Annotated in this window: 43 protein-coding genes, 1 tRNA gene and 1 pseudogene (1 of these 45 only partly in view); 21 read left to right on the top strand and 24 right to left on the bottom strand. The window is 65.1% G+C overall.

Going from position 1 to position 47,292, the window contains the following annotated elements:
• From ACTJI5_RS15335 to ACTJI5_RS15325, 3 genes and pseudogenes are all read left to right on the top strand, one after another.
• A pseudogene (locus ACTJI5_RS15335) lies at positions 1–238 on the top strand (hypothetical protein); the annotation flags it as partial.
• Positions 231–1,145, top strand: a complete 915-nt coding sequence (locus ACTJI5_RS15330) for a sterol desaturase family protein (RefSeq protein ID WP_440860927.1) — start codon at positions 231–233, stop codon at positions 1,143–1,145. The pseudogene ACTJI5_RS15335 and the gene ACTJI5_RS15330, both read left to right, overlap by 8 nt.
• Positions 1,146–1,332: 187 nt before the next feature.
• On the top strand, positions 1,333–2,919 hold the full coding sequence (locus tag ACTJI5_RS15325; protein ID WP_440860926.1) for a GMC family oxidoreductase: 1,587 nt from the start codon (positions 1,333–1,335) through the stop codon (positions 2,917–2,919).
• Here ACTJI5_RS15325 and ACTJI5_RS15320 read toward each other — a convergent pair.
• Positions 2,916–3,458, bottom strand: coding sequence for a winged helix-turn-helix transcriptional regulator (locus ACTJI5_RS15320; RefSeq protein ID WP_439513214.1), 543 nt, complete (start codon positions 3,456–3,458; stop codon positions 2,916–2,918). The two genes, ACTJI5_RS15325 and ACTJI5_RS15320, sit on opposite strands and share 4 nt — an antisense overlap.
• A gap of 96 nt (positions 3,459–3,554) precedes the next feature.
• Between ACTJI5_RS15320 and ACTJI5_RS15315 the strand changes: the two genes are divergently transcribed.
• Both ACTJI5_RS15315 and ACTJI5_RS15310 read left to right on the top strand, forming a co-directional pair.
• A complete protein-coding gene (locus ACTJI5_RS15315; RefSeq protein ID WP_310255582.1) occupies positions 3,555–3,929 on the top strand; it encodes a VOC family protein in 375 nt (124 codons plus the stop codon).
• The gene (locus ACTJI5_RS15310) at positions 3,926–4,405 is read left to right on the top strand and encodes a hypothetical protein (RefSeq protein WP_440860925.1); all 480 of its coding nucleotides are present in this window, start codon (positions 3,926–3,928) and stop codon (positions 4,403–4,405) included. Before ACTJI5_RS15315 ends, ACTJI5_RS15310 begins: the two co-directional genes overlap by 4 nt.
• Positions 4,406–4,637: 232 nt before the next feature.
• On the opposite strand, the gene ACTJI5_RS15305 is transcribed toward ACTJI5_RS15310, so the two are convergent.
• The 13 genes from ACTJI5_RS15305 to ACTJI5_RS15245 all read right to left on the bottom strand — a co-directional run bounded on the left by ACTJI5_RS15305 (position 4,638) and on the right by ACTJI5_RS15245 (position 16,478).
• Positions 4,638–7,028: a TonB-dependent receptor gene (locus ACTJI5_RS15305; RefSeq protein WP_440860924.1), complete on the bottom strand. Its 2,391-nt coding sequence runs from the start codon at positions 7,026–7,028 to the stop codon at positions 4,638–4,640.
• A 353-nt stretch (positions 7,029–7,381) separates the two neighbouring features.
• Complete coding sequence (locus ACTJI5_RS15300) at positions 7,382–8,731, bottom strand: ammonium transporter (protein ID WP_440860923.1); 1,350 nt, start codon at positions 8,729–8,731, stop codon at positions 7,382–7,384.
• Positions 8,732–8,748: 17 nt separating this feature from the next.
• On the bottom strand, positions 8,749–9,087 hold the full coding sequence (locus ACTJI5_RS15295; RefSeq protein WP_037513494.1) for a P-II family nitrogen regulator: 339 nt from the start codon (positions 9,085–9,087) through the stop codon (positions 8,749–8,751).
• A 148-nt stretch (positions 9,088–9,235) separates the two neighbouring features.
• Positions 9,236–9,937 carry an endonuclease/exonuclease/phosphatase family protein gene (locus tag ACTJI5_RS15290; protein WP_440860922.1) on the bottom strand — a complete coding sequence of 234 codons (702 nt, stop codon included), beginning with the start codon at positions 9,935–9,937 and terminating at the stop codon, positions 9,236–9,238.
• An 18-nt stretch (positions 9,938–9,955) separates the two neighbouring features.
• Positions 9,956–10,186, bottom strand: coding sequence for a putative signal transducing protein (locus ACTJI5_RS15285; RefSeq protein WP_058537549.1), 231 nt, complete (start codon positions 10,184–10,186; stop codon positions 9,956–9,958).
• A complete protein-coding gene (locus tag ACTJI5_RS15280) occupies positions 10,186–10,746 on the bottom strand; it encodes a pyridoxamine 5'-phosphate oxidase family protein (protein ID WP_058537550.1) in 561 nt (186 codons plus the stop codon). The genes ACTJI5_RS15285 and ACTJI5_RS15280 overlap by 1 nt, the downstream gene beginning before the upstream one ends.
• Positions 10,747–10,774: 28 nt before the next feature.
• Positions 10,775–11,359, bottom strand: a complete 585-nt coding sequence (locus tag ACTJI5_RS15275; protein WP_440860921.1) for a DUF924 family protein — start codon at positions 11,357–11,359, stop codon at positions 10,775–10,777.
• Between the two features lie 147 nt (positions 11,360–11,506).
• Positions 11,507–11,908, bottom strand: coding sequence for a hypothetical protein (locus ACTJI5_RS15270; protein WP_440860920.1), 402 nt, complete (start codon positions 11,906–11,908; stop codon positions 11,507–11,509).
• Positions 11,909–11,988: 80 nt separating this feature from the next.
• Complete coding sequence (locus ACTJI5_RS15265; protein WP_440860919.1) at positions 11,989–13,209, bottom strand: hypothetical protein; 1,221 nt, start codon at positions 13,207–13,209, stop codon at positions 11,989–11,991.
• Positions 13,210–13,428: 219 nt separating this feature from the next.
• Positions 13,429–14,868, bottom strand: coding sequence for a metalloprotease TldD (tldD, locus tag ACTJI5_RS15260; protein WP_310255568.1), 1,440 nt, complete (start codon positions 14,866–14,868; stop codon positions 13,429–13,431).
• Positions 14,869–14,907: 39 nt separating this feature from the next.
• The gene (locus tag ACTJI5_RS15255; protein WP_058800982.1) at positions 14,908–15,399 is read right to left on the bottom strand and encodes a DUF4402 domain-containing protein; all 492 of its coding nucleotides are present in this window, start codon (positions 15,397–15,399) and stop codon (positions 14,908–14,910) included.
• A 184-nt stretch (positions 15,400–15,583) separates the two neighbouring features.
• Complete coding sequence (locus ACTJI5_RS15250; protein WP_037513506.1) at positions 15,584–15,781, bottom strand: zinc-finger domain-containing protein; 198 nt, start codon at positions 15,779–15,781, stop codon at positions 15,584–15,586.
• Positions 15,782–15,917: 136 nt separating this feature from the next.
• Positions 15,918–16,478, bottom strand: coding sequence for a DUF4402 domain-containing protein (locus tag ACTJI5_RS15245; RefSeq protein WP_440860918.1), 561 nt, complete (start codon positions 16,476–16,478; stop codon positions 15,918–15,920).
• A 102-nt stretch (positions 16,479–16,580) separates the two neighbouring features.
• Here ACTJI5_RS15245 and ACTJI5_RS15240 point away from each other — a divergent pair, with 102 nt between their 5' ends.
• The 4 genes from ACTJI5_RS15240 to ACTJI5_RS15225 are packed head-to-tail and all read left to right on the top strand — an operon-like array spanning position 16,581 to position 20,358.
• Positions 16,581–17,504 carry an ABC transporter ATP-binding protein gene (locus tag ACTJI5_RS15240; RefSeq protein WP_440860917.1) on the top strand — a complete coding sequence of 308 codons (924 nt, stop codon included), beginning with the start codon at positions 16,581–16,583 and terminating at the stop codon, positions 17,502–17,504.
• The gene (locus ACTJI5_RS15235; protein ID WP_440860916.1) at positions 17,501–17,995 is read left to right on the top strand and encodes a hypothetical protein; all 495 of its coding nucleotides are present in this window, start codon (positions 17,501–17,503) and stop codon (positions 17,993–17,995) included. The genes ACTJI5_RS15240 and ACTJI5_RS15235 overlap by 4 nt, the downstream gene beginning before the upstream one ends.
• Entirely contained in the window at positions 17,992–19,575 is a 1,584-nt protein-coding gene (nadB, locus tag ACTJI5_RS15230; RefSeq protein ID WP_440860915.1) for an L-aspartate oxidase, read from the top strand. The genes ACTJI5_RS15235 and nadB overlap by 4 nt, the downstream gene beginning before the upstream one ends.
• A gap of 57 nt (positions 19,576–19,632) precedes the next feature.
• Entirely contained in the window at positions 19,633–20,358 is a 726-nt protein-coding gene (locus ACTJI5_RS15225; RefSeq protein ID WP_440860914.1) for an AAA family ATPase, read from the top strand.
• Between the two features lie 4 nt (positions 20,359–20,362).
• On the opposite strand, the gene ACTJI5_RS15220 is transcribed toward ACTJI5_RS15225, so the two are convergent.
• Together ACTJI5_RS15220 and ACTJI5_RS15215 are read right to left on the bottom strand one after the other, a co-directional pair.
• The gene (locus ACTJI5_RS15220; protein WP_310255550.1) at positions 20,363–20,608 is read right to left on the bottom strand and encodes a GlsB/YeaQ/YmgE family stress response membrane protein; all 246 of its coding nucleotides are present in this window, start codon (positions 20,606–20,608) and stop codon (positions 20,363–20,365) included.
• The gene (locus ACTJI5_RS15215; protein ID WP_440860913.1) at positions 20,605–21,810 is read right to left on the bottom strand and encodes a M20 metallopeptidase family protein; all 1,206 of its coding nucleotides are present in this window, start codon (positions 21,808–21,810) and stop codon (positions 20,605–20,607) included. Before ACTJI5_RS15215 ends, ACTJI5_RS15220 begins: the two co-directional genes overlap by 4 nt.
• A gap of 125 nt (positions 21,811–21,935) precedes the next feature.
• Between ACTJI5_RS15215 and ACTJI5_RS15210 the strand changes: the two genes are divergently transcribed.
• Positions 21,936–22,709 (top strand): DUF6602 domain-containing protein, encoded by a 774-nt coding sequence (locus ACTJI5_RS15210; RefSeq protein ID WP_440860912.1) that lies wholly within the window; start codon positions 21,936–21,938, stop codon positions 22,707–22,709.
• Positions 22,710–22,728: 19 nt separating this feature from the next.
• Here ACTJI5_RS15210 and ACTJI5_RS15205 read toward each other — a convergent pair whose 3' ends face one another.
• Complete coding sequence (locus ACTJI5_RS15205) at positions 22,729–23,901, bottom strand: acyl-CoA dehydrogenase family protein (protein WP_440860911.1); 1,173 nt, start codon at positions 23,899–23,901, stop codon at positions 22,729–22,731.
• Positions 23,902–23,979: 78 nt separating this feature from the next.
• Between ACTJI5_RS15205 and ACTJI5_RS15200 the strand changes: the two genes are divergently transcribed.
• Positions 23,980–25,251 (top strand): dipeptidase, encoded by a 1,272-nt coding sequence (locus ACTJI5_RS15200; protein WP_440860910.1) that lies wholly within the window; start codon positions 23,980–23,982, stop codon positions 25,249–25,251.
• A 3-nt stretch (positions 25,252–25,254) separates the two neighbouring features.
• On the opposite strand, the gene ACTJI5_RS15195 is transcribed toward ACTJI5_RS15200, so the two are convergent.
• Positions 25,255–25,656: a DoxX family protein gene (locus ACTJI5_RS15195; protein ID WP_440860909.1), complete on the bottom strand. Its 402-nt coding sequence runs from the start codon at positions 25,654–25,656 to the stop codon at positions 25,255–25,257.
• Entirely contained in the window at positions 25,653–26,945 is a 1,293-nt protein-coding gene (locus ACTJI5_RS15190) for an FAD-dependent oxidoreductase (RefSeq protein WP_440860908.1), read from the bottom strand. Before ACTJI5_RS15190 ends, ACTJI5_RS15195 begins: the two co-directional genes overlap by 4 nt.
• 156 nt (positions 26,946–27,101) lie before the next feature.
• Between ACTJI5_RS15190 and ACTJI5_RS15185 the strand changes: the two genes are divergently transcribed.
• The 5 genes from ACTJI5_RS15185 to prfH all read left to right on the top strand — a co-directional run bounded on the left by ACTJI5_RS15185 (position 27,102) and on the right by prfH (position 32,254).
• Positions 27,102–27,175: transfer RNA gene (locus ACTJI5_RS15185), tRNA-Gln, on the top strand.
• Between the two features lie 527 nt (positions 27,176–27,702).
• Positions 27,703–29,733, top strand: coding sequence for an elongation factor G (locus tag ACTJI5_RS15180; RefSeq protein ID WP_440860907.1), 2,031 nt, complete (start codon positions 27,703–27,705; stop codon positions 29,731–29,733).
• Positions 29,734–29,970: 237 nt separating this feature from the next.
• On the top strand, positions 29,971–30,534 hold the full coding sequence (locus ACTJI5_RS15175) for a hypothetical protein (protein ID WP_440860906.1): 564 nt from the start codon (positions 29,971–29,973) through the stop codon (positions 30,532–30,534).
• A complete protein-coding gene (locus ACTJI5_RS15170; protein WP_440860905.1) occupies positions 30,531–31,637 on the top strand; it encodes an RNA ligase RtcB family protein in 1,107 nt (368 codons plus the stop codon). The genes ACTJI5_RS15175 and ACTJI5_RS15170 overlap by 4 nt, the downstream gene beginning before the upstream one ends.
• Positions 31,634–32,254: a peptide chain release factor H gene (gene prfH, locus ACTJI5_RS15165; RefSeq protein WP_440860904.1), complete on the top strand. Its 621-nt coding sequence runs from the start codon at positions 31,634–31,636 to the stop codon at positions 32,252–32,254. The genes ACTJI5_RS15170 and prfH overlap by 4 nt, the downstream gene beginning before the upstream one ends.
• A 275-nt stretch (positions 32,255–32,529) precedes the next feature.
• On the opposite strand, the gene ACTJI5_RS15160 is transcribed toward prfH, so the two are convergent.
• The 5 genes from ACTJI5_RS15160 to ACTJI5_RS15140 form a co-directional block, all read right to left on the bottom strand.
• Positions 32,530–34,638 (bottom strand): phosphocholine-specific phospholipase C, encoded by a 2,109-nt coding sequence (locus ACTJI5_RS15160; RefSeq protein WP_440860903.1) that lies wholly within the window; start codon positions 34,636–34,638, stop codon positions 32,530–32,532.
• A gap of 34 nt (positions 34,639–34,672) precedes the next feature.
• Entirely contained in the window at positions 34,673–35,668 is a 996-nt protein-coding gene (phnE, locus tag ACTJI5_RS15155; protein ID WP_440860902.1) for a phosphonate ABC transporter, permease protein PhnE, read from the bottom strand.
• Complete coding sequence (locus ACTJI5_RS15150) at positions 35,665–36,390, bottom strand: phosphonate ABC transporter ATP-binding protein (protein WP_440860901.1); 726 nt, start codon at positions 36,388–36,390, stop codon at positions 35,665–35,667. The genes phnE and ACTJI5_RS15150 overlap by 4 nt, the downstream gene beginning before the upstream one ends.
• Positions 36,387–37,334 (bottom strand): phosphate/phosphite/phosphonate ABC transporter substrate-binding protein, encoded by a 948-nt coding sequence (locus ACTJI5_RS15145; protein WP_440860900.1) that lies wholly within the window; start codon positions 37,332–37,334, stop codon positions 36,387–36,389. Before ACTJI5_RS15145 ends, ACTJI5_RS15150 begins: the two co-directional genes overlap by 4 nt.
• An 87-nt stretch (positions 37,335–37,421) precedes the next feature.
• Complete coding sequence (locus ACTJI5_RS15140) at positions 37,422–39,605, bottom strand: TonB-dependent receptor plug domain-containing protein (protein ID WP_440860899.1); 2,184 nt, start codon at positions 39,603–39,605, stop codon at positions 37,422–37,424.
• A gap of 244 nt (positions 39,606–39,849) precedes the next feature.
• Between ACTJI5_RS15140 and ACTJI5_RS15135 the strand changes: the two genes are divergently transcribed.
• From ACTJI5_RS15135 to ACTJI5_RS15115, 5 genes are all read left to right on the top strand, one after another.
• Entirely contained in the window at positions 39,850–40,743 is an 894-nt protein-coding gene (locus ACTJI5_RS15135; protein WP_440860898.1) for a MurR/RpiR family transcriptional regulator, read from the top strand.
• Between the two features lie 639 nt (positions 40,744–41,382).
• A complete protein-coding gene (locus ACTJI5_RS15130) occupies positions 41,383–43,821 on the top strand; it encodes a TonB-dependent receptor (RefSeq protein ID WP_440860897.1) in 2,439 nt (812 codons plus the stop codon).
• Between the two features lie 111 nt (positions 43,822–43,932).
• Positions 43,933–44,886 carry a TauD/TfdA dioxygenase family protein gene (locus tag ACTJI5_RS15125; RefSeq protein ID WP_440860896.1) on the top strand — a complete coding sequence of 318 codons (954 nt, stop codon included), beginning with the start codon at positions 43,933–43,935 and terminating at the stop codon, positions 44,884–44,886.
• Positions 44,887–45,007: 121 nt separating this feature from the next.
• Positions 45,008–46,669: an arylsulfatase gene (locus tag ACTJI5_RS15120; RefSeq protein WP_440860895.1), complete on the top strand. Its 1,662-nt coding sequence runs from the start codon at positions 45,008–45,010 to the stop codon at positions 46,667–46,669.
• 108 nt (positions 46,670–46,777) lie between these two features.
• A protein-coding gene (locus tag ACTJI5_RS15115; protein ID WP_440860894.1) for a TauD/TfdA dioxygenase family protein crosses the window boundary here: on the top strand, positions 46,778–47,292 show its 5' portion. Its footprint extends 379 nt past the window's final position; the window shows 515 of its 894 coding nt (coding positions 1–515); the start codon lies at positions 46,778–46,780; the stop codon falls past the right edge of the window.

Here is a 47,292-nt window from a genome sequence, read left to right as displayed (position 1 = left end):
GCGCGACCGGGCGGGCTTTGCCGCGATCGTGCGCAATGCCGAGGGACGGATGATGCTGGTTCGCGCGCATGGCAATTTCTTTGCCGCGCGGCCGGTCGATGCCAGCGTGATCGGGCGGCTCGACAAGGATTTCCTGACACTGACGACGCCGGAGCGGACATTCGGCGCGGTGACGCTGCAATTGGGGAAGGATGCGGGGATGTGGGCCAGCCGGATGCGCGAGTTCAGCCGTGGATAAGCTGCCCGATCCCGTCGTCTACGCCGTTCCTGCCTTCATCCTGCTGCTGATCGCCGAGATGCTCATCTCGCTGCGCGCCGACAAGAGCCGGTACGAGGCGCGCGACACGCTGACGTCGCTGATGCTTGGGACGGTGAGCCAGGTTGCGGGCGCGCTCGTCGGTGCGGCGGTGATCGGCATGTCGGTGTTTGTGTACCAGTTCCGCCTGTTCGACATCGGGATCGAATTCAGCCGCTGGTGGTGGGCGTGGGTCCTCTGCTTCTTCCTCGACGATCTGGCCTATTACGCCTTCCACCGCAGCGCGCACCGCGTGCGCTGGTTCTGGGCGAGCCATGTCATCCACCACAGCTCGCAGCATTATAATCTCTCGACCGCGCTGCGGCAGACATGGACGGGGTTTTTCAGCCTGACCTTCCTGTTCCGCCTGCCGTTGTTCCTGATCGGTTTTCCGCCCGCGATGGTGTTCTTCTGCGCGGGGCTTAACCTGATCTATCAATTCTGGATCCATACCGAGGCGATCAAGCGGCTGCCCCGATGGTTCGAGGCGGTGATGAACACCCCGTCGCACCACCGCGTCCATCATGGCGTGAACCCGCGCTATCTCGACGCCAATTATGCGGGCGTGTTCATCATCTGGGACAAGATGTTCGGCAGCTTCGTTCCCGAACGCGACGACGAGCCGGTGCGTTATGGGATCGTCAAACAGCTCGGCAGCTTCAACATCCTGTGGGCGGCAGTGCATGAATGGGTCGGGATCGCGAAGGACGTGTGGCACGCGCCGTGGCGGCACAAGCTCGATTATATGTGGCGCGAGCCCGGCTGGAGCCACGACGGCAGCCGCGCGACGAGCGCGATGATCAAGGAACGCTGGGCGGCGGGGCGGCCGGTGGAAGAACCGGCGGAGTAGGGCTGCCCTAAACCCGTTCGTGTCGAGCGAAGTCGAGACACCTCGAAGGCGCGCGCGACCGATGGGCATCTCGACTTCGCTCGATGCGAACGGTGAAGGGTATCAGCCCCCTTGCCTCACCCCCTAATGACATTCATGTAAGCACCCGGGCGACCGCCAGCAGGCGGCGTAAGGGAGAGTCGCAAGCATGGATCAGTTCGACATCATCGTCATCGGCGGCGGCAGCGCGGGGAGCGCGGCGGCGGGGCGGCTGGCCGAGGACGGCAAGCGTACCGTCTGTCTGGTCGAGGCGGGCGGGCGCAACGACAATATGCTGATCAAGACCCCGGGGTTCATGCCCTTCATCCGGAACAGCTCGAACTATAAATATGAAACGGTGCCGCAGGCGGGATTGAACGGGCGCACCGGCTATCAGCCGCGCGGGCGCGGGCTCGGCGGGTCGAGCGCGATCAACGCGATGGTCTATATCCGCGGGCATCAATTCGATTACGACCAGTGGGCGGCGCTCGGCGCGACGGGGTGGAGCTATGCCGACGTGCTGCCCTTCTTCAAGCGCAGCGAGGGCAATGAGCGCGGCGGCGACGAATTCCACGGGGGCGGCGGGCCGCTGAATGTGATGGACCAGCGCTGGCCCAATGTGACGAGCCGGCGCTTCGTCGAGAGCGCGGCGTCGCTGCAATTGCCGCGCACGGCCGATTTCAACGGCCCGAGCAACGAAGGCTTTGGCCTTTATCAGGTGACGCAGAAGGCGGGCGAACGCTGGTCGGCGGCGCGCGCCTATGTCGAGCCGCTGCAGGGGCATGGCAATTTCGTGGTGCGCACCGGCGCGCTGGTCGAGAAGATACTCGTCGAAGACGGGCGCGCGACGGGGGTGGTGATCCGCCGCGGGGGCAACCGCGAGACGCTGCGGGCGCGGGGCGGTGTCATATTGTCGGCGGGGGCGTTTGGCAGCCCGCAAATCCTGATGCTGTCGGGGATCGGGCCGGGCGCGCATCTGAAGGACAAGGGGGTTGAGGTGACGCTCGACCGCGCGGGGGTCGGCGACAATCTGCAGGATCATATCGACTATGTGTCGAGTTGGGAGACGCGCTCGACCGAGCCGTTCGGCGACAGCGCCGGCGGCACCTGGCGGATGGTGAAGGCGATCTTCGAGCACCGGACGAAACGCAGCGGGATCATGACGACCTGTTTCGCCGAGGCGGGGGGCTTTTGGAAATCGCGCCCCGACCTGCCCGCGCCCGACATCCAATATCATTTCGTGCCCGCGATGCTCGAAGATCATGGGCGCACGAAGGTGAAGGGGCACGGTTTCTCGTGCCACGCGTGCGTGCTGCGGCCCGAGAGCCGCGGGACGGTGCGGCTTGCGTCATCCGATGCCGCCGCGGCACCCGCGATCGACCCGGGCTTTTTGACCGACGCGCGCGATATGGCGACCCTGCGCGCGGGGGTGCGGATGATGCACCGCATCGCCGCGGCGCCGCCGCTCTCGGACTACGCCGGGGTCGACCGCCATCCAGTGGACCTCGACGACGATGCCGCGCTCGACGTGCTGATCCGCAGCCGCGCCGACACCGTCTATCACCCCGTCGGCACGTGCCGGATGGGGAATGACGCCGACGCGGTCGTCGACCCGACGTTGAAAGTGGGTGGCATCGACGGGCTGTGGGTTGCCGATGCGAGCGTCATGCCGCGGCTCGTTTCGGGGAACACCAATGCGCCGAGCATCATGATCGGGGAGCGGGCGGCCGATTTCGTGAAGGCGGCGCTGAACTAGGCGGTGCACGCTGCGGCCAGCAGCGCACCGCTTTGCGTGAGGTCATAACGGCTCGCCGGCGGACGCATATCGAGTATTTCGCGGGTCACCAGCCCGTGCTTGCCAAGCGCGGTCAGCCCCTGCGACAGCGCGCGCGGGGTGGCGGGGGTCAGCAGGCGCGACAGCGCGTTGAAGCGGTCGTGGCCCGCGCCGATCCCGACGACGAGCGGAAGTCCCCAGCGCGTCGCGGCACCGGGCGGCAGGTCAATTGCCGCTTGCGCCTCGCTAATCGTTGCGGCGCGTGCGGCGGCGGCGGCGCCGGCTTCGGTCAGGATATATTCAGGACGGAGCGGGTGGCCGTGACCGGGGTTGCGCGCCACCCAGCCGATCGTCGCCGCGGCCTCCAGCGTGCGCGTGAGGCTGTCGCGCGAGAGTCCGAGGCGGTGGATCAGTTCGACGAAGCGCGCACCCTTGTGTGCCGCCAGATCGGCGAGCAGCGGCACCAGCCAGCGATGGCTGCCGAGCTGAATCAGCACGGGGTCGGACGCGGTTGACGGCATTTGCAACTAACTATACAAACCAGACCATTGAGGCAAGCGATATGGGCCATGCGATTCTCCGCGGGGCTCGGTGCTTCGCGAAAAGGGAGGAATGGCATGGCGCTTCAGATCGGATCCGAACTCACCTGTTCGATGGGGGTCAAGGACATGACCGCGTCGATCGCCTGGTACGAGCGCGTGCTGTTGTGCGAGCTGCTCTATCGCGCCGACGAGCTTGGCTGGTGCGAACTCAAGACCCCGATGGCGGGGGTGAATATCGGGCTCAGCCAGGTCGAGGCGGTCGTGCAGGGCGGCGGCGCGACCAATGTGTTCGAGGTGGCTGACATCGAGGAGGCGAAAGTGCATCTCGATGCCGAGGGTGTGCGGCAGGATGGCGATATCCAGCATATTCCGGGGTTGGTGAAATTGCTCACTTTTTACGATCCCGACGGCAACGCCTTCATGTTCTCGCAGTCCGAGATCGCGGCATGACATCGCTCTGGTGGGCGGCGGCGGCGCTGATGGCGCCGGCCGCGCCCGCCGCCGAAGCCCCGTCGCTCGCCGCCTGGCATGGCAGCTGGGCCGGTAAGGGCGAGGCGTTCGGGAAGCCCGCGACGGCGACGCTCGACATCGCACCGGGCGTGGGCGAGGCGACGACGCTCGCCTATCGTCTGCGCATCGCGGGCACGCCGCCGATCGCCTATTCGGCCGAGGCGACGTACGCCTTCGACACGAAGGGGCGCGTGCGCGGAAAATGGACCGACAGCTATGGCGGGACGCGCGCGGTGGTCGGCGGGGTGAATGCGGCGAAATGGTGGACGCATTGGGGCAGCGCCGATGTCGAAATCGGCCGGTCGACCTATGTCCTTGAAGCGGACGGAAGACTCGTCGTCAGCGATTCGATTCTGCAGGACGACGGCAGCTGGCGCATCTTCGCCATGCTGCGCTATGCGCGCACAAATCGCTGAAAACTGCCGATTTTAGGCAGCATCTGTGTTGCGCACAAAAAAAGAGGGCCGGGACTTGCGTCCCGGCCCAGCCTTTCAGGCTCTCCCCTCCTGAAACTGTTGACGCAATGAATGCCATATTAATGTCATGATGGGAAGGCTTAAATTGCGGCAATGCTGCGCAAATTTTGTGCAACATTTCAGCGCCTGAAAATGGGCCGGAACGCGTCCGCGCCCGGCCCATCTCTCCCCGTCAGAAGCCCTTGCGAACCGTGACGCCGAAGGTGCGCGGCTGGTTCGTCGCGAAGCCGAGCCGCGCGCGCCCGCCGCGTTCGCGGTCGAAGGCGAGCAGCGCATTTTCGTCGAGCAGATTGTTTACATAGACCGAGATTTCGAACTCGTTCGGAAACTCGATCCCTGCGCCGAGGTTCACCAGCTGATAATCGGGCAGCTTGAGGTCAAGCGTCGTCGCCGAACCGATCGGCGCGCCGCCAAAGGTGAAGCCGTGGACGAAGGTCCGCGGGTTGTTTTCCTGATCGCCGGGCTGGGTATAGCGGCTGCCGACATGCTGGAAGGATGCGGTGACGAAGGCGTTGGTGTCCGACGACGCATCGATCGGGAAGCTGTAGGTCGCGTTCGCCGCCATCTGGAACTTCGGCACCGAGGGCAGGCGGTTGCCCTCGCGGATGCCCTCGATCACCGTCCCGTTCGGGCGCGTGAGCGTCGAATCGAATTCGGCCTCGACATAGCTGCCCGACAGCCCGAGATCGAGCCCGGTGAACGGGCTGGCCGACAGCTCGACCTCGAGCCCCATCGTATGCGCGTCGGCGTTGAACACGATACGCGACGAGCAACTGCCGGCATCGGCGGTGACCTGCAGATTGTTGATCTTGGTATAGAAGCCGGCGGCGTTGAACGTGATGCCACCGAACTGCGCCTTCACCCCGCCTTCATAGTTCCACAAGGTTTCGTCGTCGTAGCGCGGGCGGCCGCTGAAGGTCTGCGCGTCGGGGCCGTTCGGCACGCCGCCGTCGCACAGCGGCAGGTTGAGCGGATCGTTGACGCCGCCGAGGCGGAAGCCCTTCGACGCCTGCGCGTTGAGCGTGATGCCGTCGGCGACATCATAGCTGAGCAGCAAGCGCGGCGAGAAGCCGGTCGACGAGGTCTTGTCGCGGGCGTTGTCGCCGTTGGGGAATAGCCCGCCCGATACGAAACGCCGGCTTTCGTCGAAAGCATAATAACGACCGCCGAGCGTCGCGGTGAAGGCTTCGGTGAGATCGTAGCTCAGCTCGCCGAAAATAGCGATCTGCGACAGGTCATAAGGGATGTCGGCGTTATAGGGCGAATCGGGACCAAAGCCGTTGGCGAGCGCCGCCGAGGTGCCCGCGCCGAACCTCGCATCGGTGAACACGTCATAACCCGGCGTCGGAAGGCGCTGGGTATAGTCACGTTTGACGTTGGCATAATAGCCGCCGACGAGCCACTGGAAGGGGCCGGTTCCCGCCGAGTTCACCCGCAATTCCTGCGTGAATTGCTTGACGCCCGTGGTGTCGACAAGGTTCGAGGGCAACAATATGCCCGCAACCGGAAAACCGAGGTCGGCCGAAACGCTGCCCGTCAGCGCGCTCGCGTCGCGGCTGACGAGGATGTCGCGATCGGTGTAGGTCGTCACCGACGTCACGCCGATCACGTCGCCATCATAGCTCATTGTCAGGTCGAAGAGCTTGACCTCATCCTCGAACGCCTCGTCGAGCAGCAGATATTGCTGGCGTTCCTTGAAGGCCACCTGCGGCCGCGTCGTCGTGAACTGGTTGGCGAAGAGGTTATAGACCTCCTGCCGGTTGAAGCCGTCGGTCTTGACCTTCTGATAGACGAAGCGCGGGGTGATCGACAGATTCTCGGCAGGTTTCCACAGCAGCGAGAAGCGCCCGCCATAGCGTTCGCCGCTGTTGACGTCCTCGCTCTCGCCGCCGCCTTCGCGCAGCGCATTAATGAAGCCCGCGTAACGCGTATAATAGCCGACCGCGCGCATCGCGAGATTGGGGCTCAATGGCAGGTTGATCGCGCCCTTGAGGTGGCCGCCGAAATCGTCGCCGTCGACGAGGTTCACATTGCCTTCGACCTTGCCCTCGATGCCGTCGAGATTGGGCTGGTTGGTAATGTAGCGGAGCGTGCCGCCGACCGAACCCGAGCCGAAGAGCGTGCCCTGCGGCCCGCGCAGCGTCTCGACGCGGTTGAGGTCGAACAGGTCGAGGTCGGGGGTGAAGAGCGACAGCGAGACGACCGATTCGTCGAGATAGACGCCAACCTGTTCCTTCACGCCCGGCTGGTCGCGCGCGATCTGGCCCGCCGAGACGCCGCGCACCGACACCTGGCTTTGCCCGGGCCCGAGATTCTGGACCGTCAGGCCCGCGACGTTGCGCGACAGATCCTCGACCGTGCTCGCATTGGCGCGCTCGATCGCCTGTTCGGTCTGCGCGTTGATCGAAAAGGGAACGTCCTGCAGGCTCGCGTCGCGCTTGGTCGCGGTGACGATAATCTCGTTGCCGTCATAGCTGTTTGCAGGCGCGTCCTGCGCCACTGCCGGGGTGCTTGCAAGCGCAAGGCACGACAAGCCCGCGAGCATAGATGCTCGTGCATTCATGATAATCCTCCTCCTGATGGCCAATCTACGCTGGTCCGGGCGGGAGGGTGCGCTTCTTGTTTCCATTACGCAATGGCGCATGAATATTACGCGAAATAAAGGCCGGGACATGTTGCGCGCCAGCCACAGTAAGAAAATGACAAAAATGGACGGGACTGTGTCCCGCGCTCGCGGCCGTTCCCGCCACAAAAAAAGGCCGGGACCTGTGTCCCGGCCAGTGGCCGTTCGGGCCACAAACTTAAAAAATGGCCGGGGGCAAGCCCCGGCCAGTGGTTCGCAGGAGGAACCTCGGTAGGATCCCGCCGCCGCCGTTTGAAAGGAGAGAGACGTGCGGCGACGGGTCTCCTGTCTCGTCAGTAGTTGTAGGCGCGCTCCCCATGTTCGCCGAGGTCGAGCCCTTCGCGTTCGACCTCTTCCGAAACGCGGAGGCCGGTGAGCAGCTTGGCGACATAGATGGCGATGACGGTGCCGACGCTGGCCCAGACGATCGTCGCGGCAACCGCCGAAATCTGGGTCACGAGCTGCGGTCCGATCGCAAAATCGTCGCCGCCGGGGCCGCCAAGGCTGGGGGCATAGACGATCGCGGTGCCGATCGCGCCGACGATGCCGCCGACGCCGTGGATGCCGAAGGCGTCGAGCGAGTCGTCATAGCCGAGTTTGGGCTTGAGGACGGTCACGGCGTAGAAAGCGATCAGCGAGGCGACCGCGCCGAGGACGATGGCGCCGAACGGCCCCGAATTGCCCGCCGCCGGGGTCACCGCGACGAGGCCGGCGATGATGCCCGAGCAGAAGCCGAGCGCCGAGGGCTTATGGCCCGCGAGCTTTTCGGCGAGCATCCAGAACAGCGCGGCCGAGGCAGTCGCGACGAAGGTATTGATCATCGCGAGCGCGGCCGAGCCATTGGCTTCGAGCGCCGAGCCGGCGTTGAAGCCGAACCAGCCCACCCACAGCATGCCGGTGCCGACCATCGTGAGGGTCAGCGAGTGCGGCGCCATGATTTCCTTCTGGTAGCCGATGCGCTTGCCGAGGATCATCGCGGCGACGAGCGCCGAGACACCCGCGTTGATGTGCACGACGGTGCCGCCGGCGAAATCGAGCGCGCCCATTTCGAAGAAGAGGCCGCCCGCCGCCCACACCATGTGCGCGATCGGGAAATAGACGATCGTCAGCCAGATCGCGCCGAACACCATCACCGCCGAGAATTTCATGCGTTCGACGACCGATCCGAGGACCAGCGCGAGGGTGATCGCGGCAAAGGTCATCTGGAAGCTGATGAACACATATTCGGGCAGCTTGAAGCCGTCGCTGAACGTGTCGGCGAGGCTGTCGGGCGTGACACCGGCGAGGAAGAATTTGCCCCAGGCGATGAAGGCATTGCCCTCGGGACCAAAGGCGAGGCCATAGCCATAGATCACCCAGATGATCATCGCGAGGCAGGCGGCGGCGCCGATCTGCGTCATCGTCGACAGCATATTCTTGGTGCGCGTGAGACCGCCGTAGAAGAGCGCGAGGCCCGGCAGGATCATCAGGAGCACGAGCACGGTCGAGGTCATCATCCAGGCGGTGTCGCCCTTGTCGACCACGGCCGCGACCACCGGTTCGGGTGCCGCCGCGGCGACTTCCTGCGCCCAGGCGGGCAGCGCGGCGAACAGCGCGAGGCCGACGGCCCCGGCGCCCGCCGCAAATTTCTTTGCGAACGTCATGTTTTCCCCCTTCGTCATTACAGTGCCGCCTCGCCGGTCTCGCCGGTGCGGATGCGCACCGCCTGACCCACGTCGAGGACGAAAATCTTGCCGTCGCCGATCGAACCGGTTCCGGCGGTCTGCTGCAGCGTTTCGACAACCCGTGGTGCAAGCGCATCGTCGCAGACGAGCTCGATCTTCACCTTCGGCACCATGTTGGTGGCATATTCGGCGCCGCGGTAGATTTCGGTCTGCCCCTTTTGCCGGCCGAAGCCCTTGACCTCGGTCACGGTCATGCCGGCGATGCCCAGACCGGTGAGCGCTTCGCGCACCTCGTCGAGCTTGAATGGTTTGATGATGGCCAAGATCAGCTTCATGACGCCCCCTTTTGCTAATGGCACCATGTTGCACTGCAACGGCCGTGCCAGATTACGCGGGGCGCGCGAAAGTTAACATTTTGTGACGGCGTGAGCGGGGTAAGCGACCTATTCGGTCGTTCGGTGGGCAGGGAAGGCAGCGGATTGCCTAAAATTTGGGCAATGGCCGTCGCGCCCAGATCGGCAGATGGTCCGACGCGCGTGCCGCGAGCGCGCTCTGGTGGACGCCCGCCTCGACGGCTTCGAGGTCGGGGGTCGCGAAAATACGATCCAGCTTTGCGACCGGGCGGCGGCTGTGGAAGCTGTGGCCGGTGTCGACAAGCCGGTGGCGCTCGCCGAAATCGGCGAGGCAGCCGCCGCGCGGCCGCCATTCGTTGCAATCGCCCATCAGGATCGTCGGCAGATCCTCGCCCTCGGCGACATGGTTCAGGATCGCGCGCGCCTGCTGGCGGCGGCGCAGCCCCGAAATGTCGAGATGCATGCCGACGACGCGGAGCCGCGTTTCGCCGATGCGCACCGTCGCCGCGACGGCGCCGCGCGGCTCGAGCGTCGGCAAATGGAGCGCGTGGCTTTCCTCGACCACGGCGCCCTTGCGCACGAGCAGCGCGTTGCCGTGCCAGCCGATCGCATAGGGACGGCCGCTGAGCAGGTCGACCGGGACATAATCGCTATGGTCCTCGAACATATGCGGCGGGATCGCGCTCGCGCGCGTGCCGAAACGGCGGTCGGCCTCCTGCAGCGCGACGATATCGGCGTCGAGCTCGCCGAGCACCGACAGCACCCGGCCGGGGTCGCGGCGCCGGTCGAGCCCGATGCCCTTGCGCATATTGTAACTGGCGACCTTGATCATGACGTGTTTTTCAAGCGCTCAGGCCGCGTTTCCGTTCCCGCCGGACTCGAATTCGGCGATCAGCGCCTGCGCCTCGTCCAAATCCTCGTCGAGCACCATGATGCGGACGGGGATGAGCAGACCGACGCTTTCGGCGATGTTCATGCCCGCATCGAAGCACACCGCATGGACGCCGGCGCTCTCGAGCCGGCCGCGCAGCAGCTCGGCCTCGGCGCCGTTGGGAAGGCGCACCAGCTCGACCAATGGCATCAGGCGTCGCCCGCGATGAAACGGTCGGTCGGGCGCGTCGGCAGGCCGTCGATGCTTCGGTCGCGTTCCTTGAATTTTTCGACCCACAGCGTGCGGTCGGCCTGGCGGTGATATTTTTGCAGCGTGTCGCGCTCGTGCTGCAATTCCATCATCGGCACCCCCCAGCCGCAGCTCGTCTGTACGCTGTCGATATCGATCACGAAGATCTGGCGTGTGCCGGGAAGCAGGGTGAAGTTTGCGGCGAGCGCGTCCCACTCGGCATCCTGCGGCAGCACGGGGCGGCCGCGGCCATAGATACGCAGGATCAATGCCGTGCGATCGAAGGCGCAGAACATGATCGTGATGCGCCCGTCGGCGGCAAGATGCGCGTGCGTTTCGTTGCCCGATCCGCCAAGGTCGAGATAGGCGACCTGCGCGTCCGAAAGGACTTTGAAGCTGTCGGCATAGCCCTTGGGCGACAGGTTGATGCGCGCATCGGCGGCGGCCGTCGCGGTAAAAAAGACCGGCTGTTTTTCGATAAAGGCGATATGCTTGTCAGTCAGCGTATCGGTGAATTCCATGACTGTTCTCCGTATCGCGCCAGCCCTATCACCAATTCCTGCCCTCTTCTATCGCGGCTTCCTCGTCGGCGCGGGTGGCGCGGCCGAGGGCCTCGTTGCGATGCGGAAAGCGGCCGAAGCGGTCGACGATGTCGAAATGCTTTTGCGCATAATCCTGGAATATCGGGGCGTCGAACTGGGCGAACAGGCGCAGCGATTCGCGTTGGTCGTCCATATTCTCACTATGCTGGAAGGGCAGGCAGGCGAATTGGCGCCGCTCGTCGGGCCAGTTTTCGTGCCAGCCGCGCGCGACGATGCCGCGCGCGATCGCGCGGGCGAGATCGTCGGTCGCGAAGGCGTCGGCGTGACCGCGATAGATGTTGCGCGGCACCTGATCGAACAGGATCGTCGCGGCGAGCGCGGTGTCGGGATCGGTGAGGAAGGCTTCGGCGGGCTGCGATCGCAAAGCCTCGTGCCAGCCTTCCGCCAGATCGCGGACCGCTTCATCGAATTCGGCGCCGCCGCCGTACCAGTCGTCCATGCCATGCTCGTCAAACCAGAAGGCGAGGAGTTGCTGCGCCCAGTCGGCGGGGGGCGGGGCGTTTTCGTTTTCGACCAAGGTCTTTGTTCCCATCAAGCGTCATCCCGGCGAAGGGTGTTCAGAGGCACGTGACTCTGAAACCGGATCTCGACGTAACGGTTTGACGCAACGTGGAGATCCCGGCCTTCGCCGGGACGACGACTTTAATGTGGATCGAAGGGCGCGCAACCGCGCCCGAGCTTATTCGCCCTTGACGCGCTTGTACGGCACAAACTGGCCGAGCGATACGAAGCCGGCGTACATATGGCTGGTGCGGTCGCGCAGTTCGACGGCGTCGATGCTGCACAGCTGGCTGCCGATCGTCTTGGTGACGAGGATATCGTCATCGTCGAGCGATTCGGCCCCGCCCTTCGGCCGGTTGACCCAATAGGTGCTGCCGACCTTGTAGACGATCGCGGTCTTCTCGATGATCTGCGAACTGCGCGCGGTCGAGAGCGAGATGCAATCCTGCGGTTCGCCCGCAACGCGGCCTTCGAGCAATTTCGCGAGCTGGTCTTCGGGCGCGAGCTTTTCGCGCGCGGTGGCGGCGGGGGCGGCCGCGATGGCTGCGGCGGCAAGAAACGCCGGGATGAGGTGACGCATGGTTCGACTCCTGTCTTTCATACCCTACCCGGCGCCTTTTTGCGCCAACGTGCGTGAACAGGGGCTGACTCGCCGCCGTTTCAGCACGCCCCGTCGGGAAGCGGGATGCCCAGCGGACCTTTGCATTTCTTTTTCTTCGCGGGTTCGGCCGGGGTGCTGCCGCCCGTATTCGATCCGCTCATCCCGCCGAAATCGGCACCGACCATCAGCATGGTATGCGAGCGGAAGCGCACCTTCGCGGTCCAGTCGATGTTCCACGCCGCATTGCCCGCGGGCTTGGGCGGATAGGAGAAATTGGCCTCGGGCCCGAAAGCGTTGAGGTTGCCGATCAGCATTTCGCCCGACGCTTTCTTGACCTCGGCGGGGATCTGGCAGCTCGTCTGCGTTGGCGGCATCACGATCTTCTTGGTGATCAGATTCGCGACGACCGATGGCGGCAGCCAGTCCCACAGCCCGCCGCCGAATTCCTTCGACGCGCTGCTCGTCCACCAGACGATATCGCCCATGTCATTCTTGCCGCCGCCATTGCCCATGCCGCCGATCGTCCACGCGACATAGCCCGTAGCGTTCGGCACGCTGTTCCAGCGGACCATCACCGACTGGTCGCCCTGGATCGCGGTCGAGGCGCTGAGCCCCTGCATATAATCCTGCGCCAGCGTGAAGTTGATGTCGGGGCCGATATTGCTCGCGACGCGGTGCGCGCCGAGCAACGATGAGCCCGATCCGGGCTGCTTGCCGCCCTTGTTGTTCGGCCAGTCGACATAGGAACGGCTATTCGCCTTGCTCACTTCGCGGATCACCGGGACCGCGCTGGAGAAGAGATTAGGCGGCATCTGGCCCGCGGCGACCTTGGCGAAATCGATCACCACCGGCTGGCCTGGCCCCGCCTTCGCGCCGCAGCCCCAATAGAGCAATAGGCGGCCTTTCGGGCGTTCGAACGGGGTGGTTCCGGTCTCCTCCTTGCCCTCGATCGTCGTCAGCGGGACCGACTTGCCCATCTTCGCCTGCGGCAGGAAGAAATGGTCGCCCTTCGGTGGCGGCGCGGTGGCGGCATCATTCGAGCCGAGGCGGAGGAGGAGCTGGTGCGCGACCTTGCTCGACGGATCGCCGCCGAACATCATCCCCATCGCGCCGCCGAGGCCGCCCCTGCCGCCGCCCGCCATCGCGGCGAAGCCCGACATCGTCGCGACGTCCATTTCGTAACGCTCTTTGGGGCCGGTGGTTTTTTGCGCCGAGCCGGGAACGGCGGCGAGGACCGCGGCGACGGCGGCCACGGAAACGAAACGCAGATTCGAACGCATATTACCCTCCCTGTTGCAGGGGATCCCCCCACGGATGATGCGACCGATTCTTCTTCTGTTTGCGTAAACTATATGCGCGGGAGGGCGGAACGCCAAGTGAGGGTGATCACAGGCTGTATGCGATGCAAATCTTCGTCACCCCGGACTTGATCCGGGGCCTGCCTTCCTTCGCGAAGAAAAGGCGGGTGCCGGGTCAAGCCCGGCATGATGGATATGGGATCAGGCCGTGCCGCCCACCGTCAGCCCGTTGACCAGCAGGGTCGGCTGGCCGACGCCCGCGGGGACGCTCTGGCCGGCCTTGCCGCAAATGCCGATGCCCTCGTCGATCGCCATGTCGTTGCCGATGCCGGTGACTTTGGTGAGCACGCTCGGCCCGTCGCCGATCAAGGTCGCACCCTTGATCGAGTCCCCGAGCTTGCCGTTCTCGATCTTGTACGCCTCGGTGCAGCTGAAGACGAACTTGCCCGACACGATGTCGACCTGTCCGCCGCCGAAGCTTTTCGCGAAAATGCCGTTCTTGACGCGCGACAGAAGCTCGGCGGGATCGTCGTTGCCGCCGCGCATGAAGGTGTTGGTCATCCGCGGCATCGGGGCGTGGGCGAAGCTTTCGCGGCGACCGTTGCCGGTGGGCTCGACCCCCATCAGGCGGGCGTTGAGGCGGTCCTGCATATAGCCTTTGAGGATACCGTCCTCGATGAGCACCGTCTCGCCGGTCGGGGTGCCTTCGTCGTCGATCGAAAGCGAGCCGCGGCGGCCGCCGCCGACCGGGCTGTCCATCGCGCCGTCGTCGACGACGGTGACGCCGGGCGCGGCGACGCGTTCGCCGATGCGGCCCGAAAAGGCGCTCGTGCCCTTGCGGTTGAAATCGCCCTCGAGCCCGTGGCCGACGGCTTCGTGGAGCAGCACGCCGGGCCAGCCGGGGCCGAGGAGGACGGTGAACTCACCCGCGGGGGCGTCGACCGCGCGCAGATTGACGAGCGCCTGCGCCAGCGCCTCGTCGATCGCGCGGTTCCACTGCGCGGGTTCGAACAGATGGTCGTACATATAGCGACCGCCGAGGCCGAAATAACCGGTTTCGCGGCGGCCATTTTCCTCGACAACGATCGACACGTTGAGGCGGACGAGCGGGCGGATGTCGGTCGCGAGGAAGCCGTCGGCGCGGACGATCTCGACCACTGACCAGCTGCCCGCGAGCGCAACCGAGACCTGCACGATGCGGGGGTCACGTTCGCGCGCGGCGGCGTCGATTTCCTGGCAGAGCGCGACCTTCTTCGCGAAGGGGATGAGGTCGAGCGGGTTCGCTTCGTCATAGAGATGGCGGTTGGTGCGCGGCGGCGGCGCGGCGTGCGCCTGATTCGACGGATCGAGCAGCGCGAGCGTTTCGGCGGCGCGGCGGATCGCGCCGGCGCTGATGTCGCTGGCGTGCGCAAAGCCTGTCATCTCGCCCGACACAGCGCGCAGGCCAAAACCGGCGTCGGTCGAATAGTCCGCGGTCTTGAGGCGCCCGTCGTCGAAGCCGAAGCTCTCGGTCGCGCGATATTGCAAATAGAGCTCGCCGTCGTCGGCCTTGGCGAGCGCTTCGCGCGCGAGCGCCTGCGCCAGATCGGGGTCGAGCGCGTCGGCGCGATAGAGGAAGCGGCGGGGATCGAGACTGGTCATGCCGCCGATATAGGCACGCGCATCCCCCGACGCCAGCGGTCAGAGATAATTGACGGTGAGCGTGAAGGTGCCGCTGTAATCGCCCTCGGGCTGGTTCGCGGGAACGGTGAGCGTGCCGCCGATATAATAGCTCTGGACCCCGCTCGGCAGCAACGTCCCGCCGAGCAGCGCGATGCCGCCGCCGCTGGTGCTCGCGGCGCGCACAAGGCTCGCGGTCATCGGCGCCGCACCGCCGCCGGCGCGGGTGAGCGTGACCGAGGTACTGCCCGATACGGTGATCAGCAATATGCCGCCGGTGCCCTGGAACACCGCGCGCTGCGCCGCCGATCCGACCGGGGTGACGCCGCCGCCGGTCGTGCGCGCGTTGGTGACGGGGCTGATCGTGACGGTGCCGCCGGTCGCGCCGCTGATCAGCGTGCCGAAATCGAGATCGTCGGTCTTGATCAGCGTGTTCGGGCGCACGACCGCCGCGTTGGCGGTGCCGGGCATGTCGGCGGCATAGGCTGGTCCGCATAGCGCCGCGCTCGCCATTGCCACAGCGAGGATCAGGGCGCGAGTAGCCCCCCGACTATGTCTGGTCCCCTGAATCCCCACAGATTCTGCTCCTGTCTGGCACATCTTATGCCAGCGGGACCTTCATCACTGATGCATGGGGTTGGTGAATCGGCCGTTTACTTCCGGCCCGGGAATCACGCGTTGTCGGCAACGCCGACGTTCAGCCTTTGTCGGCGATCCCGCCGATCAGAATGAAGCGGCGGTCGCAATAGCCGCAGTCGGCGAAACCCTCGTCGGTGTCGATTTCGAGCCACACGCGCGGGTGGCCGAGCGCCGCGTCGGCGAGGCCGTCGCCGGTGCCGTCGCAGGCGATGCGGGTCTTGGGCGTGCGGATGGTTTCGGGTGCGGGCTGGGTCATCGACCGCGCCCATAGCAAGCAGGACGGGCGCCCGCAATCGGGTCTGCGTAATCGGTGTGGGCTTTGACGGCACCGGTGCGGGCACCCTTTTGGGTGCAAGTGGTCCCCCGGTGCCGTCTTCCCCCCACAGGAAGGCCTAAAGATAGTTTAAGGTGATCGTGAACGTACCGCTGTAATCGCCCGGAGCCTGGTTCGCGCCGACTTCGAGCGTGCCGCCGACGGGGAAATTATAGTTGCCGAGCGGCGAGGTGATGCGGAAGCGCGTCGGGGTCGTCGACAGGATCGCGGTCGGCGTGCTGCCGATCTCGAAATTGCGGACGCGCATCCGGACGCCCGGCCCGGTGATCCAGATAGTGTTCGATCCGAGCGAGATATTGACCTGGCGGTTGAAGCTGCCGAGCCCCGCGAAGCGCGCGGGCTCGCCGCCATTGCCCGCGAGCGTGACGCCGCCGGTGCGGCTGCGCGATCCGTCGGGCTCGATTGTCACCGTCCCCGCGGTCGCCGACGGAATGATATCGCCGAAGTCGAGGTCGTTGACCTTGAAGAAGGACAGCGGGCGAAGCACGATGGCTTCGGCCGCGCCTTGCGCGCTGTTCTGCGCCAGCGCCGGCGAAGCGGCGGTGGGCGCGATCAGGAGCGCAAAGATGGCTAGGCCGCGCTGTATCGACAGCGGGCAAATGATGTGGCTGGTCCTCACAACTGCTGCTCTAGCCGCGAGTTTCGAATTTAGCGTTAACGCGCGGCTGACGAAAAATTAGCAGGCTTTCGCGAGGGCTGGTGCGCGGCTATGGAGGCGGCCATGAGTGAAGCCGCCATCCGCATCGACGCCGTCTCCAAACTCTATGCCGGCGGCAAGCAGGCGCTCGACAATGTCAGTTTCGACGTGCCGCGCGGCCAGATTTTCGGGCTGCTAGGGCCGAACGGCGCGGGCAAGTCGACGCTGATCAACATTCTTGCGGGGCTGGTCAACAAGACGGCCGGCCATGCGAGCATCTGGGGCTTCGACATCGACGCCGATCCGCGCAACGCCAAATATTCGATCGGCATCGTGCCGCAGGAAATCGTCTTCGATCCCTTTTTCACGCCCTTCGAGACGCTCGAGAATCAGGCGGGTCTCTATGGCGTGCCCAAGGACAAGCGGATTTCGGACGAACTGCTCGCCGCGGTCCATCTGTCGGACAAGCGCGACGCCTATGCGCGTACGCTGTCGGGGGGCATGAAGCGGCGCCTGCTCGTCGCCAAGGCAATGGTGCATTCGCCGCCGATCATCGTGCTCGACGAGCCGACCGCGGGGGTCGATATCGAACTGCGCCAACAGCTTTGGGACTATGTCCAGCGGCTCAACGATCGCGGGGTCACCGTGGTGCTGACGACGCATTATCTCGAAGAGGCCGAGGAGCTGTGCGACCGGATCGCGATCATCAATCATGGCAAGCTGATCGCAAACAAGCCGACGCGCGAACTGGTCGACATGGCGCGCGAGAAGATCGTCGTCGTCACGCTCGACGCCGATGTGACGACGCTGCCGACCCACCCGGCGTTCGAAAAGATCGAGCGCGAGGGCGAGCGCGGGCTGGCGATCAGTTACAACAAGGACCGCATGAACGCGGGCGAGGTGCTCGCCGCGGTCAATGCGATGGGTCACGGCATCGTCGACGTGTCGACGCGCGAAGCCGATCTGGAAGATGTGTTCCTGAATTTGACGCGTGCGGCCAACGGATGACGGCGTCGCGCCGTCAGATTGTAGCGCTTCCCGCCGCTATGCTTTCTCTCTTTGCATTCAGAGGAAACGCCATTGCCATGATTCAGTCGTCGATCGTTTCAGATGCCTTGGCTTCCGCCGAGTGGATCGCCACCGCCTTGTCGTCGTCGGGCTATCGGGCTGATTTCACGTTGGCGAGTTTTGGCGAAATCGATCGTTTTTTTGACGAACATGCTCCGAGGGGAGTCGCTCGACCAGACGGACTACTCTCAGAACAGGTCGGATCGAGAATTTTTGCGATTGGCGCCTATGTCGGTGAAACGCTGCGTCGTCAGCTTGGCGGCGAGTGGGTAGCTGATGACAAAGACCCGGAAGTAGAAATCAATATAAGCATGAAGCTCGTCGATGGCTCTATTGTTTGGCCAGTTCAACGCGCGATGAAGCGTTTTCGCAACGGTCCCGAGGACAGCATCGTCGCTTACGGGGCCGCGCTGTCCGGGCAAAGCAAATGAGCGCTACCCCGCACGACGTCATCATCGTCGGCTCGGGCGCCGCGGGCCTTACCGCCGCGATCGCCCTCGCCGATCATTGCCGCGTGCTCGTGCTCGCGAAGGGCGAGCTGACCGGCGGGTCGACCGCGTGGGCGCAGGGCGGGATCGCCGCGGTGCTCGACGCGGGCGATACGTTCGAAAACCATATCGAGGATACGATGGTCGCGGGTGCGGGCCTCAACCGCCGCGAGACGGTCGAGTTTGTCGTCGAGAACGCCCCGCACGCGATCGAGCGGCTCGTCGAGATGGGCGTTCCGTTCAACAAGGATGCCGAGGCGCTGCACCTGACGCGCGAGGGTGGGCATTCGCACCGCCGCATCGTCCATGTCGACGACGCGACCGGCTGGGCGGTGCAGGCGGCGCTGCTCAAGACCGCCGAGGCGCATCCGAACATCACCTTGCTGCCCGGACAGGCGTGCATCGACCTGATCACCGGACGGCACGAGGAACGCTATTCGGGGTCGGGCCGCGTTTGGGGCGTCTATGCGCTCGACGAAAAGACGGGGAAGGTCCGCGCGCATGTCGGCCGCGCGACGATCCTCGCGAGCGGCGGGGCGGGGCGCGTGTATCAGTTTTCGACCGCGCCGCGCGGCGCGACCGGCGACGGCATCGCGATGGCATGGCGCGCCGGCGCGCGCGTTTCGAACATGGAAATGATGCAGTTCCACCCGACCTGCCTCTATAATCTCGACGTCAAGAATTTCCTGATCACCGAGGCGGTGCGCGGTGAGGGCGGAATCCTGAAGCATCCGGTCACGGGGCATCGCTATATGCCCGATTATGACGTGCGCGCCGAACTCGCGCCGCGCGATGTCGTGGCACGCGCGAACGACGACCAGATCAAGCGCTCGGGGCTCGATTATGTCCACCTCGACATCAGCCATCAGGATCCCGATTTCGTCGCGGGGCATTTCCCGAACATCTATGAAAAGCTGCTGACGCTGGGCATCGACATGACGAAGCAGCCGATCCCGGTGGTGCCCGCGCAGCATTATACGTGCGGCGGGGTGCTGATCGACCTCGACGGACGCACCGACCTGCCGGGGCTTTATGCGGCGGGCGAGTGCACCGAGAGCGGGCTGCACGGCGCGAATCGTCTCGCGTCGAACTCGCTGCTCGAATGCTTTGTGTTCGGCGAGGCGGCGGCGAAGCATATCATCGAGAGCTGGGACCAGCTCGACACGCCGCCCGCGATCCGGCCATGGGACGCGAGCCGCGTCACCGATTCGGACGAAGAGGTGGTGATCAAGCAGAACTGGACCGAAATCCGCCGCTTCATGTGGAATTATGTCGGCATCGTGCGCACGACCAAAAGGCTGGAGCGCGCACGGCACCGCATCGACATGATGACGCACGAGGTCGAGGATTATTACGGCCATTTCCGCGTCACCACCGACCTGATCGAGCTCAGAAACCTGCTGCAATGCGCCGAGCTGATCGTGCGCAGCGCGCTTCACCGCAAGGAAAGCCGCGGGTTGCATTACACGCTCGATTACCCCGATCTGCTGCCGCAGGCGGTCGATACGGTGCTGGTGCCGTGATCGGTGGCTAAAGGGTCGCGGACGAAGCTTCCGCCGCCCTATCTGCGGCGGGTGTGGATGCGTGAGCCCTCCCCGGACGCGGACAAGCCCGCGGTCGATCGCGATCGCTATCCCTTCAATATCCCGCTATTCGCCGACCCCGCGTTCGAAATCCGGCTCGAGAAACCCGTCACGATATTGGTGGGCGAAAATGGCTCGGGCAAATCGACCTTGCTCGAAGCGATCGCGGTGCTCGCCGGATTCAGCGAGGGCGGGGGCGGCTATGGCCATATGGCCGTCGAGCGGTCGGACATTTCGGGAAGCGATGGCGGCATATTGGCCGATGCCCTGCGCGCCGCGTGGTTCCCCAAGATCGGCAAGGGCTTCTTTTTCCGCGCCGAAACCTTCTTCACCCTCGCGCGCTACGTCGATCAGGCCGCCTATGACGTTGGCGCAGGACGGCCCGATTATCTGTCCTGGTCGCACGGCGAGGGGTTCCTGGGTTTTTTCGAAGAGCGCGCCGATCAACAGGGCATCTATATTTTCGACGAACCCGAATCGGCGCTGTCGCCGTCGCGCCAGTTCGAATTCCTAAAATTGCTTCGCCGCATCCAGCGCGCGAACAACAGCCAGGTCATCATGGCGACGCATTCGCCGATCCTGATGGCGCTGCCCGACGCCGATCTGTGGCAGATCAGCCCGCTCGGCATCGAGCCGGTCCAGCTCGAAGACACGGCGCATTACCGGCTCTATCGCGAATTTATGCTCTATCCGCACGAGACGGTCGAGGCGATGATCGAATAGGCGGTCAGCCCCCGACGCCGAGCAGCCGCCCGACCAAAATCAGCACGATCGCGCCGATGACCGAGGCGAGGCAGCCCGCGCGGCTGAAGTCGCCGCGGCCGCGCGAGGTCGCGAGGCCCGCAAGAAGCGAGCCGCCGATGCCGAGCAGGATTGTGGCGATCCATCCCATCTCGACCGCGCCGGGATAGAAGAAGCGCGCGAGTGCGCCGATGACGAGGCCCGAGATGATCGCGCCGATGATGTTGATCATGCATTGAATCCTTCATTGAGGAAGCGCTCGGCGAGTGCGGCGTGCAAGGCGGCGCCGCGCGCCATCACGCTCTCGTCGAGCACCATATGATTCGAATGGAGGCCGCAGCATTGGCGCCAGTCGCTGCCCGCCGCGCTCGCACCGAGCCAGAACATCGCGCCTGGGACTTTTTCGAGGACGTAGGAGAAATCCTCGGCGCCCATCACCGGATTGTCCATCGTCAGCCAGGCTTGCTCGCCAAAGGTCTCTTCGACCACCGACTGGCCGAAGCTCACCGCGCGGGCGTCGCATATGGTGACGGGGAAACCTTCCTCGATCGTCACCTCGGCGGTGCAGCCATGCGCCTCGGCGATCGCGGGGGCGAGGCGCTTCAGCTCGCGCGCGACCATCGCGCGGCGTTCGGGCGAGAGCGTGCGGATCGTGCCGAGCATCTCGGCGGTTTCGGGGATGATATTGTTCGTCGTTCCCGCCGAAATCTTCGCGATGGTGACGACCGCGGGGTCGAAGACCGAGATGCGGCGTGTCACCATCGTCTGGATCGCGGTGACGATCGCGCAGGCAACGGGGATCGGGTCGATGCTGTCGTGCGGCATCGATGCATGCCCGCCCGCGCCCTTGACGATGATCGAAAGGACATCGGACGAGGCGAGAAGCGGCCCCGCGCGCCCCGCAAAAATCCCGTGCGGCGCGTTGGGCATGATGTGGAGCGCGAAGGCGGCGTCGGGCAGCGGGTCGATGATCCCGTCCTCGAGCATGAAGCGCGCGCCATGATGCCCCTCCTCGCCCGGCTGGAACATGAACATCACCGTACCGGGCAGCCGGTCGCGCGCCGCGCAGAGCAGCTTCGCCGCGCCGACGAGCATCGCGACATGCGTATCGTGCCCGCACGCGTGCATCGCGCCGGCGATCTCGGAGGTGAAATCGAGCCCGGTGTCCTCGAGCAAAGGCAGCGCGTCCATGTCGCCGCGCAGCAGCACGGTGCGCCCGTTCGCGGGGCCGCGGAGGATCGCGATCAGGCCCGTGGTCGACGGCCCCTCGCGAAATTCGAGCGGCAGCCCGGCGAGCGCATCCTTGATCTTCGCGAGCGTCTTCGGGTTCTGCAGGCCGAGCTCGGGCTCGCGGTGGATCGCGCGGCGGAGGTCGACGAGGTCGCCGAGGAGCGTTTCTGCCTCGGCGGGCCAGCTGTGCGATGCGATGTTCATCGCTTTGGAATGATGCTCCTAGAGCTATTTGTCGAGTCTCGATCCGCCCTGTTGTGGGACAGCAGCTATCGCATATGATTGCACTCACGCACGCCTAGTGCGTGAGTGATGTCTTGGGGGTGGGAATGGCCAAAAAGGGCAGCGTTTTTAGGCAAGCCTTCATCGATAATTGTCGAAAGGCAATAATGGACGCGAACGCGGCTTCTGGGATTAATCACCCAGGGATGCGGGGTGCTGTTAGAGAGATCGCGGCTGGTCAAATATTTAGCAAAGTTATTCCTCCAGAAGTAAAAATTGGAACAGGGAAGCTGGTCTCCTGCCAAGGGGAAACCTCTTCTCAAATTGACCTCATTCTCTATTCGCCTTCAATACTCCCGCCTTGGCTTCATGATGAGAAGAATGGGTTCTTTCCGATAGAGTCGGCGGCATATGTCATCGAGGTGAAGTCTAAGCTGACCACCGCGAAGCTTAAGGAGGCTTTAGCCAACGCTGCGTCAGTCGCCGCCTTGCCGATGGTTCAATCGGATCACTGGGGATTGAGCAACGAGGCAGGGAAAATCGTGCAAGCCGTCACTCGTAACCCGATTGGTCCGGTAAAAGCGTTATTTGCGTTCGCAAGCGATCTATCGGGAAACCGGGAAAGCGAGCTTGATCGTTATCGGAAATATGATCCTGACGCCGACACAAATCCCATAATCAATGCCATATGCGTTGTGGGGAAGGGGTACTGGTATCACAATGGCGGATGGAAGTTTGTGCAACCTTCCTTCGAATATGACGAGATCATGTCGTTTCTGGGTGGCGTGACAAATACGATTCCTCAAATTCTGGTCGGAAAGGGGCGACCGAAATTTGGTAGCTATTTGGAGCCGGAAGGATCTTCCCACGTAGCCTGCTGATATTCGTGGGCATTCGCTGTTAACGCCCACCAAACAATTGCCGACCCGCCAGATCGAGCATGATTTCCTCGCTGCCGCCCCCAATCGCGTTGACGCGGACTTCGCGGTAGATACGTTCGACCTTGCTGCCGGTGATATAGGACGCGCCGCCGAGGACCTGTGCGGCCTCGCGCGCCACGCTTTCCAGCATCCGCGTCGCCTGCACCTTGAGCATCGCGAAGTCGGCGGGGCGGTCCTTGCCTTCTTTGACCTGCCACGCGCAGAGATCGACCCACGCCTGCGTCGCCTCGATCTGGCGTTCCATGTCGGCGAGCTTGATGCGGATCGACTGGTGACCGACGAGCGGCTTGCCGAAGGTCTCGCGGTTCTGCGCCCATTCGGCGGCCTCGGCCATCGCGACGCGCGCGTAGGCGCAGCAACCCATCGCCATGCCGAGCCGCTCGCTGTTGAAATTGCGCATGATGCCGATGAAGCCGGCATTCTCTTGGCCGATGAGGTTTTCGGCCGGGACGCGGACGCCATCGAAATGGATCGCGGCGGTGTCGCTGCAGCGCCAGCCCATCTTGTCGAGCCGCGTGCGCTCGACGCCGGGGCTGTCCATGTCGATGAGGAGCAGCGAAATGCCCGCGGCTCCCGGCCCGCCGGTGCGCACCGCGCAGGTCAGCCAGTCGGCGCGCATGCCGCTGGTGATGAACATCTTGCCGCCGTTGACGACATAATCGTCGCCGTCCCTGACCGCGGTCGTCTTGAGGTTCGCGACGTCGCTGCCGCCGCCTGCCTCGGTGATGCCGAGCGCGATGATTTTCTCGCCCGCGAGGACGGGCGGCGCGATGCGCTGCTTCAGCGCATCGGAGCCGCGCGCGATGATCGGGGGCAGGCCGATGCCGTGCGTCATCAGCGAGGCGCCCACGCCCCCCGCGCCGACCGCGGCGAGTTCCTCGGTCAGCACGAGGCTGTGGAAATTGTCGAAGCCGGTGCTGTGCCCGCCATATTGTTCGGGAAAGCGGAGGCCAAGGATGCCCGCCTCCGCAGCTTTCTTGTGGAGTTCGCGCGGCAACTCGCCCTCGGCCTCCCAACGGTCGATGTTGGGCGCGATCTCGCGCGCGACGAACCGGCGGAGGCTCTGCGCCAGCGCTTCGTGGGTTTCGTCATAATAGGGCGATCTTGCGCGCCAGTCGTCAAAGGCTGTCATGGCGCGATGCTGCGCGGCGTTGACGTTCCCGTCAAGTCGGGCTTGCGCTGCGGCAACAAGGACTTAAGGTCGCGCGCCATGACAAAGCCCTCCCTGCTCGCCGGCCTCGCCGCATTCGCCCTCATCTCCACCCCCGCCATGGCGCAAAAGTCGCCCGAGGCGACTGCCGAAGCCGCGCTCAAGCGCGCGCCGGTGTTCGACGGGCACAATGACGTGCCATGGGCGCTGCGGCTGCGCGAGGGCAATGTCATCAACGGCTTCGATTTCCAGGACACGACCGACACCGCCAAGCCCGACGCGACCCCGCCCGAAATCGCGATGCACACCGACCTGATGCGGCTGCGCAAGGGGCATGTCGGCGCGCAATTCTGGTCGGTCTATGTGCCGAGCAACCCGAACGAGCAGCTGGCGGTGCAGCAGACGATCGAACAGATCGACGTGATGAAGCGCTTGGTTGCGCGCTACCCGAGCGACCTCGCGCTCGCCTCGACCTCGGCCGAGCTCGAAAAGGCGATGAAGGCGGGCAAGATCGCCGGGATGCTCGGCATGGAGGGCGGCCATTCGATCGGCTCGTCGCTCGCGGTGCTGCGACAGATGTACGATCTGGGCGCGCGTTACATGACGCTCACCCATTCGAAGAATCTCAGCTGGGCCGACGCCGCTACCGACGCGCCCGCGCACGATGGCCTCACCGATTTCGGCCGCCAGGTGGTGCGCGAGATGAACCGCATCGGGATGATCGTCGATCTGAGCCACGTCAGCGAAGCGACGATGAAGGATGCGCTCGAGGTATCGAAGGCGCCGGTGATGTTCAGCCACTCGGGCGTCCGCGCGATCAATCCGCATCCGCGCAACGTTCCCGACAGCGTGCTGCCTGCGGTGAAGGCCAATGGCGGGATCGTGATGATCGTGCTGCTGCCGGGTTTCCTCGATGCCGATGTCCGCGCGCAGGGGCTGGCGCGCACCGCCGAGCAGGCGCGGCTGAAGGCGATGTATCCGGGCGATCCGGCGGCGGAGAAGGCGGCGCTCCAGGCGTGGGACGCGGCCAATCCGATGCCGACGACCAGTATCGCCAAGGTTGCCGAGCATATCGATCATCTCAAAAAGACGATCGGGGTCGATCATATCGGGCTCGGCGGCGATTATGACGGGATGGATTCGGCGCCGGTCGGGATGGAGGATGTGTCGGGATACCCCGCGCTGTTCACCGAACTCGCGAAGCGCGGATACAGTCAGGCCGATCTCGAGAAGATCGCGAGCGGCAACATGCTGCGCGTGCTGAAGGCGGTCGAGACCTATGCGGCGAGCCAGAAGGGCCAGCCGCCGATCGAGACGCCGGTCGCGAAATAAGAGCTAGGGGCGGCGGCGAAACGGCCAGTCGGTCGCGCCGCCCGCCCATAGCGCCCACCAGATGATGAGCGGCTGTGCGGCAAGGCGCGGGCCGTGATACCACCAGCTCAAAGTCTCGCCGCCGATCGCGATATTGGCGAGCGCGTGGTAAAAATTGGCGGGCCAGACGCAGAGCGCATAGAGCGCAAGACCCCAGCCGGCCGCCTTGCGCGTGGCGGGGATCATTAGCCCGATGGCGCCCGCGATCTCGGCGATGCCGGTCGCGGCGACGACCAGCCCGGGCTGCGGCACCCACGGCGGCGTGATCGCGAGGAAGGGCGCGGGGGCCGCAAGGTGGCGATAGCCCGCATAGCCATAAGCCAGCGCGAGCAGCCAGCGCAGTGCCGTGCGGACCGGGGCGTTCAACGCCCGAGCGCGGTGAGCATCGCCTCGATGCTGGTGAATTTTTCGCGCGGGCGGCCGTCGAGCGCGGCTGCGACCTCGGCCTCCTCGATTCGGCGCCAGTCGCGGAAGGTGACGGGGGTGACATCGCGACTGGCGAGCAGCGCATCGAGACCGGGGCGTCCCGCCTTGCCCGCACCGCGGCCGATATCCTCGAGCACCATTTCGCCAATGCGCGCGCCGTCGGGCTTGTTGGTGCCGATCGTTCCCGACGGGCCGCGCCGCGCCCAGCCGACCGCGTAGAGACCGGGCAGGATGCGCCCTTCGTCGCTCGCGAAACGCCCGCGGCCATGCTCATAAGGGACGCCGGGGATCGGCGGGGTCTGGTAACCGATGCAGCTGATCACCAGCCCGGCATCGAGCGCATAGGTCTCGCCCGTGCCGTGACTGGTGAGGTCGGCGTCGAGCGTCGTGCGCTCGACGATCACGCGCTGCACCCGGCCGTCGCCTTCGATCGCGATGGGCATGGCGAAGAAGTCGAAATCGATCGTCACCGGCTTGGCGACCGGGTTGGCGGTGAAGCTGCGCAGGTGGGTGACCGACTTGCGCATGCCGGGTTCGAGCATGGCGTCGTCGCCCTCGGGCGGCAGGTCGGCGGGGTCGACGCGCGGGCTGGCGCGTTCGAGATGGCCGAGTTCGCCGAGCTCCTTCGGCGTCATCGCGATCTGGTGCGGGCCGCGGCGGCCGAGGATCTGGATATGGCGCACCGCGCTTTGCGCCAGTGCATCGCGGGCGTGCGCGACGATGTCGCTGCCCGCGAATTCGCCCGGCGTCTTGGCGAGGATGCGCGCGACGTCGAGCGCGACATTGCCGTTGCCGATCACCACGACCCCCGGGGCGTCGAGCGGCGGGTTCAGATCGGCGAAATCGGGATGGCCGTTGTACCAGCCGACAAAGGCGGCGCTGCCGATCACGCCGGGTAGGTCGGCGCCGGGGATGTCGAGCGGACGGTCGTTCGGCGCGCCGGTTGCGAGGATGACGGCGTCGTAAAGGCCGACAAGTTCGTCGATCGTCACGTCGGTGCCGACCGACACATGGCCGACGAAACGGACATTGTCGGTGAGCGCGGTGCCCTCGTAACGGCGCGACACCGCCTTGATCGACTGGTGGTCGGGCGCGACCCCGGTGCGGATCAGGCCATAGGGGACGGGCAGCCGGTCGATGACGTCGACCGCGATATCGTCCGCTTTCTGTAATGTTTCGGCTGTATAATAACCCGCAGGGCCCGACCCGACGATCGCGACATGACGCATCAACCCACTCCTTCGGGTGTCCGCGCGGGCGCGCGGCCCCTATCTTGTTATGCGGGCGATGCTAGCGGCGAAATGCGTCAGGGCAAGCGGACTTGTTCGAGTGGGCGAACCGGCCTTGACAGCGGGCCCGTGCAGTCATATTTGGCCCGCCTCTGCTGCCCTGTCGTCTAATGGTAAGACTGCGGTTTCTGATACCGCCTATCGAGGTTCGAATCCTCGCGGGGCATCCAGATTTCCTAGCTATCACATTGTTTTTGCTAGAGAATTTTGGAGTGGTAGCACTCTTCCCCATATCCTCCACCAAAATTTGCCGGTGACGTTGGGTCAGCAGCGGCTGTGGGTATGAATTTCGAGCCTTTCCGGAATTGTGAAGCGAAATTCCTTTGGCGCGAGATCCTCAGGCGGTGCCTCACCCTCTCTACGTAGTGGCGACGTGCCATTGACCGCTTTGCACCTCAACCTGGCCATTCGAACGCCGGGTCGGCGACCCCAAAAGCGGTCCTTCATGTTTGCGGCGCCATCGGCGCAGGCCGGAGCGTCCACTGCCTGGGGCAGCTAACCCGTTGACGACCCTCCGTCGATTTAGCGCTGAAGCTGCCATAGCAGAGGCCGTGTGGATCCCGTTTTTGGGGCAACGCAAAGACCGGGGCATTTGGATCTCTAATTGATCTTGTGTTCGGGCGCGTTGAGGTCGATCCTCGCAATTCCAGCGGGCCATTTTCCGGCGAGGAAAATAGGCAGGCAGGAGGAGAGCGACATGGATGGGACTATCCACGGCACCAGAGCCATCGCGATCGTCGGACCCGCCGGCACAGGCAAGACGAGCCTCGCCGAGGCCATGCTGTTCGCGGCGGGGGCCAGCGCCCGGCTGGGCGCGGTCGATGGCGGCAGCAGCGTCGGCGACGCCAGCCCGGAAGCGCGCGCGCGATGTGGTTCGACCGAACTGAACCTGATGCGCTTCGAATGGATGAAGGAAGGCTATGCGCTGATCGACGCGCCCGGGTCGGTGGGCTTCGCGGCGGACGCGGAGATGGCGCTGGCCGTGGCCGATCTGGCGCTGGTGGTGATCGATCCCGATCCGGCGCGTGCGCCGCTGGTCGAACCGACATTGCGACGTCTGGAAGCGCTCCGCCTCCCGCACGCACTGTTCGTAAACAAGATCGATCAGGCGCGCGGCAGCATCGAGGATCTGCTTGCAGCGCTCCAGCCGCTGAGCGCCACGGCGCTTGTGGCTCGGCAAATCCCGATCCGGGCCGGCGAGCGCGTAGCCGGCTTTGTCGATCTCGCGCTGGAGCGCGCCTATCATTATCAGCCGGACCGCCGCTCGGAACGGGTGCCGTTGGCCGCCCATCTCCGGAGCGATGAGACCGATGCGCGCTTCCACATGCTCGAACAGCTGGCAGATCATGACGATATACTGCTCGAGCAATTGCTGAACGACGAGAAGCCAAGCTTCGACACAATCTTTGGCGATCTCGCCCGTGAGACCGCGGCGGGGCAGATCGTACCGATCCTGTTTGGCTCGGCGCTCAACGGGTTTGGCATCCGCCGTCTCCTCAAAATGCTGCGCCATGATACACCCCCCGCCGCGCTGACGGCGGATCGGCTTGCTATCGACGGTGCCGCGGCGCAGGTGTTCAAGGTCACGCATGGCAGTGCGGTGGGCCGGCTGGCGCTCGCGCGTGTCTTCGGTGCGCCGCTTGCCGAGGGGGCCGAACTGTTGGGCGCCGATGGGAACCCGATGCGTATCGGATCCTTGTTCGCAGTGCAGGGAGCGGCGACCACGAAGATCGCTCGCGCCGAACCGGGCGACATCGTCGGCATCGCTAAGGTGGATGTCGTCCAGGCGGGCGACCGGCTCGGCGCAGCCGGTCACCCGCATGCTGTCGTGGACGCGGTGCAGCGGCCGGCAAGCAATTATGCGCTGGCCATCGCGGTCACCGACCATAAGGACGAGGTGCGGTTGTCGACAGCGCTCAATCGACTGGTCGAGGAGGACCCCGGACTGCGCTGGAGGCTCGACGAGGCGACGCAGGAGACGCTGCTCCACGGGCTCAATGACGAGCATCTGGCCGTCGTCCAGGCACGGCTGAAACGGCGTTACGGCGTTGCCATATCGGTGCGTCCGCCCGCGATCGCCTACAAGGAAACGATCCGCAAGACCGTGACAAAGCATGGCCGCCACAAGAAGCAATCCGGCGGGCACGGCCAGTTCGGCGACGTCATCATCGAACTCCGCCCGCGCGGGCGTGGCGACGGCTTTCAGTTCGAGGACCGGATCACCGGGGGCGCGATCCCCCGGCAATGGATTCCGGCGGTCGAGCAGGGCGTGCGCGATGCGATGGCGCGCGGGCCATTCGGCTTTCCGGTCGTCGATGTCGCGGTTGCGCTGGTCGATGGCTCCTTTCACAGCGTCGACAGCTCGGAACTGGCCTTTCGCACCGCCGGCCGGATCGCCATGGCAGAAGCCCTGGCGGCGGCGACGCCCTATCTGCTCGAGCCGCTCGCGCACGTGACGATCCGGGCGCCGGGCAGCGCCGTTTCACGGATCACCTCCGCGGCGACCAGCCGACGCGGCCAGGTGCTGGGAATAACGCCGCTCGAAGGCTGGTCTCGCTGGGACGTGATCGAGTTGCTGCTGCCCGAGGCTGAGCTTCCCGGACTGGAGCCCGAACTGCGATCACTGAGCCAGGGCATGGCGCATTACGAGGCGCGCTTCGACCATCTCGCGGAACTCAGCGAGAAGCTCGCCAGCGCACTGATCCGCCGCACGCCCGAGCCCGCCTGACCCGAAATGGCCGGGCCCGCGCCACATGCGCGTCGCCATCTTGCAGTCATCTGCGAAATAGCGTAGCGGCCCCGTTGTCGATCCCGGCGTGTTTCTGAAACTGGAAAGGAGAAAATCATGCGAGCAGCATCCGTCCGCAACGCAACAATTTTCGAACTCCAGACTATTCAGGAACAAATTGCATGGGCAATTTCCTTTCGGGCGAGCCTGCTCGCCTGACCCGGTCGCGCGGTCCGGGTGCCGCTGACCACTTCATATTCCATTTCCAGACCACCCGTTTCCGACGGGCCTTCCTCTATTCCGGGGAGACTCTTCATGCGGTCTGACATGTTCAAAGTCATCGTCGAACGGCCGCGCTGGGGCGCGAGCCATGCGCCGCCCGTCAAACTGAAAAGGAGCCGTGATCCGGATCGCAAATTTATCGGCCTGAAACGGCACGCAAAATGCGAAGCCGCCTATACCAAGTCGCTCAACGAGAATCTGCAACCGCTCGTCCGCTTCTTGCGAAGCAAGCGCGGATGCCGCTGGGACGATGTGTTCAGCGAGATTTGCGTGCAACTCGACACCGGCAGCACGGTGAAGATGCACGTCAGGCTCCATCTGGAGGACATTGTCGCAGCCCGGATTTCCGTCGGCCGGCAAGGCGAATGGATGTTCGAGGGCGAAGTGCTGGGTCGGCCCCACCGCTGGTCCCGCCGCCGCGCGTTCTTCGTCGATCCGCGCGACGGCATCCTCAAGGACTGGTCGGAATTGCCACAGGATATCGCGCCTCGCGATGGTGGGAAGGGAGGTGCCGCATGACCGGGGCATCGATCACGATCATTTCGTCGGACATCGGCCGGATGGATCCGCTCGCGCTCGATCAGCTTGCACAGACGGCGCGACTGGAAGGCATCGACCGGGTCGTCGGGTTGCCGGATCTGCATGCCGGGCGCGGGATCGCCGTCGGTGCGGCCTTCTGGTCGCCCGACATGGTTTTCCCGCATCTGGTCGGCAGCGACATCGGCTGCGGGATGGGGCTGTGGGAGACCGATCTGCCGGTCCGCAAGTTCAAGCTCGATGCGGCCGAACGGAAACTCCGGGGGCTGGATGAGCCGTGGGACGGCGATGCGGATGCTGCGCTGTCCGGAGCCGGTCTCGCGCCCGGGCTTGGTGATGCCGCGCTGGGCACGATCGGCGGCGGCAATCATTTTGCCGAGTTCCAGCGCATCGAACAGGTCATCGACGGGGACCTGTTCGAGGGGCTTGGATTTCGCGCCGACGCCCTCTGGCTCATGGTGCACAGCGGCTCGCGCGGGCTCGGCCAGGCGATACTGGATGCATGGACGCGGCGCGACGGCAGCGCTGCGGCCGAGGCGGCGAGCGAGGCAGGAGCAGCCTATCTCGCGGCGCACGATCATGCGGTCGCATGGGCCGTGCTTAACCGCGACGTCATTGCGCGACGCTTCTGCGAAAAGCTCGGACTGGCGGCCGAGCGCAAGCTCGACATCTGCCACAACAGCGTGACGGCGCACGAAGGCGGCTGGCTCCATCGCAAAGGGGCCGCGCCCGCCGACAAGGGGCTGGTGGTGATCCCCGGGTCGCGCGGCGATTTCAGCTATCTGGTCGAGCCGGTCGTCGATCGGGGCGCCGAGGCTCTATATTCGCTCGCCCACGGTGCCGGCCGGAAGTGGAGCCGCAACGATGCCCATGGCAGGCTCTCGAAGCGATTCCGGCCGGCCGAGCTGGAAAGAACCGCGCTTGGCGGGCGCGTGATTTGCGAAGACCGCCGGCTGATCTTCGAGGAAGCACCACAAGCCTATAAGGATATCGGCGTTGTCATTCGCGATCTTGAGGAGGCGGGGCTGATCCGGGTCATCGCAAGCCTGCGCCCGCTGCTGAGCTATAAAACGAGGCGGACATGACCGAAATCATCATGCATCTGTCGTCGGGTCAGGGGCCGGAGGAGTGCCGCTGGGTCGTCGGCCAGCTGGCGCGCGTCTTTTTGAAGGAAGCCGCTGTTGCGGGGCTTGGCACTGAATTGCTCGAATCGGCAGCGGGCAACCCGGCGTCGCTCCTCCTGCGCGTTACCGGCGCCGGGGCCGAGCAATTCGCCAGGCAGAGAGCGGGGACCATCCAGTGGGTGGGCGCCAGTCCATTCCGGCCCAATCATAAGCGGCGTAACTGGTTTGTCGGTGCGGCATTGGTTCCCCCGATCGATGAAATCGCCGAACTCAGGCCGGAAGATATCGTCTATCAGGCGATGCGCGCATCGGGGCCCGGTGGGCAGCACGTGAACAAAACGGACAGCGCGGTTCGGGCGACACATCTTCCGACGGGCTTGATCACGACGGCGCAAGATCAGCGCTCGCAACATGCCAACCGCAAGCTCGCCCGCATAAAGCTTGCCCTGATGTTGATCGAGCGCCGGGACGATGGGGCGCGGAATGCGCGCAAAGAAGAGTGGGACCGCAACAGGCGGCTCGAACGGGGAAATCCGGTCAAGACATACTTGGGTCCGGGCTTCCAGCTCAAGCGATGATGGGGAGGTGGGAGTGGCCGTTCTGAACCATATTCTGGATACAAGCGGTCCTCTCGTCGCGGGCGATTTGCCGGGGCCACGCTGCTTGTCGCACATGATGTGACGGCGGGCAGACATCTCTTTCCAAGCCGGCGTATTGACGAGATAGCTATGGTCGAAGCCGGGCCCGCGCTCGCCGACCTTTGCGGGGCATCCAGAGCTTTTCTTAAATCGCTGAAGTCGAAACGTCCGCAGAGCGCCGGGCGGCCCGATCGCGCGCCCGGCACCGTATCCTCCTAAGCCAATGTCAGCGGATCGCTGATGCCGTGCGCGCCGCGTTCGATGCGGCCCGCGAGACGTGCTTCCATGCCCGGCAGCGCGACGGTGACGTCGTACCAGTCATGATCCTTCGGGGTCGGCCACGCCTCGACCGCCTCGCCGTGGCTCGCGATCGCCACCGTCTTGCCGGCCGCGGGGGCATAGGCGTCGCGGAAGATCTTCGCTTCCTGCGCATCGCCGCCGTCGTTGACGAAGGCCAGCGCAAGCGCCCGCTGTTTGACGTTGTAGCGCGCGGTCAGCGCGGGCGCGCGCGCGGCGTCGGCGAGCGTGCCGCGGAAGGCGCGGTGGAAGCCATTGGGGCCGAGAATCCAGAGGTCGAACGCCCCGTCGGTCCCGACGCTCCAGCGATCGTCGATTCGTTTGCCCGCCTCGACCGTATAGCGGCGCGGGATGCTGTCGAGGTTGTGCTTGTCATAGACGTGAAATACCGCGCCCGCCGCACCCTCGTTGATGAAATCGAGCACAACCGCTTGGCCGCCGGCGTCGATTCGCGCGTCGACGTGAAGCACATAGGGCAGCGCGCGCGAGCGGCGGATGCCCTTTTCCTGGAACAGGTCCTGCGGCACGCGCGGCGGCAGCGCTTTCGGGCGCTGGAGGTGGGTGTCGAGGATCGCGGCCGAGCCGCTGACATCGGGCAGCGCGGGGAAGGCCGCGTCGGCGCCCTTCGAGAAGTCGAAGCACGAGGTCAGGTCGCCGCAGACCGAGCGGTGCCACGGGCTGATCGCGGGGATGGTAACGCCGAAGCGTTGTTCGAGGAACTGGCCGACCGAGGTGTGGTCGAACACTTCGCTGCTGACCCAGCCGCCCTTGCTCCACGGAGAGACGACATACATCGGCACGCGCGGGCCGAGGCCGAACGGCCGCGTCGTTCCCGAGATAGTGTCGTCGCGCGAGAGATATTTATCCTCATGATCGTCGAAATAATGACCGGGCAGCGCGAGCGTCGCCTTGCCCGCGGGTGTGCCGTCGGCATTGTACGATGGCGGCGCGGCGGGCGGGAAATGGTCGAACAGCCCGTCATTCTCGTCGAAGGTCTGGAAGAAGACCGTGCCCGCCCAGGTATCGGGATTGGCGGTCAGCGCATCGAGCACCGATGCGGTGAATTCGGCGCCTTCGATCGGGGTCGAGGCCGACGGATGTTCGGACCATTGCTTGGGCGGAAGCACCCACGACACCGCGGGCAGCGTGCCGTTCTTCGCATCCTCGGCCAGCTTTTCGAGCGAATGATGCGACATGCCGCGTTCGTAGATCGGCGAGCCGGGCTTGGCGTCGCGAAAGCCCTTGAAGGCAAGGCCGCCGTGCATCGCCCCGGTCCAATTGTCGTTGGGGTCCTGATAGATGCGCCAGTCGACGCCCGCCGCCTCGAGTACCTCGGGAATCGTCGCCCATTCGAGCGCGTTTCCGGCGTAGGTATAGCCGGGTTCGGGCAGCGCGCCCTTGATCCAGCAGCGGAGGTTATTGGGTTCGGACTTGTCGTCGCGGCAGTTGGTGCCCGTCGCGGCGACGTCGGGATCGAAATTGGACCCCGACCAGAAGACGATGCGGTTCGGATCGGTGCCGGTGGTGATCGAGCAATGATAGGCGTCGCAGATCGTGAACGCCTCGGCGAGCGCGAACTGGAAAGGGATGTCCTCGCGCTTGTAATAGCCCATCGAATAATCGGTCTTGAACTTGGGCCACAGGCCGAACTTGCCCTGGTTCCACGCCGCCTGCGCGTCGGAGAAGCTGTGCGGGGTGCCCGGCACTTTCAGGCCGTTGGTGCGCGCGGTGTCGAGGTGGAAGGGTGGCAGGTCGCGCGCGCCGTTACTCTGGAACCAGACATTCTTGTCGCCCGCGAGCGGGATCGGATGGCGGTCGCCGAAACCGCGAACCCCCTTCATCGTCCCGAAATAATGGTCGAACGAGCGATTCTCCTGCATCAGGATGACGATATGGCGCACATCCTTGATCGTGCCCGTCGTGCGCTTCGCCGGGATGGCGAGCGCGCGGCCGATGCTCGCGTGAAAGGCGGCGGCGGAGCCTGCAACGCCTGCGGCCTTCAGGAAATCGCGTCTCGAATTGCTCATCCAAACTACTCCGGGTTCAAGGGGAAATGGGGTGTCATCGCCACGCCCGCCGCGCGCGCGAGGCGACAAGGTCGAGCGTCAGGATGACAAGGAAAATGGCGATCAGGATCGTGCCGACATGGCCATATTCATAGAGGTCGAAGCGGCCCTTGAGCTCCTGCCCGATGCCGCCCGCGCCGACGAGGCCGATCACCGACCCCATGCGGACATTGCGGTCGAAGGTGTAGAGCGTGCAGGCGATATGCTGCGGCAGCACTTGCGGCACGATCGCGCTGCCCCAGATGGTCAGGCGCCCGGCGCCCATCGCCGTTAGTGCCTGCTGCGGGCGCGGATCGGCATCCTCGATATCGTCGGCGTAAAATTTGCCGAGGAACCCGGCCGAATGCAGCCCGAGCGCGAGCACCCCGGCGATCGGCCCGAAGCCGAAGGCGATGACGAGGAACAGTGCTGCGATCAGCTCGGGGATCGCGCGGAGGAAAGCCGAGGCGGCGCGCGAGCCTGTTCGCAACGCGGGGTGCGGCGTGACGTTGCGCGCGCCGAGCAGCGCGAGCGGCATCCCGATCAGTACTGCGATCACGCTACCCCATAATGCGATCTCGAGCGTCTCGAGCATCTTGGCCGCGACATGGAAGGCATAGCCGAACGGTTCGACCAGCCACGCGGTGCGCACCATACGCTCTTCGCGGCGCAGCGTTTCGGGATTGAGTTCGGTGACGCGCGTTTCGATGGTTTCGACGCGCGCGAAGGGCGGCAGGCGATCGGGGTCGAACCCCTCGATGCGGCTGACCTCGCGCCGTGACGACAATTGGATCGGCACCAATTGCGCCAGCGTCGAGCCGAGCCCGTCGGCGACCTGCGACCGGTCGGCCAGGCCCGCCTCTGCCAGCACCGCCTCGCCGCTGAGCGCGAGCATCCGGCCGATCTCGACGCGCTGCCCGGTGTACCAGAGGGTCAGCAGCGCGGCGGCGAGCAACGCGACGGCGCGCGCGTTGAGCAGCGACGGGAAGCGCCAGGGCACAGCCGGGCTCACCGTGCCACCGCCCGGATTCGCGGCAGGGTCCGCTCGCCGTCGAGCATCGCGGGCGGGCCGTCGAAGACCACGCGCCCGGCATCGAGCATGATGATGCGATCGGCGAAGCGGCGCGCGAGTTCGGGCTGGTGCAGGCTGCAGAGCAAGGTCGCGCCGAGGCTGCGCGCTTCGTCGCGGAGCAGCGCGAGTGTGGCCTCGCCCGTCGCCGGGTCTAGGCTGGCAATCGGTTCGTCGGCGAGAATGATCGCGGGACGATGGAGCAGCGCGCGCGCAACCGCGACGCGCTGTTGCTGCCCGCCCGACAGGCTGTCGGCGCGGCGCGTAAGCTGGGCTTCGTCGAGTCCGAGGCCGGCGAGCAAGTGTGCGGCGCGCATGCGGTCGGCGGGCGGGTAAAGGCCGGCGAGCGACCGCGCGATGCCGATATCGGCGACCGCCATGACATTGCGCGCGACGCTGGCCCGGCCGCTCAGCGCGAAATCCTGCGGGATCAGGCCGATGCGGCGGCGCTGCGCGCGGCTGACGGGAACGCCGTCATAGAGGATGCGCCCTCCGCTTGGCGCGACAAGCCCGCCGATCGCGCGGAGCAGCGTCGATTTGCCCGCGCCCGACGCGCCCAGCACCGCGCAGAATTGGCCGGCGGGAATGAAAAGCGTCAGGTCCGCAAGCGCGTCGGCGCCGCCCGCATGACGGACGCACAGATCGGCGATGCCGATGTCGATCATCGCGCCGCCCTTTCGGCGGCCTTGCGCAGCATTTCGTCCTTCAGCGCCGGGGTGACCTGCGCCATCTTGCGCGCAGCGGGGTCGAAGTGATCGACGGGAAGATGGCCGACATAGCCATCGACGCGCGCGCCGCCATAGCCGCGGATCATTTCGGGCGTGACGCCGGGGGTGCGATCGATCCTTTCGAAAGCGCCGCGCAGACGGGCCCGCAGCGCTGGATCGAGGCGCGTATTCGCGATCAGCGGCGGATAGGGGATCGGCTCGCTGCGCGCGACCACGCGAAGGTCACGCGCGCCGGGGACATTGGCGCGCACCGCCTTGTCATAGCTGTCGAACGAGAGCGCGGCGGCGTCGACCTCGCCGTTAATCAGCGCGGCGAGGCTGTTGGCGTGGGTGCCCGTCATGCGCACCGCCGACAGGTCGCGGACCGGGTCGATCCCGGCGTCGAGGAACATCGCGACGGGAAAGATGAAAGCCGAGGTCGAATTGACGTCGCCGAACGCGACGCGCCGGCCGCGAAGGTCGGCGATCGACCGGACGGGCGAGTCGGCGCGGACGAACAGCCCCGAATAATAGACCGAGCGGCCGCCCTTGACCGCGACCGCGAGCAGTTCGGCGCAGCCGCGCTTTTGCGCCTGGAGATAGGTGACCGAACCGACAAAGGCGATATCGGCAGCATCGTTGCACATCGCCTCAACGACCCCGCCATAGGATTGCGCGACCTTGAGGTTGAAGCTGAGGCCGGTGCTGCGCGCGACCGCGTCGAAGATCGGGCGATAGTCGGCGAGGGTGCCGCTCTCGGTCCCGCCGTCGGCGGGGATCAGCAGCACGCGGAGCGGCGGCTGTGCCGACCGCGGGGAGGCCGATCGCGGCGACAGGGCCAGCCAGGCCGTGCCGGCGACGCATAGCGCCGCCAGCACGCCCGCAATCATCCACCGCCGCATACACAATCTCCGTCGACCCGAAAAACGAGCGGCGATTACGACGGGGCTGTGACAGCGGCATGAACCGGGCTCTCCGAACCGGCTCGATCAGAATATCGTCGAGAAGGAGACATAGACCGCGCGCGGCTTGCCCTCGAACTCATAGCCATAGAAATATTCGGGGCTGTTGAGCGCAATCTCGCCGCGGATGAACGCCGAGCTGTAGCGCATGTTGCCGTAGCCGTAGCGTTCGGCATATTCCTTGTCGAAGATGTTGACGACGCGCAGCTGGATCTGGTGCTGGCGCTCGTCCCCCAGACGGTATCCGATCGATCCGTTGAGCAGGAAATAATTGCCGAAATTGTGGCGCAGCGAATTGTTGACGCCGCCCGTCGCATATTCGGGACCCTGATAGCGCGGGAACAGCGTGACCGAGAAGCGGTCGTCGGGGCTGGTCCAGCGGACGTTGCCGCCGATCATATATTCGGGGGTCTCGTTGATCTGCAGCTTGCTGCCGTCGAGGCGCGCCTTCTGCTTGGTGTAATTGACGTTGAACGAAAAGCCCTTGCCGACGCGGACGTCGAGCTCGGCTGTGAGGCCGCGGATTTCGGTGATGCGGTCGTTGTTAAAATAGGTGTTGGGGGTGAGCCCCGACGTCGTCTGGATGCGGTTGGTGACATCGGTGCGGAACGCGCCGACCTCGGCATTCACCTCAACATTGCCGAAGCTCTGCGAAAAGCCGATGCCGCCGTTATAGGTTTCGGTTTCCTCGGTCTTGAGGTCGGGGTTGCCGACCAGCGTCGGGCTCTGGGCGAAAAGCTCGTTGGTGCGCGGCAGACTGTATGAGGTGCCGCCGTTGCCGCGGATATAGAAAGCGCCGATCGGCTGGCGGAAACCGAATTTCCAGATCGTGCGCGACCCGAAGCTGTCGGCGAAGTCGGTGCGTAGCGCGAGCGACAATTTGGTGTCGGGGCTGAACGGGATCACCGGGCGGAAATCGGCATAGACGCCGGTGATCGTGTTCGCCTTGTTCGAGATCGGGAAGACGGGGTCGGAGTCATTCTTGTACGACACGACCTGCACGCCCGCGACGACTTCGAGGATGTTGGGGAGCGACAGCGTGTTGCGGACGTTGAGCCCCATCTCGCGGAAACCGCCGACCTTCGAATCCTTGCCGAAGCCCTTGTTCGGGAAGGGGATCGACTTGCCCGTGGCGTCGCCGAAACGGATCAGCTTGCCCGTCGTCGGGTCGGTGCAGCCGGCGGGGGTCTTGCAGATTTCGGCGAAGGTCTCGGTGTTGTTGAGCCGCGGGTTGCTCCAGTAGCCCGCGATTTCGGTGTAGAAATTGTCCGACCAGCGGCGGTCGAGCGAGAAATCGACGATCGGATAGCGGACGCGGTTGGGCGAAAAGGTTTCGGCGTCGGGGAAGGGGTCGTGGAATTCGATCTGCGTATATTGGCCGTTGACCCGGAACTCGCTCTTGTCGTCGACCTTCCACAGATATTTGACGCCGATGTTGCTGCGGTTGAGCGGATAGTCCTGGATGCCGCCCGCCTTGGCGACATTGTCGACATAGGATTCGGGGGCGAAGATGCGCGGGCCGTCGGTCTGGATGCTGCCGCCATAGACCATCAGGCTGTGGCGCCCCTCGGGGTCGATCGGGAAGCGCGCGTTGCCCCAGATTTCGCGCGTGTTGAACGCGCCGTACTGCGCGCCGAGTTCGAACTTGCTGCTGCCGTCGGGGCGCTTGGTGACGAGGCTGATCACGCCGATGCCGCCGTTGCTGCCGAAAAAGAGGCTGTTGCCGCCGCGGAACACCTCGGCGCGCTCGATCATGTGCGGGTCGATCGTCGTCGAGCCCCAGATATCCTCGAGCGCGGGGCCGCGATCGTAGAGCGGTACGCCGTCGAGCACGACGAGCGTGTCGCGGTCGCTGCCGCCGTCGAGGCGGATCGTATATTCGCCCTCGTCGGGCGAATAGCCGATGTTCGCGCCCTTGATCAGGAACTGCGCGATTTCGGCGAAGTTGGTCGCGCCCGTTGCGGCGATTTCTTCGGAGGTCACGATCTGCACGGCGTTGCCATATTCGACCGCCGCGGCGGCGAGCGGCGTCGCCTCGACTGCCGCGGTGCCGTTGACGATGATCTCGTCGCCCGCGTCCGAACCGGCATCGGCGCTGTCGGCGGTCGCCTCATCGACGGCGGCGAAGGCGACCGACGGCAGCGCGCTCGCCGACAGCATCAGGCCAAAAACCATGGCCGCACGAAATTTGGAAGCCTTGTGCACAATCATGCCCCTTTTGAAGAATCGCGATCACATTCGGTGGGGCAGGGGTGGCCGTGTTCACGACTCGATGCTGCGCCGCACCAATGTGCGAGGCATCCGCTAGGGGCGGCGTGTGACAGTTGAGTGAAATTTGCTCAATTTTAGATTTATATAAAAATGAGTAAATTGCACTTTCGGATCGCTGCGATCTCGGCTAACCTTCTCTGTCCCGCAGGGGCGACATTCGGATTCTGACGGAGAATTGCGTAAGATGAATGAAACGGGCGGGGCGCCGAAAGCGGCGGGGGACGATCGGGCGCCGATCGAAAATGCGCTCGAACGAATGAGAATGGCTCATGGCACTATGGCGCGGGGTGCGCGCCGCATCGCCGACCATATACTGGCGCAGCCCGAAGAGATCGTCCGCATGTCGATCACCGAACTCGCCGAAGCCGTCGGGGTGAGCGAGGGCAGCGTCGTCAATTTCTGCCGCGGCATCGGCCTGTCGGGGTTCCAGCATCTGAAGCTCAGCCTCGCGCGCGAAGTGGTCCAGCCGGTGCAGTTCATCCACGAGGATGTCGGGCGCGACGACGATATGGATACCATCTGCCGCAAGGTCTTTCATTCGGGAATCCAGGCGCTGCGCGACTCGCTCTCGGTGCTCGATCCCCAGGCGCTCTCGCGCGCGGTCGAGGCGATCCGGACCGCGAAGCGCGTCGAAATCTATGGCATCGGCTCGTCGGCGCCGATCGCCGAGGACACGCATTACCGGATGCTGCGCATCGGGCTCGACGCGCGCGTGGTCACCGACAGCCATATCCAGGCGATCAGCGCCTCACGCTGCGATCCCGACGTCGCGGTGCTGACGATTTCGCACAGCGGCGCGACGCATGAGACCGTTGCCGCGACGCGGCTGGCAAAGGAAGCCGGGGCGCGGACGATCGTCATCACCAACTTCGCGCGCTCGCCGATCCAGGCCTATGCCGACACCGTGCTCTTCACCATGGCGCGCGAAACGCGCTTTCGCACCGAGGCGATGACGAGCCGGATCGCGCAGCTTTGCGTCGTCGACGCGCTGATCGCGGCGCTCGCGCTCGGCGATTACGACCATTCGATCGACACGCTGCGCCAGACTTTCGAAGTGCTCTCGATCAAGCGCTTCTGACCGGCGGGCGCGATCAGCTCGCGGAATTTATCATCGGCGGATAAGCCTCGGCTTGTCCGCCGATAGATTTTCTTCGTCGGAAAAAGCGGCCTCTGGCGTTGACGAATCTAAAATCAATCGATTAAGTTGACATTGTCGTTCGGGACTGGTCGAGACGAATGACGGGCTCTCCCCCTCGACCCGCGGCTTTTGACCGGGAAGCAGCTTGCTCCGCGTAAACAACGGCTAAAGCGCGTGATGCTCGGGCGACATCGCCAGGCATTGCGTTCCCCCAGAAGGGGTATTGCGATGCGTATGTGTAGCACCATCAACTAGATCGTCGCCGCGTGGCTCGCGCGGGGTAGCGGACCGACCGCGCCCCGCTTCGTCTCGCGGCATCCCAACATCTCCAGCCGCGCCTCCTCTCGCGAGACGTTGCGGCTCGACGTCCGGCACCCGAGCGCCGGCGCGGGGAAAAACCATGCCTTTGCTGACCCAATCCGACCTGTCGGATCTGGCTCGCTATCCTGCGTCCCTGCGCAGCGCCGCCCGGGCGCTGTGGGGGGCGGAGCTGGCGGCTGCCCGATCCGGCGCGGCGCACCGCGCCACCATCCATCTCATCAAAAAGGGGGCGGGATCACCGCCCGGGGACCCAATATAATGAACCGTTTCTCTCCCGATCATCGTTTGAAGTTTCTGCTCGGCGCGGCGCTGTTGCTGCCTGCCGCACCGGCCTTTGCCGCCGAAACCGAAACAACCTCTGCCGACGGCGCCGAAGTCGACGGAGAAGCCGCCGGCGCTGCGGTGGCGGCCGCGTCTGCCGCCTCGTACGACGGCGCCGAGATCATCGTGTCGGCGCGCCGCCGCGACGAAAGCGCGCAGGATGTCCCGATCGCATTGTCGGTCGTCGGCGCGTCGCAGCTCGAGGCGACGGGCAACTACTCGTTGACGCAGATCCAGCAGATCGTGCCGAGCCTGCAAGTGTTCAGCTTCAACCCGCGCAACACCAACATCAACATCCGCGGGCTTGGCAGCAATGTCGCGCTGACCAACGACGGGCTCGAGAATGGCGTCGGCTTCTATATCGACAATGTCTATTATGGGCGGGTCGGCCAGTCGCAATTCGACCTGGTCGATCTGCAGCAGATCGAGGTGCTGCGCGGCCCGCAGGGGACTTTGTTCGGCAAGAACACCACATCGGGCGCGATCAACATCACGTCGCGAAAGCCAAGCTTCGACCCCGAATTTTCGGGCGAGGCGAGCGTCGGCGATTACGGCTATTATCAGCTGCGCGGCTCGGCATCGGGCGCGCTCATCGACGATCTGCTCGCGGTCCGCGTCAGCGGCTCGGTGACCGAGCGGCGCGGCTTCCTCTACAACGACACGCAGAACGAGCGCGCGCAGGATTATTCGAACTGGAGCGTGCGCGGGCAGTTGCTGTTCACCCCGACCGCCGACCTCGAAGTCCGCATCATCGGCGACTTCGCGCGGCAGAAGCAGAACCATGTCCTCAACATCTTCGCCGACTATTTCGGCACCTATGACAATGGCGCGGCGATCCCGAACAGCTTTGCCGAGCGCGCGGCGCGGTTCCCGGGTTACAGCTTCCCGGCGATCGATCCCTTTGCGCGGCGCGGCGAGGCGGACAGCCATTATCAGTCGAACATGGACGGGTACGGCGTGTCGGGGCAGGTCGACTGGAACGTTGGCGCCGCCAAGCTGACCTCGATCACCGCCTATCGCTGGTGGGACTGGAACCCCGCCAACGATGGCGATTCCACCTCGCTGCCAGTGATCGTCAAGGCGCAGCAGGCGAACCGCCAGCGCCAGTTCAGCCAAGAGATAAGGCTCGCGTCGGATACCGAAGGCCCGATCGACTATGTCGTCGGCGCCTATTATTTCTGGCAGGTCATCCGCGGCAAGGGCGCGAGCGCCTACGGCCCCGCCGCCGCGCTGTGGAACCGCCCCGCGACCTCGCCGATCCCGCTCGCCGCATGGGAAGCCGCACTCAACGGCTTCGAGGCGAACTCGACCTCGGACCCCCGCACCAAAAGCTATGCTTTGTTCGGCCAGCTCGACTGGAAATTCACCGACCGGCTGACGCTCACCGCGGGGCTTCGTTACACGCACGAAAAGAAGAGCGGTTCGTTCACGCAGATCCATGTCGCGGGAACCGATCTCGCGACCCTCCCGGCCGGATTGGCGGCGCAGGCGGCGGCGCTCCGTGCGCAATTTAACCCCGTCACCAGCTATTCGACGGGCTTCACCGACAATAGCGTGTCGGGGCTCGCGACGCTGTCGTGGCAGTTCAGCGATGACGCGCTGGCCTATGCGACCTATTCGCGCGGCAACAAGTCGGGCGGCCTCAACCTCACCAACCTGCCCGCCGGGATCGATCCCGATGTCGCGCCCGAAAAGGTCGACAGCTACGAACTCGGGATCAAGTCCGAGTGGTTCGACAAGGCGGTGACACTCAACGTCGCGGGTTATTGGACCGAAATCAGCGATTATCAGACCGCGATCACCGAGCAGGTGCCGAACACGGTCAACGTCCGCCAATATATCGCGAATATTCCGGGGGTGCGCTCGCGCGGGGTCGAAGGCGACCTGAGCTTCGCGCCGAGCGAACGCGCCAGCTTCTATGCCTCGGTCGCTTACGCCGACACGACGTACAGCGATTACCGCACCGCGCCGCAGGCGCCCGAGCGGCTCAATCAGGGGGGCATCCAGGACCTGACGGGCGAGCAGCTGCCCGGCGTTCCCAAGTTCACCTATACGCTCGGCGGCGACGTGTCGGCGCCGCTCGGCAATCTCGGCGGGCGCGACCTGTCACTATACGGCCACGCCGATTATTCGCACCGCTCGACCTTCAACACCTCGTCGAGTGACAGCCGTTATGCCGATGTTCCGGCGTACGGCATCGCCAATGCCCGCATCGGCATCCGCACCGACGACGGATTGTTCGACCTGTCGATCTGGGCGCGCAACCTGTTCGACAAGGATTATTTCCAGACCTTGTCGGCGCAGAACACCGGCATCGTCACCTCGCTGATCGGCGAACCGCGCACGATCGGCGCGACGCTGCGGACGAAGCTGTGATGGCGGCGTTCACCCCTTTTGCGCGTGAACCACGCGCCCACCCCATTCGACGACCGCCCGCCGGGGCTCTTGCCGGATATCCCCGCCGTCCAACCCCCAAAGGAGACTGACATGACGGACCTTCACAACAGCTATGCCAATGCGCGCGACAAGACTATCGACCTCGACGTCACCCCCGTGACCGGCACGATCGGCGCGATCGTGAACGGCGTCCAGCTGTCGGGCGATCTGCCCGCGGCGACGGTGCAGGCTATTCAAGCTGCGCTCGTGCGGCACAAGGTGCTCTTCTTTCGCGACCAGCAGCATCTGACCGATCAGGAGCATGAAGATTTTGCTGCGCTGCTCGGCGATCCGGTCGCGCATCCGACGGTGCCGGTTGCCGAAGGATCGCGCTACCTGCTCGAACTCGACAGCAAGGAAGGCTATGCGGCGTCGAGCTGGCACACCGACGTGACCTTTGTCGACGCCTATCCCAAGGCATCGATCCTGCGCGCGCTGACCATCCCCGAAGCGGGCGGCGACACGCAGTGGGCGAATGGCGAAACCGCCTATGAGGGCTTGCCCGAGGTGCTGCGCCAGCTCGTGGGCAATCTGTGGGCGACGCACACCAACCTCTATGATTATGCGTCGATCCTGCAATCGGCGCCCGACGGCGAAAGCGCGGCGAAGCGGATCAAGGAGCATCGCAACGTCTTCGCCTCGACGGTGTACGAAACCGAGCATCCGGTGGTGCGCGTCCATCCGGTGAGCGGCCAGCGCAGCCTGTTGCTCGGCCATTTCGTCAAGCAGTTCGTCGGGCTGAACGCGGCCGACAGCGCGCGGCTGTTCCAGACGCTGCAGGATCATATCACCAAGCCCGAAAATGTCGTGCGCTGGCGCTGGCGCGAGGGCGACGTGGCGATCTGGGATAATCAGTCGACGCAGCACCGCGCGACCGCCGACTTCGGCCTGCAGCGCCGGACGCTCCGTCGCGCGACGATTTCGGGCGAGGTTCCGGTCGCGATCGACGGGCGCCGCAGCCGCACCGTCCGCAAGGAAAAGGCGGTTCAATACGAACCCGCCTGACGAAATCGGCCGGCGTTTATGGCTCTCCCTTCCTTCCTGTGACTGCGCCGGCCCTGTCTGCGGCGCGCCCCGGTTCCATTCGCCCGGGCGCGCCGACCTTTTACCTTCGAAAGACCACCCGATGACCCATGGTTCGCGTTTCGCCCGTCTGCTTTTTGCCGCGCTGATCGGTGCTGCCGCGACCGTCGGGTCTGCGCAGGCGAAGGAGCGGCGGCCAAACCTGCTCGTCATCGTTGCCGACGATCTCGGCTATTCGGACCTTGGCGCCTTCGGCGGCGAGATCCGCACGCCGAATCTCGACAAGCTCGCGCTGAACGGCATCCGCCTCGCAGGTTTTCACACCGCGCCGACCTGTTCGCCGACGCGCTCGATGCTGCTTTCGGGGACCGACAATCACCGCGCCGGGCTCGGCACGATGGCCGAGATGATCCGCCCGAACCAGCAGGGAAAGCCGGGCTATGAGGGCTATTTGCGCAGCGACGTCGCGACGCTCGCCGAGCGGCTGAGCGTCAGCGGCTATCGCACCTTGCTGTCGGGCAAATGGCACCTGGGTTTGACCTCCGAACAGGACCCGCACGCGCGCGGGTTCGAGCGCAGCTTTGCCTTGCTGCAGGGTGGGCATAATCATTTCGGCACCGACGCCGATCCCGAAAAGGGTGGGCGGGCAACCTATACCGAACAGGGGAAGCGGCTGACGCAGCTCCCCGCCGATTTCTATTCGAGCGACACGTTCGCGACGCGGCTGATCGAATTCCTCGGCGAAAAGCCGGCCAGCGGAAAGCCCGCGCGGCCCTTTTTCGGCTATCTCGCTTTCACCGCGCCGCACTGGCCGCTGCAAGCGCACCCCGAGGACATCGCGCGCTACAAGGGGCGCTATGACGAAGGGTTCGACGTGCTGCGCGAGCGGCGGCTGGCGCGGCAGCGCGAACTGGGCATCCTTGGCCCCGATGTCGCGGCGCACACCCCGCGCAACCGCGACGGGAGCTGGGATTCGCTGACCGCCGATCAGCAGCGGCTCGCCGCGCGCAACATGGAAATCTATGCCGCGATGGTCGATCGGCTCGACCAGAATGTCGGCCGCGTGATCGAATCGCTGCGCGCTTCGGGCGAGCTCGACAACACGGTGATCGTCTTCCTGGCCGACAATGGCGCCGAGGCGCTCGATGTCGAGACGACGGGCGCGCAGATGCTCGCCGCGCCGCTGAAGGGCGCCGACAATGGCTTCGCCAATCGCGGCACGGCGTCGTCGTACCTGACCTATGGTGCGGGCTGGGCGCAGGCGGCGACCGCGCCGTCGTGGCTGACCAAGGGCTATCAAAGCGAGGGCGGCACGCGCGCGGTCGCCTTCATCAGCGGCGCGGGTATCGTGGCGCGCAAGGGCGCCGAAACGCAATATCTGTCGGTCGCCGATATCGCGCCGACGCTGCTTGACCTTGCGGGCGCCGATGCCAAGACGACGCGTGTCGCGGGGCGCAAGGTCGTGCCGATCACCGGCCGCTCGTGGGCCGCCTGGCTCAAGAACGCCAATGCGCGCGTTTATGGCGCCGACGATGGCGTGGGGTCCGAGCTGTTCGGCTCGCGCGCCTATCGCCGCGGCGACTGGAAGCTTACCGATATTGGTGACGGTATCTGGCGATTGTTCGACATCGCGCGCGATCCCGGCGAGACGCGCGACCTGTCACTTGCCCATCCCGACCATAAGGCCGAGCTTGCGGCGGCTTGGGATCGTTATGCGCAGGATGTCGGCGTGATCCTGCCCGACGCCATTCCCTATCGGCCGTAGGTCGCGCAATTCATGCGGCTCGGCGCGTTGGGGCTTGTCAATCATATAAGTTGAGTTACTTTCGCTGTTCTGGGAATATTCCGAATCGAACGAGCGAAAGGACCGCATATGGCCACGCAGCTGAACAACCCCGACCTGTTCGAGACCGCGCGATCGCTCGGCGTTTCGATCTCGCCGTCGACTCCGGCGATCGGGGCGGAGATCGGCGGGCTCGATCTCGACCGGCCGCTTTCGTCCGAGGAGGCCGATTTACTGCGCGCCGCTTGGCTGCGCTTCAAGGTCGTGTTCTTCCGCGATCAGGACATCAGCCACGAAAGCCATGTCCGGCTGGGCGAATTGTTCGGCGATCTCGAAGGTCATCCGGTGATCCCCTCGGTCGAGGGCTATCCCGAAATCCTCAAGATCGAAGGCGTCGAGGGCGTCCAGCTCACCGCCGAGACGCTGGCGCCGTTCCAGGCGTATAACAAATGGCACACCGACGTGACCTTCCGCGAGCGGCCGTCGATCGCCTCGATCCTGCGCGCACGGCACCTGCCGCCGCTCGGCGGCGATACGATGTGGGCCGACACCGTCGCCGCCTACGCCGGGCTGCCGCAGCCGGTGAAGGACCGCATCGAGGGGCT

Origin of the sequence: Sphingopyxis sp. 22461, from assembly GCF_052044915.1 — a bacterium.
Taxonomy (GTDB): Bacteria; Pseudomonadota; Alphaproteobacteria; order Sphingomonadales; family Sphingomonadaceae; genus Sphingopyxis.
This window is presented reverse-complemented; position numbering and strand designations above follow the sequence as displayed.

Excerpts from the sequence above, each read along its gene's own strand:
- ACTJI5_RS15210 (WP_440860912.1), top strand. The coding sequence starts at position 21,936 with ATGGCCAAAAAGGGCAGCGTTTTTAGGCAAGCCTTCATCGATAATTGT.
- ACTJI5_RS15180 (WP_440860907.1), top strand. The coding sequence starts at position 27,703 with ATGGATGGGACTATCCACGGCACCAGAGCCATCGCGATCGTCGGACCC.
- ACTJI5_RS15250 (WP_037513506.1), bottom strand. The coding sequence starts at position 15,781 with ATGACCCAGCCCGCACCCGAAACCATCCGCACGCCCAAGACCCGCATC.
- prfH (WP_440860904.1), top strand. The coding sequence starts at position 31,634 with ATGACCGAAATCATCATGCATCTGTCGTCGGGTCAGGGGCCGGAGGAG.
- ACTJI5_RS15120 (WP_440860895.1), top strand. The coding sequence starts at position 45,008 with ATGACCCATGGTTCGCGTTTCGCCCGTCTGCTTTTTGCCGCGCTGATC.
- nadB (WP_440860915.1), top strand. The coding sequence starts at position 17,992 with ATGAGCGCTACCCCGCACGACGTCATCATCGTCGGCTCGGGCGCCGCG.
- ACTJI5_RS15200 (WP_440860910.1), top strand. The coding sequence starts at position 23,980 with ATGACAAAGCCCTCCCTGCTCGCCGGCCTCGCCGCATTCGCCCTCATC.
- ACTJI5_RS15305 (WP_440860924.1), bottom strand. The coding sequence starts at position 7,028 with ATGAATGCACGAGCATCTATGCTCGCGGGCTTGTCGTGCCTTGCGCTT.
- ACTJI5_RS15290 (WP_440860922.1), bottom strand. The coding sequence starts at position 9,937 with ATGATCAAGGTCGCCAGTTACAATATGCGCAAGGGCATCGGGCTCGAC.
- ACTJI5_RS15140 (WP_440860899.1), bottom strand. The coding sequence starts at position 39,605 with ATGATTGTGCACAAGGCTTCCAAATTTCGTGCGGCCATGGTTTTTGGC.
- ACTJI5_RS15295 (WP_037513494.1), bottom strand. The coding sequence starts at position 9,087 with ATGAAGCTGATCTTGGCCATCATCAAACCATTCAAGCTCGACGAGGTG.
- ACTJI5_RS15160 (WP_440860903.1), bottom strand. The coding sequence starts at position 34,638 with ATGAGCAATTCGAGACGCGATTTCCTGAAGGCCGCAGGCGTTGCAGGC.
- ACTJI5_RS15215 (WP_440860913.1), bottom strand. The coding sequence starts at position 21,810 with ATGAACATCGCATCGCACAGCTGGCCCGCCGAGGCAGAAACGCTCCTC.
- ACTJI5_RS15285 (WP_058537549.1), bottom strand. The coding sequence starts at position 10,186 with ATGCCATTGGTCGAGCTGGTGCGCCTTCCCAACGGCGCCGAGGCCGAG.
- ACTJI5_RS15320 (WP_439513214.1), bottom strand. The coding sequence starts at position 3,458 with ATGCCGTCAACCGCGTCCGACCCCGTGCTGATTCAGCTCGGCAGCCAT.
- ACTJI5_RS15270 (WP_440860920.1), bottom strand. The coding sequence starts at position 11,908 with ATGCGTCACCTCATCCCGGCGTTTCTTGCCGCCGCAGCCATCGCGGCC.
- ACTJI5_RS15275 (WP_440860921.1), bottom strand. The coding sequence starts at position 11,359 with ATGGGAACAAAGACCTTGGTCGAAAACGAAAACGCCCCGCCCCCCGCC.
- ACTJI5_RS15125 (WP_440860896.1), top strand. The coding sequence starts at position 43,933 with ATGACGGACCTTCACAACAGCTATGCCAATGCGCGCGACAAGACTATC.
- ACTJI5_RS15310 (WP_440860925.1), top strand. The coding sequence starts at position 3,926 with ATGACATCGCTCTGGTGGGCGGCGGCGGCGCTGATGGCGCCGGCCGCG.
- ACTJI5_RS15300 (WP_440860923.1), bottom strand. The coding sequence starts at position 8,731 with ATGACGTTCGCAAAGAAATTTGCGGCGGGCGCCGGGGCCGTCGGCCTC.
- ACTJI5_RS15325 (WP_440860926.1), top strand. The coding sequence starts at position 1,333 with ATGGATCAGTTCGACATCATCGTCATCGGCGGCGGCAGCGCGGGGAGC.
- ACTJI5_RS15280 (WP_058537550.1), bottom strand. The coding sequence starts at position 10,746 with ATGGAATTCACCGATACGCTGACTGACAAGCATATCGCCTTTATCGAA.
- ACTJI5_RS15315 (WP_310255582.1), top strand. The coding sequence starts at position 3,555 with ATGGCGCTTCAGATCGGATCCGAACTCACCTGTTCGATGGGGGTCAAG.
- ACTJI5_RS15225 (WP_440860914.1), top strand. The coding sequence starts at position 19,633 with ATGCGTGAGCCCTCCCCGGACGCGGACAAGCCCGCGGTCGATCGCGAT.
- ACTJI5_RS15145 (WP_440860900.1), bottom strand. The coding sequence starts at position 37,334 with ATGCGGCGGTGGATGATTGCGGGCGTGCTGGCGGCGCTATGCGTCGCC.
- ACTJI5_RS15240 (WP_440860917.1), top strand. The coding sequence starts at position 16,581 with ATGAGTGAAGCCGCCATCCGCATCGACGCCGTCTCCAAACTCTATGCC.
- ACTJI5_RS15235 (WP_440860916.1), top strand. The coding sequence starts at position 17,501 with ATGACGGCGTCGCGCCGTCAGATTGTAGCGCTTCCCGCCGCTATGCTT.
- tldD (WP_310255568.1), bottom strand. The coding sequence starts at position 14,868 with ATGACCAGTCTCGATCCCCGCCGCTTCCTCTATCGCGCCGACGCGCTC.
- ACTJI5_RS15170 (WP_440860905.1), top strand. The coding sequence starts at position 30,531 with ATGACCGGGGCATCGATCACGATCATTTCGTCGGACATCGGCCGGATG.
- ACTJI5_RS15150 (WP_440860901.1), bottom strand. The coding sequence starts at position 36,390 with ATGATCGACATCGGCATCGCCGATCTGTGCGTCCGTCATGCGGGCGGC.
- ACTJI5_RS15205 (WP_440860911.1), bottom strand. The coding sequence starts at position 23,901 with ATGACAGCCTTTGACGACTGGCGCGCAAGATCGCCCTATTATGACGAA.
- ACTJI5_RS15135 (WP_440860898.1), top strand. The coding sequence starts at position 39,850 with ATGAATGAAACGGGCGGGGCGCCGAAAGCGGCGGGGGACGATCGGGCG.
- ACTJI5_RS15255 (WP_058800982.1), bottom strand. The coding sequence starts at position 15,399 with ATGGCGAGCGCGGCGCTATGCGGACCAGCCTATGCCGCCGACATGCCC.
- ACTJI5_RS15220 (WP_310255550.1), bottom strand. The coding sequence starts at position 20,608 with ATGATCAACATCATCGGCGCGATCATCTCGGGCCTCGTCATCGGCGCA.
- ACTJI5_RS15265 (WP_440860919.1), bottom strand. The coding sequence starts at position 13,209 with ATGCGTTCGAATCTGCGTTTCGTTTCCGTGGCCGCCGTCGCCGCGGTC.
- ACTJI5_RS15190 (WP_440860908.1), bottom strand. The coding sequence starts at position 26,945 with ATGCGTCATGTCGCGATCGTCGGGTCGGGCCCTGCGGGTTATTATACA.
- ACTJI5_RS15130 (WP_440860897.1), top strand. The coding sequence starts at position 41,383 with ATGAACCGTTTCTCTCCCGATCATCGTTTGAAGTTTCTGCTCGGCGCG.